Origin of the sequence: Vibrio sp. 1727, assembly GCF_033344415.1 — a bacterium.
Lineage (GTDB): Bacteria > Pseudomonadota > Gammaproteobacteria > Enterobacterales > Vibrionaceae > Vibrio > Vibrio alginolyticus.
In genome coordinates this window covers 1-54,709 of the sequence record NZ_JAWPOT010000024.1, presented here as the reverse complement: position 1 = coordinate 54,709, position 54,709 = coordinate 1, and the positions used below count along the sequence as shown (strand labels likewise).

The 54,709-nt window shown below is 45.5% G+C and carries 47 protein-coding genes and 2 pseudogenes; 20 read left to right on the top strand and 29 right to left on the bottom strand.

The genetic code is table 11. The features are described 5' to 3' along the window. Nucleotides 1-76: 76 nt before the first annotated feature. From R8O10_RS19995 to R8O10_RS19965, 7 genes are all read right to left on the bottom strand, one after another. On the bottom strand, nt 77-670 hold the full coding sequence (locus R8O10_RS19995; protein ID WP_017820061.1) for a mechanosensitive ion channel family protein: 594 nt from the start codon (nt 668-670) through the stop codon (nt 77-79). 493 nt (nt 671-1,163) lie between these two features. Then, entirely contained in the window at nt 1,164-3,278 is a 2,115-nt protein-coding gene (locus R8O10_RS19990) for a type I secretion system permease/ATPase (protein WP_005374556.1), read from the bottom strand. A 15-nt stretch (nt 3,279-3,293) separates the two neighbouring features. Continuing rightward, nucleotides 3,294-5,207 (bottom strand): EAL domain-containing protein, encoded by a 1,914-nt coding sequence (locus tag R8O10_RS19985; protein ID WP_262670981.1) that lies wholly within the window; start codon nt 5,205-5,207, stop codon nt 3,294-3,296. Nucleotides 5,208-5,212: 5 nt separating this feature from the next. Beyond that, the gene (locus R8O10_RS19980) at nt 5,213-5,896 is read right to left on the bottom strand and encodes a transglutaminase-like cysteine peptidase (RefSeq protein ID WP_005374561.1); all 684 of its coding nucleotides are present in this window, start codon (nt 5,894-5,896) and stop codon (nt 5,213-5,215) included. A gap of 114 nt (nt 5,897-6,010) precedes the next feature. Continuing rightward, nucleotides 6,011-7,402: an HlyD family type I secretion periplasmic adaptor subunit gene (locus R8O10_RS19975; RefSeq protein WP_005374562.1), complete on the bottom strand. Its 1,392-nt coding sequence runs from the start codon at nt 7,400-7,402 to the stop codon at nt 6,011-6,013. Nucleotides 7,403-7,575: 173 nt separating this feature from the next. Continuing rightward, nucleotides 7,576-8,799, bottom strand: a complete 1,224-nt coding sequence (locus tag R8O10_RS19970) for a sigma-54-dependent transcriptional regulator (protein WP_005374563.1) — start codon at nt 8,797-8,799, stop codon at nt 7,576-7,578. Then, a complete protein-coding gene (locus tag R8O10_RS19965) occupies nt 8,792-10,666 on the bottom strand; it encodes a sensor histidine kinase (RefSeq protein WP_318191679.1) in 1,875 nt (624 codons plus the stop codon). Before R8O10_RS19965 ends, R8O10_RS19970 begins: the two co-directional genes overlap by 8 nt. A gap of 115 nt (nt 10,667-10,781) precedes the next feature. Between R8O10_RS19965 and pdxH the strand changes: the two genes are divergently transcribed. After that, a complete protein-coding gene (gene pdxH / locus R8O10_RS19960; RefSeq protein ID WP_005374570.1) occupies nt 10,782-11,417 on the top strand; it encodes a pyridoxamine 5'-phosphate oxidase in 636 nt (211 codons plus the stop codon). A 73-nt stretch (nt 11,418-11,490) separates the two neighbouring features. Here pdxH and R8O10_RS19955 read toward each other — a convergent pair whose 3' ends face one another. Next, a complete protein-coding gene (locus R8O10_RS19955; RefSeq protein WP_082240199.1) occupies nt 11,491-12,210 on the bottom strand; it encodes a PAS domain-containing protein in 720 nt (239 codons plus the stop codon). Nucleotides 12,211-13,182: 972 nt separating this feature from the next. Between R8O10_RS19955 and R8O10_RS19950 the strand changes: the two genes are divergently transcribed. From R8O10_RS19950 to putP, 4 genes are all read left to right on the top strand, one after another. Continuing rightward, nucleotides 13,183-13,995 (top strand): AraC family transcriptional regulator, encoded by an 813-nt coding sequence (locus R8O10_RS19950; RefSeq protein WP_017820064.1) that lies wholly within the window; start codon nt 13,183-13,185, stop codon nt 13,993-13,995. A gap of 404 nt (nt 13,996-14,399) precedes the next feature. Next, nucleotides 14,400-17,531: a bifunctional proline dehydrogenase/L-glutamate gamma-semialdehyde dehydrogenase PutA gene (putA, locus tag R8O10_RS19945; RefSeq protein ID WP_005383560.1), complete on the top strand. Its 3,132-nt coding sequence runs from the start codon at nt 14,400-14,402 to the stop codon at nt 17,529-17,531. Nucleotides 17,532-17,542: 11 nt separating this feature from the next. Continuing rightward, nucleotides 17,543-18,250: a 1-pyrroline-5-carboxylate dehydrogenase gene (locus R8O10_RS19940; protein ID WP_104976368.1), complete on the top strand. Its 708-nt coding sequence runs from the start codon at nt 17,543-17,545 to the stop codon at nt 18,248-18,250. Between the two features lie 136 nt (nt 18,251-18,386). Then, complete coding sequence (gene putP, locus R8O10_RS19935; RefSeq protein ID WP_005374582.1) at nt 18,387-19,880, top strand: sodium/proline symporter PutP; 1,494 nt, start codon at nt 18,387-18,389, stop codon at nt 19,878-19,880. Nucleotides 19,881-20,004: 124 nt separating this feature from the next. Here the strand turns inward: putP and R8O10_RS19930 are convergent, their stop codons facing one another. Then, on the bottom strand, nt 20,005-20,538 hold the full coding sequence (locus R8O10_RS19930) for a GNAT family N-acetyltransferase (protein ID WP_170889920.1): 534 nt from the start codon (nt 20,536-20,538) through the stop codon (nt 20,005-20,007). A gap of 148 nt (nt 20,539-20,686) precedes the next feature. Between R8O10_RS19930 and R8O10_RS19925 the strand changes: the two genes are divergently transcribed. Then, entirely contained in the window at nt 20,687-20,926 is a 240-nt protein-coding gene (locus R8O10_RS19925) for an RNA recognition motif domain-containing protein (protein ID WP_005374587.1), read from the top strand. A gap of 91 nt (nt 20,927-21,017) precedes the next feature. Here R8O10_RS19925 and R8O10_RS19920 read toward each other — a convergent pair whose 3' ends face one another. Both R8O10_RS19920 and R8O10_RS19915 read right to left on the bottom strand, forming a co-directional pair. Continuing rightward, nucleotides 21,018-21,452, bottom strand: coding sequence for a hypothetical protein (locus tag R8O10_RS19920; RefSeq protein WP_054575372.1), 435 nt, complete (start codon nt 21,450-21,452; stop codon nt 21,018-21,020). Nucleotides 21,453-21,470: 18 nt separating this feature from the next. Further along, on the bottom strand, nt 21,471-22,004 hold the full coding sequence (locus R8O10_RS19915; RefSeq protein ID WP_054575373.1) for a GNAT family N-acetyltransferase: 534 nt from the start codon (nt 22,002-22,004) through the stop codon (nt 21,471-21,473). A 359-nt stretch (nt 22,005-22,363) separates the two neighbouring features. On the opposite strand from R8O10_RS19915, the gene R8O10_RS19910 reads away from it, so the two are divergent. Both R8O10_RS19910 and R8O10_RS19905 read left to right on the top strand, forming a co-directional pair. Further along, entirely contained in the window at nt 22,364-22,612 is a 249-nt protein-coding gene (locus tag R8O10_RS19910) for a hypothetical protein (RefSeq protein ID WP_005374593.1), read from the top strand. A 292-nt stretch (nt 22,613-22,904) separates the two neighbouring features. Beyond that, complete coding sequence (locus tag R8O10_RS19905; protein ID WP_005374595.1) at nt 22,905-23,381, top strand: Lrp/AsnC family transcriptional regulator; 477 nt, start codon at nt 22,905-22,907, stop codon at nt 23,379-23,381. A 103-nt stretch (nt 23,382-23,484) separates the two neighbouring features. Here R8O10_RS19905 and R8O10_RS19900 read toward each other — a convergent pair whose 3' ends face one another. Together R8O10_RS19900 and R8O10_RS19895 are read right to left on the bottom strand one after the other, a co-directional pair. Next, nucleotides 23,485-24,192: a DUF445 domain-containing protein gene (locus tag R8O10_RS19900; RefSeq protein ID WP_318191678.1), complete on the bottom strand. Its 708-nt coding sequence runs from the start codon at nt 24,190-24,192 to the stop codon at nt 23,485-23,487. A 592-nt stretch (nt 24,193-24,784) separates the two neighbouring features. Continuing rightward, nucleotides 24,785-26,635 (bottom strand): ABC transporter ATP-binding protein, encoded by a 1,851-nt coding sequence (locus R8O10_RS19895; RefSeq protein WP_149191684.1) that lies wholly within the window; start codon nt 26,633-26,635, stop codon nt 24,785-24,787. Nucleotides 26,636-27,039: 404 nt separating this feature from the next. Here R8O10_RS19895 and R8O10_RS19890 point away from each other — a divergent pair, with 404 nt between their 5' ends. Continuing rightward, nucleotides 27,040-28,041 (top strand): arginine deiminase-related protein, encoded by a 1,002-nt coding sequence (locus R8O10_RS19890; RefSeq protein WP_005374598.1) that lies wholly within the window; start codon nt 27,040-27,042, stop codon nt 28,039-28,041. A gap of 265 nt (nt 28,042-28,306) precedes the next feature. Further along, nucleotides 28,307-29,545 (top strand): DEAD/DEAH box helicase, encoded by a 1,239-nt coding sequence (locus tag R8O10_RS19885; protein WP_213899048.1) that lies wholly within the window; start codon nt 28,307-28,309, stop codon nt 29,543-29,545. 65 nt (nt 29,546-29,610) lie between these two features. Here R8O10_RS19885 and R8O10_RS19880 read toward each other — a convergent pair whose 3' ends face one another. Then, nucleotides 29,611-30,303 (bottom strand): MOSC domain-containing protein, encoded by a 693-nt coding sequence (locus tag R8O10_RS19880; protein WP_158173296.1) that lies wholly within the window; start codon nt 30,301-30,303, stop codon nt 29,611-29,613. Nucleotides 30,304-30,414: 111 nt separating this feature from the next. Here R8O10_RS19880 and R8O10_RS19875 point away from each other — a divergent pair, with 111 nt between their 5' ends. Both R8O10_RS19875 and R8O10_RS19870 read left to right on the top strand, forming a co-directional pair. Next, nucleotides 30,415-31,230 carry an AraC family transcriptional regulator gene (locus tag R8O10_RS19875; protein WP_033906852.1) on the top strand — a complete coding sequence of 272 codons (816 nt, stop codon included), beginning with the start codon at nt 30,415-30,417 and terminating at the stop codon, nt 31,228-31,230. Nucleotides 31,231-31,318: 88 nt separating this feature from the next. Continuing rightward, on the top strand, nt 31,319-32,311 hold the full coding sequence (locus R8O10_RS19870; RefSeq protein WP_250654530.1) for a zinc-dependent alcohol dehydrogenase family protein: 993 nt from the start codon (nt 31,319-31,321) through the stop codon (nt 32,309-32,311). A 73-nt stretch (nt 32,312-32,384) separates the two neighbouring features. On the opposite strand, the gene R8O10_RS19865 is transcribed toward R8O10_RS19870, so the two are convergent. From R8O10_RS19865 to R8O10_RS19855, 3 genes are all read right to left on the bottom strand, one after another. Next, a complete protein-coding gene (locus tag R8O10_RS19865) occupies nt 32,385-33,080 on the bottom strand; it encodes a VC0807 family protein (RefSeq protein ID WP_005383527.1) in 696 nt (231 codons plus the stop codon). A gap of 166 nt (nt 33,081-33,246) precedes the next feature. Continuing rightward, nucleotides 33,247-33,777, bottom strand: coding sequence for a sigma-70 family RNA polymerase sigma factor (locus R8O10_RS19860; protein ID WP_254901941.1), 531 nt, complete (start codon nt 33,775-33,777; stop codon nt 33,247-33,249). A gap of 120 nt (nt 33,778-33,897) precedes the next feature. Then, a complete protein-coding gene (locus R8O10_RS19855) occupies nt 33,898-34,584 on the bottom strand; it encodes a DJ-1/PfpI family protein (RefSeq protein WP_005374612.1) in 687 nt (228 codons plus the stop codon). 126 nt (nt 34,585-34,710) lie between these two features. On the opposite strand from R8O10_RS19855, the gene R8O10_RS19850 reads away from it, so the two are divergent. Both R8O10_RS19850 and R8O10_RS19845 read left to right on the top strand, forming a co-directional pair. Then, nucleotides 34,711-35,667: a LysR family transcriptional regulator gene (locus R8O10_RS19850; RefSeq protein WP_005374613.1), complete on the top strand. Its 957-nt coding sequence runs from the start codon at nt 34,711-34,713 to the stop codon at nt 35,665-35,667. A 127-nt stretch (nt 35,668-35,794) separates the two neighbouring features. Beyond that, nucleotides 35,795-36,334 carry a CAP domain-containing protein gene (locus R8O10_RS19845; protein WP_318191677.1) on the top strand — a complete coding sequence of 180 codons (540 nt, stop codon included), beginning with the start codon at nt 35,795-35,797 and terminating at the stop codon, nt 36,332-36,334. 79 nt (nt 36,335-36,413) lie between these two features. Here R8O10_RS19845 and R8O10_RS19840 read toward each other — a convergent pair whose 3' ends face one another. The 4 genes from R8O10_RS19840 to R8O10_RS19825 form a co-directional block, all read right to left on the bottom strand. Then, nucleotides 36,414-36,833, bottom strand: a complete 420-nt coding sequence (locus R8O10_RS19840; protein ID WP_005374615.1) for a VOC family protein — start codon at nt 36,831-36,833, stop codon at nt 36,414-36,416. A gap of 917 nt (nt 36,834-37,750) precedes the next feature. Then, the gene (gene ahpF / locus R8O10_RS19835; protein ID WP_005374617.1) at nt 37,751-39,319 is read right to left on the bottom strand and encodes an alkyl hydroperoxide reductase subunit F; all 1,569 of its coding nucleotides are present in this window, start codon (nt 39,317-39,319) and stop codon (nt 37,751-37,753) included. A 334-nt stretch (nt 39,320-39,653) separates the two neighbouring features. Then, on the bottom strand, nt 39,654-40,211 hold the full coding sequence (ahpC, locus tag R8O10_RS19830) for an alkyl hydroperoxide reductase subunit C (RefSeq protein WP_005374632.1): 558 nt from the start codon (nt 40,209-40,211) through the stop codon (nt 39,654-39,656). A 305-nt stretch (nt 40,212-40,516) separates the two neighbouring features. Then, nucleotides 40,517-40,975 carry a MarR family winged helix-turn-helix transcriptional regulator gene (locus R8O10_RS19825; RefSeq protein ID WP_054578594.1) on the bottom strand — a complete coding sequence of 153 codons (459 nt, stop codon included), beginning with the start codon at nt 40,973-40,975 and terminating at the stop codon, nt 40,517-40,519. A 137-nt stretch (nt 40,976-41,112) separates the two neighbouring features. On the opposite strand from R8O10_RS19825, the gene R8O10_RS19820 reads away from it, so the two are divergent. The 3 genes from R8O10_RS19820 to R8O10_RS19810 all read left to right on the top strand — a co-directional run bounded on the left by R8O10_RS19820 (nt 41,113) and on the right by R8O10_RS19810 (nt 42,391). Further along, complete coding sequence (locus R8O10_RS19820) at nt 41,113-41,535, top strand: organic hydroperoxide resistance protein (RefSeq protein WP_005374640.1); 423 nt, start codon at nt 41,113-41,115, stop codon at nt 41,533-41,535. 264 nt (nt 41,536-41,799) lie between these two features. Beyond that, complete coding sequence (locus R8O10_RS19815) at nt 41,800-42,042, top strand: type II toxin-antitoxin system Phd/YefM family antitoxin (RefSeq protein WP_005383516.1); 243 nt, start codon at nt 41,800-41,802, stop codon at nt 42,040-42,042. 13 nt (nt 42,043-42,055) lie between these two features. Further along, the gene (locus R8O10_RS19810; protein WP_020195558.1) at nt 42,056-42,391 is read left to right on the top strand and encodes a type II toxin-antitoxin system RelE/ParE family toxin; all 336 of its coding nucleotides are present in this window, start codon (nt 42,056-42,058) and stop codon (nt 42,389-42,391) included. Nucleotides 42,392-42,444: 53 nt separating this feature from the next. Here the strand turns inward: R8O10_RS19810 and R8O10_RS19805 are convergent. Beyond that, nucleotides 42,445-43,542 (bottom strand): annotated as a pseudogene (locus R8O10_RS19805) (ElyC/SanA/YdcF family protein). 298 nt (nt 43,543-43,840) lie between these two features. Next, nucleotides 43,841-44,740, bottom strand: a pseudogene (locus tag R8O10_RS19800) (AraC family transcriptional regulator). A 184-nt stretch (nt 44,741-44,924) separates the two neighbouring features. Here R8O10_RS19800 and R8O10_RS19795 point away from each other — a divergent pair. Together R8O10_RS19795 and R8O10_RS19790 are read left to right on the top strand one after the other, a co-directional pair. Further along, nucleotides 44,925-45,785 carry a helix-turn-helix transcriptional regulator gene (locus R8O10_RS19795; protein WP_318145970.1) on the top strand — a complete coding sequence of 287 codons (861 nt, stop codon included), beginning with the start codon at nt 44,925-44,927 and terminating at the stop codon, nt 45,783-45,785. A 91-nt stretch (nt 45,786-45,876) separates the two neighbouring features. Continuing rightward, entirely contained in the window at nt 45,877-46,464 is a 588-nt protein-coding gene (locus R8O10_RS19790) for a GNAT family protein (protein ID WP_318191676.1), read from the top strand. 111 nt (nt 46,465-46,575) lie between these two features. On the opposite strand, the gene R8O10_RS19785 is transcribed toward R8O10_RS19790, so the two are convergent. The 6 genes from R8O10_RS19785 to R8O10_RS19760 all read right to left on the bottom strand — a co-directional run bounded on the left by R8O10_RS19785 (nt 46,576) and on the right by R8O10_RS19760 (nt 54,122). Next, nucleotides 46,576-46,842 carry a DUF2999 family protein gene (locus R8O10_RS19785; protein ID WP_004746427.1) on the bottom strand — a complete coding sequence of 89 codons (267 nt, stop codon included), beginning with the start codon at nt 46,840-46,842 and terminating at the stop codon, nt 46,576-46,578. A gap of 79 nt (nt 46,843-46,921) precedes the next feature. Next, entirely contained in the window at nt 46,922-48,046 is a 1,125-nt protein-coding gene (locus R8O10_RS19780; protein ID WP_318191675.1) for a lipocalin-like domain-containing protein, read from the bottom strand. Then, nucleotides 48,046-50,580, bottom strand: a complete 2,535-nt coding sequence (locus R8O10_RS19775; RefSeq protein WP_318191674.1) for an ABC transporter permease — start codon at nt 50,578-50,580, stop codon at nt 48,046-48,048. The genes R8O10_RS19780 and R8O10_RS19775 overlap by 1 nt, the downstream gene beginning before the upstream one ends. Next, a complete protein-coding gene (locus R8O10_RS19770; protein ID WP_318191673.1) occupies nt 50,567-51,292 on the bottom strand; it encodes an ABC transporter ATP-binding protein in 726 nt (241 codons plus the stop codon). Before R8O10_RS19770 ends, R8O10_RS19775 begins: the two co-directional genes overlap by 14 nt. Before the next feature lie 487 nt (nt 51,293-51,779). Then, nucleotides 51,780-52,025, bottom strand: a complete 246-nt coding sequence (locus R8O10_RS19765; RefSeq protein WP_005460424.1) for a DUF3297 family protein — start codon at nt 52,023-52,025, stop codon at nt 51,780-51,782. A 105-nt stretch (nt 52,026-52,130) separates the two neighbouring features. Then, nucleotides 52,131-54,122: a U32 family peptidase gene (locus tag R8O10_RS19760; protein WP_318191672.1), complete on the bottom strand. Its 1,992-nt coding sequence runs from the start codon at nt 54,120-54,122 to the stop codon at nt 52,131-52,133. A 227-nt stretch (nt 54,123-54,349) separates the two neighbouring features. On the opposite strand from R8O10_RS19760, the gene R8O10_RS19755 reads away from it, so the two are divergent. After that, the coding region (locus R8O10_RS19755) for a DUF302 domain-containing protein (RefSeq protein ID WP_318191671.1) at nt 54,350-54,709 on the top strand (360 nt) is incomplete at its 3' end.

Sequence of the window (54,709 nt, the reverse complement as noted above, 5' to 3'; positions counted from 1 at the left end):
TTTAAAATACAAAACGCCCGATGAAGTACATCGAGCGTTTTAGTTAAAAAGTGTCAACCCATATCAGGACGGGTCATTATTTCTTTCTGCGAGTATAAATCCGAGATTTTGCTTTACTTGGCTCTGGCTTGTTTTTCGCCAGCTTTAGCACTGCTTTTTGCAAAATCTGGTTGTTTGGGTAAGTGATTAAGTTACCGTTGTCGTGCTTAATTAACACGTGAAACATGCTGATTTCTTGAATCTCACCGCAGATGTCTTCATCTTTGTCTACGACTTTAATTCGGTCACCCACTCGGTACGGGAAGACAAAAAAGATCAAAAAGCTGGCAGTGATGTTGCTCAGAATTGACCACTGCGCAATAAACGCCACACCTAATACGGCAAAAATGGACGATAGGAACAAAGACACATCGCCATAGCCAATACCTGTGATAATGGCAAAAATAGAGGCGGTCAAAAATAGCAGCGCGACATTGAAACAGCGCTGAATAAAACTCAAACGAGCCTTTTTTACACCTTTCGTTGTTGCCAAATTTAGGATGGCTCGATTTACAATCCTCTTCAGGATGCGATACGCGATCAGGACAAAAATGCCCATCAATAGTTTGTAACCGAGGGAGCCCGTAGTGAAATACTGGCTCACTTGCTCTAATTGGATCCAATCATTCATTTCTTCATCTCGACGATATCTAGAAAGCGGCTTTTATAGCTGATTTTTTGCTGTAAGTAATCACAATTTTTCTTTACACCATTTGTCTCTGTGTTGAGATACCACAGAGTACTATATTGGTTAATCAAAGACTTAGTGAGCATTGCGAACTCTTTGGCTTTATTACTTATATTCAACCAAAGCTGACGTGACTTTGAAAAGAGCAATCTTTGAGCTGTATCCCATATCCGACATTCTATGACGCTAGTTCCTTATAAACGAGCTGAATATGACTTTTGTCCTGATAACCTAAGGTGTATTAATTGAAATAGGTTTTAGGGCGTTGAAAAATGGAAGAAGATGAAAAGGCGATTATGATTTTATTCGTGATTGTTGGCCTTGTACTCGTTTGGGTCGCGCTTGAAGAACTTAATTATCTCGGGCTCCCAATAAAATAAGCCCCGTTAAACACAAGTTAAACGGGGCCTTTGTCTTTTATCAATGTGAATTCAGGTTAGCTAACCGCACGCACTTTGCCTTGTTTCAAATCGTTCAGCACTTGCGCTTTAGGGCCATCTGCGATGATGCTGCCTTTCTCCATCACAATTACGCGATCAACGATGTCGAGCATAGACGTTTTGTGCGTAATCAGAATCAGCGTTTCACTAGGTTTCAACTGTGCTAATTGATGTTTAATGTGCATCTCTGAGCGATTATCCATCGCACTGGTTGGTTCATCCATGAGTAGAACAGGAGGACGACCCAAAAATGCACGAGCGATCGTGACTGCTTGACGTTGACCCCCCGAAAGCATTGCACCACCTTCACCAACTTGGCGTTCTAAGCCCGCTGGGTCAGATTGCGTAAACGCAGTAACACCGGCACGATTCGCTGCGTCTAGTACGTCACGGTCATCGGTTAATGGGCGACCTAGCGTAATGTTGTCGCGGATAGAACCAAAGAACAGATTCGAATCTTGCGGCACACAACCAATATTACGGCGAATGTCGACATGATGCAGCTGTGCGATGTCGGTATCATCAATGCGAACATGACCTTCCGTCGGCTGATACAAGCCCATGATGAGACGCTCTAACGTGGTTTTACCCGAACCGATACGGCCTATGATCGCTACTTTTTCGCCTGGGTTAATGGTCAAGCTCAAATCTCGAATCGACGCCACCGGTGAATCTGGGTAGTGGAAGGTCACGCGTTCAAGTTCAATTTTGCCTTGTACTATTGGGCGGTGAATGTAACGTTTACCTTCTTCTTGTTCATCCGGCATTTCCATGACTTGATTGATAATTGTCATAGAAGACTTCGCTTGGTTGTAGCGCGTAGAGAGTAAGGATAACTGAACCAAAGGACCAATCGCGCGGCCGCTAAGCATGGTTGCGGCAATCAAACCGCCCATGGTTAAGTCGCCTTCTGCAATTAAGTAAACGCCTAGGATGATCATCCCTACGTTACTACTTTGCTGCACAAAACCTGCCGCGTTTTGAATGCTATCCGTAATTCGGCGGCTTTTTATATTCCAGTTCGCCATGTGCGCAACTGCCTCTTCCCAGCGGTATTGGAATTGGCTTTGCGCACTGAGCATTTTTACGGTTTCTAACCCAGCCAGGCTCTCTATCAAATTGGCATATTTTTGCGATGCTAGGCGTGAACCCTCCTCTATGGAGCGACGCAGCGGCCCTTGTATCAGTAGCGAGTGAATAATCAAAATGACCACGCCCACCATCGGTACATACACAAGATCGCCAGCCATTAGCCATATAATCACTAAGAACAGAATGGCAAAAGGCAAATCAATGAGAGCACTGACGGTCGCTGAAGTAAAAAACTCTCGAATAGATTCGAATTCTTGTAAATGGCGAGCGAAGGCACCGACCGAAGGCGGCTTCGATTCCATTCTAATCCCCATCACTTTGCTGAACAGTTTGGATGAAATCAGAATGTCAGACTTCTTGCCCGCCACATCAATGAAGTAATTTCTCAGCGACTTGAGAATGAAGTCAAACAGGAACACGACAAAGATGCCACTTGCTAGTACCCATAGGGTTTCAAACGCAAGATTCGGAACCACTTTGTCGTACACCAAGCGAGTGAATAGCGGAGCGGCAACCGCAAAGAGGTTGATGAGAAGTGATGCGATTAAAACATCACGGTAGATGCGTTTTGACTGCCACAAGGTTGACCAGAACCAGTGGCCTTCGTTGGTTTTGAGCACTTCGGGAGAGCGCTCATCGAAACGGAATTGCTTTTTAACTAAAAAGTACCGACCAGTGTATTGCTCAAGTAGGTCTTCTAATGGAATAGAGATCGGCACCATTCCACTTTCTAGGGTGGTGACTTCGGCCTCGCGTTTCTCCATATTGATGCTGTTGAGAACGCAAGAGTCACCGCCTTTAAGAACTAAGATTGCCGGCAGAATTAGGCTGGAGATGCTCTCCAGCTCTGCGCGGTTTTCCTTGGCAACCAATCCGGCCCTTTCCGCTGCTCTTGGTAGCAAAAATGGGGTCAGTTTACCGTCAGATAGCGGTAGTCCGTTGACTAGCGCTTCTGGCGAGTTAGCTAACCCATAGTAACGGCTAACGTAGATGAGCGAATTCAGTAAAGGGTCTTTCATCGTTGATAAACCTTTTTATTCCTTGTCGACGATGAATCCTTGGAATACCTCAACAAAATGTTCAGTGAGGAAATCCAACTGGATTTGAGTTTCGATACGCGATGCGATAGTCGTAATACCAAGGTTGTGGGCAGTACGAGAGATCGACGTTAGCGTGAATTTCTGTTTTTCGTCGTGCAAGTTGTGTGTGAATAGGTAATCGAGCTTCACATAGTTCGGGCGGAACTCTTGGATGTATTCCAAAGATTGGAAGTTACGTCCGTAGTTATCTACGCCGAACTCAGCACCTGATTGGCGAATGGCATTACATAACAGTGCTGTGTGGTGAGGCTGATCGATAAAGCATTCCTCTGGAATTTCAAAATGTAGCTTAGAGGCCACTTTGGCGTGTTTCTCTAGCATGCTAGTTGTCCAGCGAATAAACGATGGTTGAGACAAGCTGCTTTGCGCGATGTTAATCGCGACTGGGTCATTAAGTTCACCATTTTCTAGCATCTTAATCATTGATTCAATGACATACTGGTCAAAGATGTTGGTGGCGTCTAACTGTTCTAGTGCGAATAGGTATTGATTCGCACGATACGTTTCACCATCTTTTTCGATGCTTGAAAATACTTCGTTGTGGAATACTTTACCCCATGTGTTTTTCGCAGCTTGGAAACGGAATTTAACCCAATCACTATGAATTGCTTCTTCAACCAACGCTTTCCATTGCTGTTTACCCATCAAACTAGAAGGTGTATCACTGCCAATGAAGCCGTATGGCTTGTCTGGTTGCGCTTTGGCTTTCGATAGTGCGTTGTCCACCATCGAGAGGATTTCAGAACGCGTTTTCTGATCTTTGCTGTGTGCAACCCCTAGTGACGCTTTAGGTTTTGCTAAGCCTGTTGGGTCAGTATTTAGGCCGTTCACACAATTGACGATGCTGTCCGATAAAATGCGTAACTCGCTCTCATCCATATGAGGGAAAAGCAAGCCGAACTCATCACTAGACAAGCGAGCAATCGTGGCACCCGGTACATCAATGGTGTTTTTCAAACGTTGAGACAGTTCTTTAACGTGGGCATCTGCGCGTTGGTAATCTTTGGTCTCGTAAATGTCCCCAATGTATTCAGCATGGAGTAGCGCGATACCCCCTTGCGTTTGCTCTGCAAGCCATTGGTCGATTTGGTTGATGTAGAATGAGCGGTTACCCAATTTAGATATAGGATCGAGGTAAGCCTGAGCACGCAGACGTTGCGCCTCTTTGGCTTGCTCTTTGAATGATAGCTCGATTTGAGCAGACATCATGTTAATGCCATCTACCACCGCGATAAGATCTTTGGTTTTTGGACGAGCAAGCGGTTCACCAAATTGGTTATTCGCGATTTCATGCATTTTATTCACGATGGCCGTTAACGGCTTTAGCGAGCGACGTAGGATGTATGAAATTGCCACTAAACCAGCCAGAAAAATGACACTGAATACAGACAGCAACCCAATAAAACCTTGCCAGAGCTGCTCGTAAGCTGCGCCTGGGTGGCTAATGATTTCTACTTCGGCGAGCTGCATCCAACCACTGGTCACAACACGCTTATCGTGAATCGCTTTAAATAGATTCATGTCGATAAACCATTGTGGCACCGTACTTGGTTTAACTGGGTAAGTACGCACGATCTGGTAGTCAGAATCTAATGCTGTAAGACGAACAACGGAGTAGGTGCTGCCGTCAAATAGAGCATTAATCACGGACTCAACCGCGACTTTATCTTTGTCCTTTAGGTAAGGAGCCAGTGCCAAACCTACGGTGTTAATAGTGTTGTTGACCTCTGAACGTTGCTGTTGCTCCAAGCTGTCTCGAGTCGTGTTGAATTGGATTACGAATACTGATGCCAACAAGAGTATAAAGACCGTAACCATCCCCACCACAAGCTTCTTATATAGGGTCATGTTTCTCACTCGTCATAGTTAATTTTAGGTTTATTTAACTGCAACTTACGTTCGCGCGAGCGTAAGTCATTCCAAAGGCTCAACCGTGATGCTTTCCCTGCCAGCTCTCCAGTGCTAGCAGATGACTTCATCAACCACAGGTTTGTACCATTAAAACTGTATATCGGTAGCAAGTCGCTACGCTTAGAGGCTCGGACAATGTCAGGATTGATATTATCGAGAATGAGCGGCTCAGAACTTGGGGTAGGGTAGTAAGCTAATACCATGTGAAACTGATTCAGTTCGATGGCTTTTACGTATATTAACCGCATCTTTGAATCTGGTATTCCTAGCTCGAGTAAAGAGAAGTACTTAGCAATAGTGAAATCTTCACAGTCTCCTGCGTTACTCCCTAAAAATTCGAGTGGCGTAGCCCAATAATCTGTCTTTCCCCACAGTTTTATGTCGTCAACGAAATACAGCTGATTAAAAAAGTCGTTAACGCCAGCGAGCTGTTCATGAGTCTCTAATTGTTTAAATAAGTCGAGGTTCTTTCGCCATGTATTTACGCGCAATCCCGCACGTTCGCCGTACACCGCTGTGACCGTATTGACCCATCGTTGTTCTTTACTGTTCAGCGCACCAAGTTGGAACGACAAACAACTTAAGCTGATTAATAATGTAACTTTACGCTGCAAATTGGATCGCATATTCGACTCGTATCACAAGTATACTCTTCTAGAGAGTTCGTCAGTGAGAAATAAGTGCTTTTTATTTAATCACTTATCGCTCAATACTCCCTATCGCGAGTATCTTAATGTGGTTTACTCCTTCAAGGCGTTCGTTTTGGCACTTAAAATCGGTTTAAGTAGATATTCCAAAACGGTTCGCTTCCCTGTGATGATATCGACCGATGCTGTCATTCCTGGAATGATTGGTAAATCTGCATCTTGACCAAAGTTTGTTTTTTCGGTGCGTACACGAACAATGTAGAAGCTGTTGCCTTCTTCATCTTGAGTGGTATCCGCGCTGATATGTTCCAACTCTCCCTCTAAACCGCCGTACTTTGTGAAGTCGTAAGCTGTAAATTTCACGATAGCATGAAGATCTGGGCGTAAAAATGCGATGTCTTTTGGCGCAATTTTCGCCTCTACCAATAGTGTGTCTTCTGTTGGTACGATCTCGACGATATCCATACCAGGTTGGATAACACCACCGACAGTATTGATGTTCAGTGTTTTGATTTTGCCTGTTACTGGCGAATTCACAACCGTTCGGTTTACTCTATCTTCCAAGCCCACCGCTGATTCAACCAAAGCAGATAACTGGTCTTGGGCGCTGTTGAGTTTCTCTTGCTGTTCAGAGCGGAATTTGAGTGCAACATCAATACGGTTGAGCATGGATTCTCGAATCGCTGATTGCAATACGGGAATCTTGAGCTCACTGGACGTCATTTCACGACGGGTATCGTTGACTTGGCGCTGTAATTTGAGCAGTTCAATACGAGGAACAACGCCCTCGTCTGCCAAAGGTTTGGTGATATCGAGTTCTTTTTTCGCGTATTGGTAGCTTTGACGCAAGTTCCTTACTCGTGCTTGGATCTCTACCAAGTCCTGCTGCTTTTGCTGCACTTGTTGGTCAATAACAGAAAGTTGGTTGCGTAAATTATCTAGATCTTCGCGATATTCTGCTTTTTGACGCTGTGTGAGTTGAGGTCGAGTCTCTTCCAAGGTTGGTGGGAAGGTCAGTTTACCGTAATCAAGTAGTACACTTTGACGCCAGTTTTCCGTTTCAAAATCACGATTAACGGCAACACTGTTAATAGAAGCGGATAGTTGCAGCACAGATGCGGTAAGGTTGGCAACTTGTTGCTCACGTTCACGAAAATCTGAGCGAAAGCGGGTGTCGTCGATAAGCAGTAACTGTTGGCCTTTTTCAACCAACTGGCCTTCTTTGACCAAGATTTCTTTGACTAAGCCACCTTCTAAGTTTTGGACTACTTGTATCTGTGAGGAGGGAATCACTTTGCCTTGACCAACCGTGACTTTGTCGATTTCAGCCCAAGATGCCCAACCTATTGCTGCAATGAAAAATAGCACCATAACCCAGAGCATAAAACGCGCGCTGTTGGGGGTATTGAGGAGCAATGCTGCAGTTTTGTCATCAACAAAATCCAACTCTTCATCGTTGAGTTTGTTGTAGTTATCTCGGCTCATCACAGTCCCTGCTTATATAATTACGGATTATCTTTTTGATCTTATTATTATTAACCGATCATGTCAGCATGCTCGGCTAATAAAATATGAGAAGAGGGTTATTCTCTCTTCAAATGAGCTTTCTTACACTTTCTAAATCAAACAAAAGCATAATTAGCGCCGGAGTATAGCTATTACGCCTTGAACTTGGCTTTATCCAACTGATGTTTTTTTAGTTTGTCGTACAAGGTTTTGCGTGATACCTGTAATTCTAGTTGAACCTCTTTGAGTCTGCCGCGATGTCTTTGCAATGCATCGAATAACAAGCAATATTCAAAGTATTCTGTGCGCTGAGTCATACTCTGAATTTCAAGACTTTTCTCACTGTTCCAATCTTCCATTCTAAAAGTATCTGGCTTGAGGGCACGAAGTTCAGCAAATTGGCGTAGCTGCTTAACGTTTTCTGGCCATTCGAGACTGGTGAGGTGTTTGACCTCTTCTAGGCTGATATGTGGCGGCTGTAACTGATATCGACTCGCTGTGTGGCGCACAAAGTGCTTGTATAAAGGCCCTATATCTTCCTTTCTTTCATCGAGCGTCGGTAAGTGAATTAGAGTTGCCAGGGATTTTAGAGGTGGCTCGGCTTGGGTGGTCGCGCCAAAAACACGCTCAAGTTTTGGGTGCTTGAATAAGTATTCCCATTGCTCAAATGATACATGCTCTGCGCTATGTAAGTACAAACTGCAGTGGCGTTTTCCTTCACTTAAGCGGTGTATGGCTTTGTCGAGCGCTTCTAATGAAAGCTCATAGAGGTCTTCACCAGAAGCGGCGATTAGCTCACTATCCGGTGTTGCATGTATGTCGTGGGCAAATTGTGCAGCGAGTCGCCGACCCGTACCATCTTGACCTACAAAAATGAGCGGCTGGCTTGTGGGCGCACTGATCAAGGCGCGACGAATGCTCACCATGGCCTTACTGTGACCAATCATTTTCGGACCAACATGAGTTTGCATGTCGAGCTCTTTCTTAAGCCAGATGTTTTCTTGCAACAAGTTCAGTTTATCGCTGGCATTGTTGAGCGATTTCATGAGCTGTTCCGTTGAAAACGGTTTTTCTAGAAAGTCGTACGCGCCGCTTTTCATCGCATCTACCGCGGTTTTCACATCTCCATGTCCAGTAAGTACGATGAATTGAAAGTGATCGTTTTTGCTTCGCAAAGTTCGCATAAACTCCAAGCCATCCATCACGGGCATATGGATATCGGTAATGATAATCGCAGGCGTATTTGAGTCGATTACGCGTAAGGCTTCTACTGCGTTTGGTAAGCAGGTGACGTCTATCCCTTCAATCAGCAGGGCTTGAGACACGGCATCACGAATGTGTGGTTCGTCATCAACAAAGAAAACTGAGTTATTCATGGTCGTTTTCCACTTCTGGAGTACGTTTATTCTGATTGACTATTGGTAGCGTCACGATAAAGGTCATGCCTCCTGCTTGTTGTTCTGTGTTCTGATGTTTATAGGCACAGAGGGAGCCGTGATAGCTCTCTAAAATGCGTTTGGAGATGGTCAAACCTAATCCTAAGCCCTCTGGCTTAGTCGTAAAAAATGGATCAAAGACTTTTGCTAGGGCTTCGTCCGACATGCCAGGCCCGTTATCGGAAACAAGAATGTCGCAACTGTCATCATGACACTGAACAGCAATGGATATTTGCGGATCGATACAGTGGTTTTCCATCGCTTGTGCGGCGTTGTGGAAGAGGTTTATCAGCACTTGTTCTAATTCAACGCTGTGAATGGCCAGCTTCACATCATAGTCGATGGCCGGAACTTTTAGTGTTACTCCTTGCTTAATAAGCTTGTTGCTCAAAATGCTGGTGGCAGTATGTACCGCGTCGTGCAGTACTGAGATTTCATTGTGTGAATCGTGCGTGGCTTTCCGAGTAAAGACTTTTAAGCGGGCAATGACTTCCGAAATGGTGTCATTGAGTGTCAGCATTTTGCCCAAATTGTCAGCGACCATTGGGTATTTTTCCATTGCCAACAAACGCTGCGAGTTTTCGGTATAGGTTCTTAGTGCGGAAAGTGGCTGATTTATCTCATGATTAATACTGGCTGATAGCTCGCCCAACAGTGCCAATTTCGCGGCTTGCGTCAGTTCTTGTTGTGTTTGTTTAAGCTCTTGTTGGCTTTGCTCATATTGGCGGATGGTCTGTTGTAGTTTTTGGTTGGCTTCACTTAGCACTAGTGTCCGTTGCACTACTTTTTCTTCTAGGCTCACATTGAGATGGGCAAGGCGTGCTTTGTTAACTAGGGTTTGGAACCACGCTAACGCAATTAGAGCAATGAGCGCATATAAGATCAGGAAGACGATATCGGCCTGTAAAACGGCGGCAAGAACGCTGTTGTGGTTAATTAAGGCAACGACGCGAAACCCTTTATCCAATAAGTGTGTTGCGTATGCGAGGTAATTCGGTGATAGAAGCAATTGATTGTCATCAAACTCCGTGACACCAGTGTGTGCCGTTAACTCACCAAAATATTCGGGTAAGGTATCGCCATATTGACGCGTTTCGGTAAGTTCATTTATTGCACTCGATGACAGTGGGAAAAGTGCACGATAGCGCCAGTCTGGTAAATTGCTCATAAACACGACATTGTGTTTATCTGTAATGAGTACGTCAGTCGTGGTTTGCGAAAGGCGCTGTTCTAATTGCTCCAAGTTCACTTTTACTGTAATCACGCCAACGACTTCCTCATTTACCCACAGCGGAGATGAGAAGAAGTACCCACGTTTATTCGAGCGCACGCCTAATCCAACATATTGAGCGGGCTCACCGCGTCGCGCATTTTTAAAATAGGGGCGATAGCTAAAGCTAGAGCCAACAAACGTATCTTCTTGCTGAAAGTTACTTGAGGCTATGACTAACCCGGTGCGGTCATGAACGTAAATCGTATCGGCCAAACTTTGCTTCAACCAATCTGATAACAGTAGGTTGAGCTCTTGAGAGGGCGTTCCGCGCTCTACTGCTTTGAGTAGTCTTGGGTCGTGACTTAATAGGTTTGGTATCTGTTCAAACTTTGCCAGTTCGTAGTCCACTTCTTGTGACACTTGCGCGGCTTGTCTCTCTAGCTTTTGTTGCCATTGATCATGTTTGTATTGAGTTGCGTAATGATGAGTAAGCGCAAGCCCTGAAATGCCGCCGGCACACAGTAGCAGTAAAAAATGACGTAGGGCTTTGGGGTTGAGTAAGTTCACGATCGGCTCACTGGTTTTTTGTGTCATGGTATCAAATGACGCACTGTGATGCTGTGAGCGGCAACGATAACAAGCACAATGATGTCCTTGTATTTCCTCAGTATCGGGAGCACAATCGACAAAAACGAGTGAAGGAGTAAAGATGGAACTTGCTGATATTCGTCGTGAGTACACCAAAGGTGGGCTGCGTCGTAAAGATTTGAAAGCTGATCCTATTGATCAATTTAATCTGTGGCTAGAGCAAGCAGTTGAAGCGGGTTTAACGGACCCGACTGCGATGACAGTTGCAACGGTTGATGAAAATGGCATGCCGTTTCAACGCATTGTTCTATTGAAAAACGTCGACAAAGATGGTTTTGTGTTTTACACCAACCTAGGCAGTCGCAAGGCCCAGCAGCTAGAGCATAACAGCAATATTAGTTTGCACTTCCCTTGGCATCCGTTAGAGCGCCAAGTTCATATTACTGGTGTGGCTGAAAAGCTTACCGCCGTAGAGAATATGAAATACTTTACTTCTCGTCCTAAAGAGAGCCAGTTGGCCGCAATCGCGAGCAAACAAAGTAGCCGTATTTCTGCCAGAGGTGTGTTGGAAGGTAAGTTTTTAGAGCTAAAACAGAAGTTTGCTAAGGGTGAAATACCAGTACCAACCTTTTGGGGTGGCTTTCGCGTAAAACCAAAGAGCATCGAATTTTGGCAAGGTGGCGAACATCGCCTTCACGATCGTTTTCTTTTCTCCCAGCATGATGGAAGTTGGGACATTGATCGTTTAGCGCCATAGGCTTATGGTCCCTCATGAATAAACAAACACCGCCGAATTGGGGCGGTGTTTTTGTAGGTGGAAGCGATGTGAATTATCGCTCTCCATTCAACACAACCGATAATTGATGCTTAAGCAGCGTTTTGGGTACAACAGAGCCGTAGCCTGCTTCCATTGCTTTATCTATTAGCTCGTTCTTGCTGTTCGCTGCAAACTTATTACGTAAGCGTGCGACGTGACCTTCAACGGTTTTTGTTGATATGCCCATGACCTGAGAGATAAATTGAGGCTTTTTGCCATAGAGCAAGAGGAAAAGCGTTTCTTGCTCGCGGCATGTGAGCTTCTCTGGTTTTGGTTGTAAGTCAGAAAAACGAAAGATGGATTGTTGATTTGGGTTGGTACTGATAGCACGACAAACCCAATACCCGACTTCAATCACGGCAGTGTCGGTGAGTTCTCTTCCGTAGAAAATGGTGCCTACAATGTCGCCATTGTCATCTCGCCACGGTGTTTTAGTAAATATATGTGCTCGCCAGCGGCCATCTGGATAAGGGTGGATATCCAGAATTTTTAGTGACTCGCCAGTTTCGAGAACGTGTTTATCTTGGCGTTGAAATTCTTGCGCGCATTCAGTGGTTGGGCTGGCCATATCAAAATCAGTTTTACCCAAGCACTCCTCGGGCGACGTGTGCCCTAACAGTTCTGCGTATTCCTGGTTTACGTATAGGAATACCGAATCTTTATCTTTGCATCCCCAACAACCTGGTAGCTGTTTAAGGAGGGATTGTTCTATGGTATCGACTGAAATATTCACAAAAGGACTCACTACATACTGCTTTTACCAATACAGAGACGTCCGTGTTACATGGCTCGTATTGATGTTGCCAAGTAGGCAGTTACGTTGCTAGAACACGTTCGTTGATTGGCGCTCAATCCAATTAAATTCATGGTGTTCGATGTTTTCGTCAGGTAGTCATAGACAACGACGAAATGGAACGAAGAGTTTAATTGGGAAAATGGTCTGTTTCATTACAGATATGTGCGCTCACGGATGTCCGCCTAATGTTCGGCTTACAACTCGTATCGTCCTTGATCATGCTTCCTACAACTCAGTTGTAATGTGGTTGACGTTCATATCACTTGTGAGCGAAAGAGCAGCACCTAAGCATATGAGAGGGACAGTGAGACAAAAGCTATGATATCAGCTTATGCCATTGTTTTCATTGTTGAGAAGCGAAAAAAAAGCCAGCCTGAAGACGGGCTGGCAACACAAGATATAATCTTGTCGACGTGTAGAAGAGGTTCTAAATTACCTAGCGAGGGTCTGCTAAGTAAGTTAGAGGTATCAATGAGATACCGAGAGCCTTAGATCGTATGCATCTTAAAGCTCGATAACTAATGTATTGAATCAGAGGCATATTAGTAAGGGGGGAAATCCCTCTATGTTGAGTTTAAGCGTGGGTTTCGATCCGTTTCGGAGACGACTTATCTAATATGGAGCACGGTGTTTTACAAAATAACAGATTGTTCGGTAACAAGGATCTTTACATTGATTGATTATGTATACGTAAGGTGTTGCCTATCTATCCGTTTTTGTTAATAAAATTGGTTGCTCACTGACCGTAAATTAACCTCGCATGATCATCGTTCCGGAACTATGATCATGTAAATGAACTTGATCATGCTGATTTGATCTTGTCGATTGAGTTGGGTAAAAGTTGCAACCCAACAAAGAAGGTATATGATGCGAAGACGTAAGCTGACCGTGTAAAGACGAGTGTTTAAAATGAGTGACTCAGATAACCAAAAAATCCTTTCATATCAAGAGATTATTCTGCCAAAGCCGGCGGAGCTGATCACACTTCCGTCTTATATGGATTGCCACGATCATTCTTATACGCAGATCGTGATTGGTTTAAAAGGGCAAGCCGAATTTGAAGTGCGCGGGCGAGGTAATCTTGTCGGCCCTGGTCAAGGTTGTGTGGTCACCGCATGCTCTGATCATGCTTTCGGTGGCGTCATCAATCAATCGGATATTTTGGTGCTGAATATGCCCAAACCGACAAATGATGATCCTGAAATGCTTCAAAAAATCAATAACCTGGAGAGAGACCATGTCTACTTCCAGTTAGATAGTCAAATTCAGAAGCTGATACAGATGTTGGTTCAGGAAATGCGAAACCATCCGGATGACCTGTTGTTAAGTCGTGCGTGTAACGACACTGTGATTGCATTAATGCAGCGCCATATCTCGGCATTTGAGACCAGTCGAAAAGAGTCGCGCTTTGATTTGGAGGCGATTGATCGTTACATTGAGCAGCACCTGAGTCATAAGATTAGTGTGGCTCAATTGGCCGGGCGAGTGTTTCTTGGGGAAAGTCAGTTCCATTGCTTGTTTAAAGAGCAGATGGGGATTACACCTCATCAATATGTTCTCGGAAAGCGTATCGACATGGCTCGTGAATTAATCGAGCAAGGGCACCTTTCTTTAGGGCAAATTGCCGAGTTTACTGGCTTCTCAAGCCAGAGTACTTTTACTCATACTTTTACTCGCTTACAGGGAATATCACCTTCCCGTTATAAAAAACAAGTTGGATAACAACGCGTTTTTTAGGTCAAATAATCATCAATCAGAATAAAGCCATGCACTATGCATGGTTTTTTTATGTTTTATTCACGTGACCTATCTCTCGTTTTTTAAATTCTCTGTTCTTTGCAGTGGTTGATATGCCACTTGATCCTACATTTTCTCTTAGAACGAGCTCTTCACAAAAATCTTATTGATATTCTTGATATTTTGTTGTGAATGCAATGAAAAAATTAAAATTTACAACACAAAATATTACCTATTTGAATGTGACTATGTGGATGTTTTGTTATAAAAGCGAGTTTTTGGCAAAAATGTCGTAGTTTTTGACAAGTATTCTTATCGGCCTCAAAATACACTGCCAGCCATTGATAATCCTCGAAGCGGTTTTCGAGGAGTGAGATTGAGGAACACACATGTTTACAGCTACGAACGTGTTGACACCGGAATTTATCGGGCAGCCGCTTGATAAGTTGTGGTCACTGATCTCGCCATTATATATGGTGGACGAGTCTCAATGGCTAGAGCAACTATTGCCACTAGCGACGCCGACAGAGGATGAAAAATCGGCGATCACTACCCAAACGACCCACCTTATCGAAGCCATTCGTGCCGATAAGAAGTCAATCCAGATGATTGATGCTTTATTGCTGGAATACAGCTTAGATACTCAAGAAGGTATCTTGCTGATGTGTCTTGCAGAAGCATTAATGCGCATCCCAGATGCCGCGACAGCAGATTCTTTGATTAAAGATAAGTTGAGTGTCGCAGACTGGAAATCTCACCTGAAGAACTCTGACTCTGTGTTTGTTAACGCATCAACATGGGGCCTCATGCTAACAGGTAAAGTGGTTGGTCTTGGTGAGCAAGGCACCCAGAGCCCAGGTCAGGCTGTAAACCGTCTGGTAAATAAATTCTCTGAGCCCGTGATTCGTAAAGCCATGTATCAGGCAATGAAGATCATGGGTCACCAGTTTGTTCGTGGTCGTACGATCGAAGAAGCGCAAAAGAACGGTCGCCCAATGCGCGACAAAGGTTTCACCTACTCGTTTGATATGTTGGGTGAGGCGGCGTTAACTACAGCGGACGCGAACAAGTACTTCAAAGATTACCTAATGGCGATCGAAGCGGTGGGTCGCGAGACTTACGGTAACGACACCAGCCCTGCGCCTTCGATTTCCATCAAGCTTTCTGCATTACATCCGCGCTACGAAGTCGCAAATGAAGAACGTGTAATGACAGAGTTGTATGACTCACTAATGCAGCTATTGAAACGTGCAATTGAAGTCGACGTTGCAATCACAATCGATGCAGAAGAAGCGGATCGCCTTGAGCTTTCTCTGAAGCTATTTGAGAAAGTGTACCGTAGCGATCTTGTGAAAGGTTGGGGCAAGTTTGGTTTGGTTATTCAAGCTTACTCAAAACGTGCGCTACCAGTCTTGGTGTGGCTAAATGCACTCGCAAAAGAGCAAGGTGACGTTATTCCTCTGCGTTTGGTTAAAGGCGCGTACTGGGACAGCGAAATCAAGTGGTCTCAACAAGCGGGTTATGCAAATTACCCAGTATACACTCGCAAAGAAGCGACGGACGTTGCATACCTAGCTTGTGCTCGTTTTCTACTTAGCGAAGGTGTTCGCGGTAATATCTACCCACAATTTGCAAGCCACAATGCTCACACGGTTACGGCAATTGCTGTCATGGCGGAGCACAAAGAATACGAGTTCCAGCGCCTGCATGGTATGGGTGATTCACTGTATAACCATGTTATGAAAATGTACGGTCAGCCAGTACGTATTTATGCTCCTGTCGGTAGCCATGCTGATCTTCTTCCGTACTTGGTTCGTCGTCTGCTTGAAAATGGTGCGAACAGCTCGTTTGTACACCGTCTAGTTGATGCGCGTTGTCCGATTTATGAGTTGACCCATCACCCTGTGGATGTGTTGACGGGTTTTGACACGCTACACAACGACAAAATTCCATTGCCTGCCGATATTTTCCCTGAGCGTAAGAACTCATATGGCGTCAACATTGACATCGACAGTGAAGCGAAGCCATTTGAAGCTCAGGTCGAAAGCTTCATGGACAACCAGTGGGTTGCAGGCCCGATGATCAATGGTGAACGCTTTGCCGAAAGCATGATCAAGGAAAATGCGGCTGAGATCATCACCGCACCATACGATCGCCGAATTGAAGTCGGCAAAGTGGCATTTGCAACTCTTGATCACGTTTCCGCTGCAATTGATGCGGCGCAAAGTGCTTTCTCTGATTGGAAAGGTGTTCCTGTTGAGCAAAAAGCGGCTTGTTTAGAAAAGCTTGCTGACTTAATGGAAGAAAATCTGGCTGAGCTGGTGGCGATTTGTCACAAAGAAGCGGGTAAAACGATTCACGATAGCATTGATGAAGTTCGTGAAGCAGTGGATTTCTGTCGTTATTACGCGAAACAAGCGCAAAACCTACAGCCATTTGAGCTAGAAGGTTTTGACGGTGTGAAACGCATTTCTAGCCGTGAAGGTCTTGGTGTGTTTGTGTGTATCAGCCCTTGGAACTTCCCGTTGGCTATCTTCCTTGGTCAGGTAACGGCAGCACTGATTGCAGGTAACACTGTGGTTGCAAAACCTGCTGAGCAAACAAGCTTAATTGCCGCTCGCGCTATTGAATTAATGCTTGATGCGGGTTTCCCTGCTGGTGTGATTCAGTTACTTACTGGTCGCGGCGCTGAGATCGGTCATGCACTGACTTCTCATGATGCTATTGCTGGTGTGGCATTCACTGGTTCAACGGCAACGGCGCAACGCATTAACGTCACGCTTGCGGAGCGCAGCGCGAAACCGGTTCCGTTTATTGCGGAAACAGGTGGTCAAAACGCAATGATTGTGGACAGTACTGCATTGCCAGAGCAGGTGGTGCGTGATGTGATTCGTTCGGCGTTTGCATCTGCTGGTCAGCGTTGTTCTGCCCTTCGTGTTCTATTTGTACAAGAAGATGTAGCAGACCGTATGATCAACCTGATTCAGGGTGCGATGAATGAACTGCATGTTGGTTTACCTTACCTACACAAAACAGATGTTGGTCCGGTTATCGACAGCAATGCAAAACAAAAACTCCTCGCTCACCTTGAGCAAATGAGCAAAACACAGACTAAAGTCGCTCAGCTACAGCTGGATGAATCGTGCCAGCATGGTGACTTTGTTTCACCAAGTGCGTTTGAAATCTCGGGCATCGATGTGCTGAAAGAAGAACAATTTGGTCCAATCTTGCACATTGTTCGCTTTAAAGCGTCTGAATTACCGAACGTGGTTGCGCAGATCAACAGAACAGGTTTTGGCTTGACGATGGGTATCCATAGCCGTAACGAAACCACGTACCGTTGGATTGAGAAACATGCTCGAGTAGGTAACTGCTACATCAACCGAGACCAAGTTGGCGCTGTGGTTGGTGTACAGCCGTTTGGTGGTCAAGGCTTGTCGGGTACTGGCCCGAAAGCTGGTGGTCCACACTACCTATTCCGCTTTACTCAACATCTTCTTGCTCAAGCAGAAAACGCATAAGGAGTCGCATTATGGTTCATCAGATCACCTATTTTAAAGATGCATTCTCTGCGTGGGAGCAGTGGAATCTGACTGATTTTGATTACAAATGCGAGCATGTTCTGGCATTTAAATCTGCACTAGAAGGGCAGCAGTCTAGCGTTGCCAAAGTGGTTTCTTACCACTTGCAACAAGCATCAGCTCTTCTTGCAGAAACTCACCAGTTAGTTGGCCCTACAGGGGAAACTAACGAACTGTATGCCGCAGGACGCGGTGTGGCTTTGGTGATTTGTGAAAACAACATCGAGCCTGCTGATAATGCGTTATACGGTGCTTTTGCGATGATCACCTGTGCCTTAATTGCAGGCAACAGTGTGGTCGTTTGCAGTGACAATGCAGAGCTAAACCAATTGGTTAAGCAAGCTGTAGCGTTGGCAAACTTCCCATCTAACTTAGTCCAGGTTGTTGCGTACGATGCGTCTGCCCCGTTGCTTGAGAGCGATGTACGTAGTGTGGGTTATGTTGGGCGTTCACAGGTTGAGCATGCGCTCAATCTTCAACTAGCTAAGCGTGACGGTGCAATCGTCGGCTTAGTTTCTGAAACGGATTTAGAGTCACCGAAATTGGCTCATGATCCTCATCTCTCGTTGCGCTTCATTACTGAGCGCACTCGAACGATAAATATTACCGCGGTGGGTGGTAACGCAACTCTACTCGAGTTGGGGAACGAAACTCACTAACCTGACTTGTAATGCCAATCTGGAGTAACTGGACTGAGAGCCGGTCCAGATTGGTTTTTTATACTCTGATGTATTGCTGAGACGGTAAAATATCAGGGCAGGCAAGGAAGGAAATAATTATAACGAGGACTATCTAATGATAGAAAATAGCTTTGCTATCACGTCCACTTTTGTGGCGTATTTACTGATTATGGTTGCTATTGGCGTTTACGCGTATAAGAGGACTTCCAATTCATCTGACTACTTCCTAGGTGGCCGTAGCCTAGGTCCGTGGCCTGCTGCATTATCTGCAGGTGCTTCAGACATGAGTGGTTGGTTGCTGCTAGGCTTGCCTGGCTATGCGTACGCTGCGGGTATCGAGGCCTTCTGGTTAGCCGGCGGTCTACTTCTTGGTACATGGGCAAACTGGCTCATCAGTGCAAAACGCCTCCGTACCTACAGTATCCAAACTGACGCGCTAACGTTGCCAGAGTTCCTGTCACGTCGCTTCAACGATAAGTCGAAACTGATTCAGACAATCTCTGCGTTTTTCATTCTTCTATTTTTCCTTTTCTACACCAGCTCAGGTTTGGTCGCAGGGGGCAAACTGTTTGAGACGGTATTCGGTCTAGATTATACCTACGCTGTTATCATCGGTACGGTGTGTGTCGTTTCTTACACACTATTCGGTGGTTTCCTAGCGGTATCTTGGACTGACTTAGTGCAAGGTCTGCTAATGGCGGCTGCGCTAATGATTGTTCCTATAGCGGTAATGGACGGTGGTTTAGGTCAGCTAAGTTCTGATCTACATGACATCAACCCAGAACTTGCAACGCTATGGAATGACGCGAAAGGCGAACCATTGTCTGCGATTGCCATTATCTCTCTAGCGGCGTGGGGCCTTGGTTACTTTGGTCAGCCACACATCCTAGCGCGTTTTAAAGCGTCTCGTTCAAACAAAGATCTAACGACTGCACGTCGTATCGCAGTGATTTGGACGGCACTATCTATGGTTGGTGCAATGCTTGTTGGTCTTGTTGGTCTGGTTTGGGTTACGGGTCATCCGGGTACTCAACTAGAGGACGGTGAGAAGATCTTCATGCTATTGGTTAACGCAGTATTCCACCCTGTCGTTGCGGGTATGTTGTTAGCAGCAATCCTAGCGGCGGTAATGAGTACCGCTGACTCACAGCTCCTTGTTTCATCTTCAGCGCTTGCAGAAGATTTCTACAAGCAAGTATTCAAGCCAGAAGCGTCTTCTGAAGAAATCGTAATGATTGGTCGTATCGGTGTTATCGTTATTTCGCTTGTTGCGCTATTCCTAGCGATGACGCCTGATAGCTCAGTACTTGGTCTTGTATCTTACGCTTGGGCTGGTTTTGGTGCGGCATTTGGTCCTGCGGTTGTACTTAGCCTTTACTGGAGCGGTATGAACCGTAACGGCGCGTTAGCAGGTATTCTTGTTGGTGGTATCACTATCGTGGTTTGGAAGCAGCTAACTGGCGGTTGGTTTGATGTGTACGAAATCGTACCGGGCATCATCTTCTCTACGCTTGCCATCATTGTGGTAAGTAAAGCAACGGGTGGTGCTGCGCAAGACGTGTTAGACCAACACCAGTCGTTCGAGAAAAAACTGGTTGAACTAGACTAGTAACTTCCCGTATATGAACACAAAGCCCGCTATTTTAGCGGGCTTTGTTTTATCTGAAACTTAATTAACGTTAATGGTGGTAGCTTGAGATCAGAGCTTAGCATTGCTCGGTTAGATTGGAGTGTTAGTCGCGACGAATTTTGGCGTAAATAACGGTGTTACTCAGCTCTCCCGATGTGGTAAGACGTTCGTTTCTGAGCTCTCCTTCGAACTCATAACCACAGCGTTCGGCTACAGCCCAGCTCTTTTGGTTGGTGCTATCAGCATGAATTGCGATTCTCTTGGCGCCCAAGTCATCAAACGCATAGCGCTCAACTTCGAGCACAGCCTCGGCAACATAACCATTGCCAACGGCAGCATTATCTAACCAATAACCTATCTCAAAGGATGGTACGTCGGGATCTCGAATCATCAAGCCGACCGCACCCAGTAAGCGATCGCTTTCCTTTTCAATGATGTAGTAACGCAGCTCTTCTTCGAAGTTTTCAAAGTTTGCGATGGCTTTCTCTGTCCCTTCTATCATCGCTTCTAATGTCAGCACATGAGGCACCCACGGCAGATAGACTTCGAGAGTCTTTTGGCTGCGAACGACAGCTTGATGCGCCTCTTCGGCTCGTTCTAAACAAGCAGGGATGAGTTTGAGACGTTTCGTTTCCATGCCGACTCTCCTATGGGTGAAAAATGAACGGAAAATCATTTAAACAGATGTACTTAGAATGATCTAGTCAACGCCGTCATATTATTCACTTGGTTTGCCAGAGAGAAACTGAGAGAATCGAACCGTTATCAAACCAACTAGGTTCATTATGAAACTTTTAGTAAGAAACTTGGCTCGTCACATGACCGAGCAAGATATCCGCAAATTATTCTCAGCGTACGGCAAAGTAGAACTGTGTTCGCTAGTGCTTGATCAAGACACGGGTTTGTCGAAAGGCTTCGGTTTTGTCATCATGCCGGACGAAGCAGAAGCCATTTCTGCTCTTGAAGCACTGAATTTGACGAACGTAGAAAAAAGCAAAATTCGCGTGAAAGTCGCACAAGACTAACACAGAGAAAAGCCAGCGTTATTGCTGGCTTTTTTGTCTTTCTATTTAGAGACCAAATTGGCAACATTCTAGAATGTCTTCTCTTTTCGTTTTAGCGAGATTGATCATCAATTCTCTCTTCAAGTTGTTTCATTAAATCCTTTAACTGTAGAGAATCGAAATTGTCTGAATTCGGCACTTGGTAAGCGTCGTTGACTGTGTAGAGCATCAAACTTTTGCTAGAGAAGAACTCTTTCTGTATTTGGACTTTGACAATGTCATCAAGAGGTAGACGGAAGTAAACCGTTGAGCCCTGGCGGTACTTCAAGGTGTTGGTGCTTGCATCGATATCTAGCGTTTTAGGATTGAACGCGCGGCGCGTGAAGTACGTTGAGAGCAGTTTCAATCCTATTATTGTGAGTGCTACGAGTCCAAACTCGACGACCTTGTCTGCTAGGTAGGAAAAATAGAACAGCGACAACAATACAGTTCCTAGCAAGAAAGGGTTGTTCTTGGGCAGATTTTGTGAAGTTTCATGGATAATCATCCGACATATTCCTCGACTTTATTCAGAAGCGACGAACGTGAGTTGGTAGACACAAACCTTTCGTTCTTTGCCTTGCATGCGCAATGTTTTGTCACCGATGTAAGGGATATTTAGTTTTTGGATCACCGATTTAGAACGCTGATTGTCCACCAAATGCATCACGGTTATTCCGTTTAACTCAAAGTGCATTCGAGCAAATTCGAGTAAGGCTTTGGAGGCCTCGAATGCATAGCCTTTCCCCCAATGTGGCACGCCAACCCAGTAGCCTAATGTACCGTAGCCCTCTTCGATACACGGTAAACTCACTGCACCAAGTAACTCACCAGTGTTTCGCAAGGTAATAGCGTACGCCACGCCTTGATGCTGCTGATACATCGGATCGTGCCTATCTATCCATGCTTGCGCCATCGGTCGCTCATAAGGATGAGGGATGTTTGCTGTCATGTCGGCAATTCGCTTATCTCCAGCGAGTAAAGCCACTTGTTGGCAGTCATCGATATTGAATGGCCGGAGGACGAGTCTTTCGGTAGTAAGAGTCGGTTGTATCGTCATGCATTTCTTCCTTGATGAGACGGCTATAGCTGCTAGCAACTGGTTTGCGAGATAAATCAAGATAACAAGGCGTCTCGAAAGCTCGATCTAGCCAGCTGTAAAGTTGTCATGCGCCTTACTAAATAATAAGCCCGAACAATTGCTTATGTGTAATGTGTCGTATTATTACACACATAAGCACGTTTGCTCATATTGATGGTACAAAAGTTGAGGTCTGACCAATGTCTCAGTTTTTTGATACTTTCGTTCAATTTTTTGAAGATAGGGCACAAAAAATTAAAGGAGCTTTTTAATTGTGGAATTATTTTGAACAAAATATGTCAATTGTCAGTAGGACGAAAAAAGTAGGGAGAAGAGAAATGCCGGATATATATTGCGCAGCTTGTAGAAAATCAACGCAACATAAAGTGATTATGAAGCGTTGCGAGCCTCAGTCTGTTGACTCGTTAACAGGCAAAATGGTGAGTTTTACACAGCTGATGGCGAAATTTGTATCAGGTGAACATTATTACGAGATGGAGCCTCAATACTACTGCCGTTGTTGTAATCATCGTGCAATTGGAGAGGTTGTGCCACATCCTACACGGCATACATCGGCCGCACTCTAACTCTGAGTGATAGCCATGATTAATGGTTAAATAGGGCAGTGTTGCCCGAACGACATATCTATACAGGCGTGTCATGCGCTTTCAAATTTGCGACTCCGCGGGAGCCGCTAGGTTGCTTTTTCTCTTCATATCACGGTTACTAAGTGAGCGGCAATAATCATAGCTCTTTCCCTCCTTCGTTGTTTTCTGGTTATTCTCTGCTGAATTTCACATGCTGTGCATTTGATGGTTTGCAATTGTTTGAGCAACGATTAATGTGATGCTTTCTAAGTGGTTGCAAGGAAGTGGGTTAATGAGTTATCAATTGGACCGGATTGATTTACATATTTTGAGAGTGCTTCATTCGAGAGGCAGAATTCCAGTTGTAGAACTAGCAAAGCTGATTAACTTAACGACTTCTCCATGTTCTGACCGTGTAAAGCGGCTAGAAAAAGAAGGGTATATCAATGGTTACCATGCAGAGTTGAATGCGGAAAAGTTGGGGCTGGATGTGCAAGTATTCATCCATATTCGTTTAGACCAAACCAGTTTTTCTATTTTTGAAAAGTTTGCGAAAGCGGTGGAATTGATGCCTGAAATTGAAGAGTGCTACTCGCTCTCTGGAGATTTCGATACCATGATAAAAGTTCGTGTTAAGAGCATGAAAGCGTATCAGGAGTTTATGTCGAGTAAGTTAGGCACGCTTCCGGGCGTGATTCAAACTCGTAGTGAAGTGGTCATAGAAGAACATAAAACGGGATTTGGTGTTAATCCCGAGCTCCTTGGTTAGGCGAGGCATGTGTTGAGCCTCCTTATTTAGCGTGGCTTGGTATATTACTTTTTCTCGATTAAAAAAGGAGCCGAAGCTCCTTTTTTAATAAATCGGTGAGCGATTATGCCCCGATAAAGGTACTGATGACGCCAATTAAACCACCAAAAACACCGCCCCAAACGACTAGCCAGCCAAGGTGTTCTTTGATCATCTTTTGCACCATTTCTTTAACTAATGCCGGTGTTAATTCGCTTAAACGTTGATCGATGATACCTTCAATGTTCTGCTTTATCTCATCCATCATTGCAGGAGATTCGAATTGCTCTTTCAGTGCTTCTTTGATGTTATCGCTCTTGCTCAACTCAATGATGGATTCTTGCATCTTTTCGACGAAAGGTTGGCGCATGGGTTGTAGCGCTTCCGAGCCGCCAAACATCGCTAGCATGCCACCAAACTGAGAGCCTTCAATTACTTCCACTAGGGAATCAAATGCTGGATTTAAATCTACTTTCTCAATTACTGGTTGAAGATCGATGTTCACACCGCCCGCCATTTCTTTATTCAAGAATCGGTCAATGTTCGCTTCAGTAAAAAACTGTTCCATCATTAAGTTTTTGATAGCCAGTTTAAACTCTTCAAATCGCGCGGGGATCACGCCAGAACCGTATAATCCAGGCACTTTCTCAAACAGCATATGGATGGCAAGCCAGTTGGTGATGGCGCCTGAGAACGCAAACAGCCCTGCATACCAAAGATAGTCGTTTTGTAATTGATGACCTCCAGCCATCAAAGCGATAGCGAGGATATTCGTTAGCAAACTTTTGTTCATAGTGACCAGTTATATATGAATATCGGAAAGAATAAGTGGGCCTGATTCTATACCTAAGTCACATTAAGATGCTAGGTTTTGCCGTGATGAGTAATCTTGTAGAGAAGGGACAAAAAATGAATGCTCAGAAAAACAAAACCCGACAATCATTGTCGGGCCACTGCTTTTTCTTAGAAAAACTAAGATTCTATTTTTAATTTTAGATGCGGTAGATCTTACAACAAAGTTGGCATTTCCATCTTTCTGAGTAGCCAAATAGCTTGTCAGCCCAACTTGGTTTGAGTTGTACGATCTGCATTGAACCACATTTACACATAAGCTAATTACCTTATTGTTAATATAATAACTAAGCCATCTATTGAGTATAGCTGTTTCTCAAAAAGTGAAATGACAAATGAAGACGGCTCAATACTCTGTATTGTGTTCATTGCAATGGATACGCAACGAGGCGGTATATTAGCAGAAAAAGTGTGAGCTTTATCATGGAGAGTGTTTCATATATGAGAAACCACAATGGCTATATGAGCATCTAGCCATGGATTTAAATAAAAAACGGCGCTTAAAGCGCCGTTTTTATTGAGCTTATCACTCGTTAAGAAGCGTGTTGATTGTCTAGTTCTTCAGCGATAAATCCGCCAGTTTGATGCGCCCAAAGCTGGGCGTAAATGCCGTTATTCGCAATGAGTTCTTGATGAGAACCTTGTTCAACGATGCTGCCTTTATCTAGCACGATGAGGCGATCCATTTGTGCGATGGTCGATAATCGGTGAGCGATAGCAATAACCGTTTTCCCTTGCATTAATTCATTCAAGCTTTCCTGAATCGCTGCTTCGACTTCTGAATCTAGAGCCGATGTTGCTTCATCCAATACCAGCAATGGTGCATCTTTGAGTAGCACACGAGATATTGCGATACGCTGACGTTGGCCGCCAGACAGTTTCACACCACGTTCACCAACTTGCGCATCGTATCCGACATTACCAAATGGGTCGGTCAGAGTTTCGATAAACTCATGGGCATGCGCTTGCTTAGTGGCTTTCAGCAAATCTTCTTCTGTCGCATCTGGATTGCCATACAAAATATTGTCTCGAATTGAACGGTGTAGCAGAGAAGTATCTTGGGTCACCATACCGATCTTTGAACGCAAAGAGTCTTGTGTGACTTCTGAGATGTTCTGTCCATCGATCTTAATGCTGCCGTCTTCGACATCGTGGAAACGAAGTAACAAGTTCACCAAAGTCGATTTTCCGGCGCCGGAGCGCCCAACCAAGCCTACTTTCTCTCCTGGTTTGATGTTGAGATCGAGATGGCTAATTACGCCTTTGTTCTCACCGTAATGGAAGCTGACGTTATCAAAGTGAATGCCTCCTTCAGTGACAACCAAGTCTTTTGCACCTGGTTTATCTTTAATATCAATAGGCTTAGAGAGTGTTTTCATTCCATCGACAACGGTTCCCATGTTTTCAAAGAGGGCGCCAACTTCCCACATTATCCACATCGACATACCATTTACGCGTAATGCAAGACTAACAGCAATCGCAATCGCGCCAACGCTAATGGCACTATCCAACCACAGGTAAATAGATAAAGCAGCAACGGAAAAGACCAAAATATAGTTTGAGATCTCTACAGCGACGTCGAAGCCGGTCACTAGGCGCATTTGACGATAGACCGTATTCAAAAATCCTTTCATGCCTTGCTCGGCATATTGGGTTTCGCGCTGGCTATGAGAAAACAGTTTGACGGTTTGAATATTGGTATAACTGTCGACGATGCGCCCTGTCATTGTCGAACGTGCATCGGCCTGTGCTGAAGCGACGTCTTTGAGCTTAGGGACAAAATAGATTTGGATAGCGATGTAAGCGAGTAGCCAGACAATCATTGGGATCATCAAACGCCAGTCTGCCGTCGCTAACATAATGATCATGCTGGTGAAGTAAACCGTAACGTAAACAAACATATCCATAGCTTTCATCACGGTTTCGCGCACAGCTAATGAGGTTTGCATGACTTTCGTTGCGACTCGACCTGCAAAATCATCTTGATAGAAGTTCAAGCTTTGATTGAGCAAATACCGGTGTGCAAGCCAGCGGATAGACATTGGGTAGTTGCCCAATAACGTTTGATGAACGAGCAACGAGTACAAGATCACCAATATAGGCATGACAACCAGCAATAAGGCTCCGTAGAAAATCAAATCCGATTTGTTGTCTTGTAAGAACGTTTCTGGATTGCTGGTAGACAACCAATCAACCAATTGTCCCATGGCGCCAAACAACATTACCTCAACAACAGCCACAATTGTGGCCATCAAAGACATGATGATCAAAGGCTTTTCATAACCACGAGTGTAATAACGCAGAAAAGCGAACATCCCTGAAGGAGGCTGATCCGGTGTAGATTTGGGGAACGGCTCTGTAAAGCCTTCAAATCGTTTAAACATAACTCATCCTAAAGTTAAAACAGTGCCATTTGGGGTGGCTAAATCCATCGATTCACGCTGCTTTGGACGAAACCGCGTGTATGAGAGTTTTTTGCCTGCTCCTCGATAAAGCAGACCGATTGACGAGAGGGGCGAAAAAATAGTCTAACCGATTGTGTCTTAAATGTAACTAGTTGGTTATGAGTGTAATTGTCTATGGTTCTGATTCTTATGATGAATTCTTATCATGTTCATCGTGGTGCCATAAAAGCTTAAACCTGCAAAGTGACAATAAAATTTAAGGAAAAATGAACTTAATGCAGCAAAAATTACTTTTGTGCAATTAAATTAATTGTCAAAACAGCAAAACTGAAGTTAACAATAAATTTACAATCTCCTCATTCTAGTGATAAGGAATGTATTGGATGCTATTACACGAATCAGTGACCCAATTTGCTAATGGGAAAGAAGAAAGCACGCAAAGTGCTCAGCGCCAAACCGCAAACTGCGTAGTGATGGTGCCACCGAAAGAGTTTCGTTTTAATGAAGAAACCGCACAAGATAATGAGTTCCAACATAAAGTGTCACTCAGCCAAGAAGAAGTCTCACGTCGAGTAATGGCCGAGTTCGCGAGTATGGTTGCAACGCTGCGTCAAGAGGGCGTTCAAGTTGTTGAATTTGATTATCCAACTTCAGATGTTGCAACGCCAGACGCGGTATTTCCAAACAATTGGTTTAGCACTACGCCAGATGGCACGTTGTACACCTTTCCAATGGCCTGTGAAAACCGTCAAAAAGAAGTACGTCCCGATGCACTTGTGGCAGCACTAGCGCAAGCAGGGCGAGAAGTTCATCGACGCAGCAGTCTAACTGAATATCTTGACGAGCAAGCGTATTTAGAAAGCACGGGTGTGATGGTGTTTGACCACCTAAATAAAACGGTCTACGCCGCACTCTCACAACGTTGTGATCGTCTGGTTTTAGAAGATTACGCCGATCGTATTGGCTATGAACGAGTGATTTCTTTCCAAACTCGTTTGCCGTCTGGTGCGCCGATTTATCACACCAATGTGATGATGGCGGTTGGCGAACAGTTTTGCGTGATTTGTGACGAAGTGATCCCAGAATTTGAGCGTCGTTTTGTAATGAAGTCACTCGCCAAAGACAAGCAAGTCATCTCAATTTCGCTTGATCAGATGAACCAGTTCTGCGGTAACATTCTGCAACTAGAAACGATCAACGGCGACAAGGTGATTGCGATGTCGCAATCGGCGTACGATGCATTTTCACCAGCACAAAGAAACCAATTGGCAACGCACGGTAAATTGCTGCCATTCGACGTTTCTACCATAGAATCTATTGGTGGTGGTTCGGTTCGTTGCATGTTGGGTGAAGTGTTCTTACCGAATCGTAAAGCTGTGCTTTAATAAACTGCACATTTCTTTTCAGCCGCAGTGAAAGGCTGATGAAGCGTTCTCTTCAAGGGTTTTTAGCCGTTAGCTCTGTGGCAGTACAGACTAACGGCTTTTTTGCGCTTTTTAGTTTTCTGACGATTTGCGTAGGCGACGCTTGGTTTAAGCACCTAAAATAGGATGGTTCACCTAGCAGATTGTGGTAAAGTCCGCGCCTGCGTTTTACCGCATCTTCATTATTTTTATTGCTTCTTCAACCCAAAGTACAAGGTTTTCGTTAATGCCATTTTCTACTCTCTCATTGAGTTCTGAGCTGATTCACGCACTGCCAAAAGACTTCAAGAAACCGACCGATATTCAAGCGTTGGCCATTCCTGAGCTGTTGGCTGGTCAAGATCTATTGGCTTTGGCAAATACAGGCAGCGGCAAAACCCTTGCTTATGGTTTGCCTTTGTTGGAAAAGCTGGGTGTCAATCCTGAGCAAAAAGCGCTGATTCTTGTGCCAACTCGTGAGCTGGCAATGCAAGTGAGTGAAGCAATTAACCAAGTTGGTCAAGTTCTTGAACTCAACGCAGTGTGTTTGTGTGGCGGCGTTGATAAAGAGCAACAACAGCAGGCGCTAGCGACAAATCCTCATATCCTTGTCGCGACGACTGGTCGTTTGGTTGACCTAGCAAACAATGGCTTGGATTTGAGCAATGTTCATTATCTAGTATTGGATGAAGCCGACCGTTTGTTGGATATGGGCTTTTGGCCTGACGTACAAAATATTGCAGGGCAGATTTCAAACCAGCGTCAAACCGCAATGTTCTCGGCAACGTTTTCAGATGAGTTGAAGGATAAAGCGAAGCTGCTTATGCAGGCACCAAAGCAAGTTGCAGCGCATCAAGAAAACAGCACCAACCAAGATATTGCTGAAACGCTGTACCTCGTCAACAAAGGCAGTAAAACCAAGGCATTGATTGAACTGATTCAAAAAAACGCGTGGACTCAGGCATTAGTCTTTATTGGTGCGAAAGAGAACGCCGATGGCTTAGCGAAGAAGCTGAATAAAGCGGGCATCTCAACCAATGCGCTGCACGGTGATAAGAGCCAAGCTGAGCGAGAAGCAGCATTGGCGCAGTTTAAATCTGGGCAAATTCAGGTGTTGATTGCCACCGATCTACTAGCGCGCGGCATTCACATTGAGCAATTACCTGTAGTGATCAACTTTGAACTGCCAATGCATGCAGAAACTTATGTTCACCGAGTTGGGCGTACTGCTCGCGCAGGCGAACAAGGTGTGGCGATGTCATTGGTATGTCATGGTGAAATGGACGCACTAAACGCGATTCGTCACCTGACTCAACGTGCATTGCCAGTGCAAGATCTGGTTGGTTTTCCAGTAACGGATAAGCCATCAACTGGCGAGAGCAAACGCGCGCCACGCGATAAAAAAGCCAACCGCCGAACTAATGCTAAGAAGAGCATTAAGCAGTTTCAAGGTAAGTCGAAACGCCCAGCCCCGAGTGCGAAGTAAACCAAAAAAACACGCTCTGACGGCATAGTCGGTTCAGAGCGTGGCTTAAATTTTACTTTGGGGTGTTAACCCACAGTTGGGCCAACCAAGCGCATTTCCCAATCTTCAACTTCGCCAGTTTCTAGGCGGCGCTCGACCAACTTGCCCCAAGACTCGACTAACGGCAGCTCAGACAGCTGAGTGAGTTCTTTTCTATCTAAACAGCCAGTGAAAACCGCGCCCATGATGCGAGCCAGTGGCCATTCTGGATAAGGTCTTTCGCACAGAATAATCTCGTCACCTGCACCGATATCGCCTTCTTCCAACACTCGGAAATACCAGCCTGTTCGAAGCGTATCTTGCAGTCTTCTCGCCATGTCGTGTTGGTCAAAACGTACGTTAAGTTTCCAACAAGGCATGCGACCTTGCGACACTTCCAGTAGTGTTGAGCCGATGCGAATTTTATCTTTCAAGCAAATCGTGGATTCGGTGACGCCTTCGGAGCTGATGTTTTCGCCAAAGCCGCCGGCGGATTGGAAAATTGGTCTTTTGCCTAATTCTTGTTGCCAGATTGGGTAGTGCTCGCTTGGGTAAATATGAAGCGCTTTTTGAATGCCACCATGAAAGCGCGGATCACCTTGCTCATCACTGGTAAAACCAAGCTCTGTTGCGTGCTGGCGCTCAGGTAGCACTTGTTTGTTGATTGCGCTTTGCGCTCCATGAGCATAAGGGACGGTTTTCCCTGCTAGCACAGCTTTTACGACGCCGATTTTCTTCATATAACCTCCTTATTATTTGAATGAGAGATAAAGTGTTTACCTTCATTCGCGATGCGGAGCATGATAGCCTAGTAAACGTGTGTCGGAGTAGGGATGAAAAGACAACTAACAATGCTAACTCGCCAAATTGATTCGAAGTCAGGCGTCGTCACCTCCAATAAGATGATGGACGCGAATCCCCATTCTCCTGTTTTGGTGAAAACCATCGACATGCCAAAAGGTTACATTGATGCGCTGCATCAACACACTTGGCATCAAATCATCTTTCCTATCAAAGGGTTATTGCAAACACAAACTGAGCATTATCAGCACTTGGTTCCGCACACCTCTGCGTTATTTGTTCCTGCGGGTGTTCAACACGAGTCGATTGCTCTAAGCAACACGATATTTGTTGGCATTTACCTCAACCCTGAGTTTGGCGCAACGTACGAGCAACAAGTGAGAACCATTGCTTTAACGCCGTTTTTAAATGAGCTTTTACAAGAGATCCGCAGACAGTGTGAAGGTGAGACAAGCCACGAAGAAGTGCTGCATTTGCTGGCGGTGTTGCATGATCAAATTTTGAAAAGCAACGTGCAGACATTTCAGTTATTGCTGCCACAAGACAGACGACTAAAACTGATTTTCGAGCAATTGACAGACGAGCCCGCGTTAAGCTGTTCGCTAAAAGAGTGGGGGGAGAAAATTGGGGCGTCTGAGCGTACTTTATCACGGCTGTTCGCCAAGGAATTCAACACTTCATTTCTGCTTTGGCGGCAACAAATTCGGCTAATTTACTCGCTTTCTTTGTTAGATGAATCGTTGCCAATCCAAGCCATTGCAGACCTAGTGGGTTATCAAAATGACTCATCCTACATCAAAGCATTTAAAGCCTATTTTGATATGACGCCACAACAGTTTAGAGTGAACGGCGCATCGCGCAGGTAGAAATACAGAGTTTCGACTTCACTTAATGCTTTTGAGTAGAAGTCGCGAAACTTCCTTTTTGAATTTCAATTACATGGTATGAATAACAATGGCACCAACGATAAATACTCGAGTGAATCAATTCTGTTTTGGTCAGCCCCAAACGTCGCTGTCGTTGGAAAAAGAGCCCCTCAAACCGCTTGCTCAGGGCAAGGTTCGGGTGCGACTGGAAGCCACCAATATTAACCCAAGTGACTTGCTTTCCATTCATGGTGTTGGGCAATACCGCCGCGTTCACGTACCACCTCGCGTGCCGGGATTTGAAGCGGTTGGGCGTGTGGTGGAAGTCAGTGCAGTTGGTCAAACTGACCTTCAAGTTGGGCAAAAGGTGTTGGTGGCGATGAGTGGTACTTGGCAATACTACATAGATGCCTCGCCTGAGAATCTTTTTCCGCTACCTGAGAGTTTGGAGAACGGCTATGCCTGTCAGTTGTACATCAACGCGTTAACCGCGTGGGTGATCACCACTAAAGTAGCTAAGTTGAACAAAGACTATGTGGTGATCATCAATGCAGCAGGGTCAGCGATCGGTAAGATATTTGCCCAGCTCGCCCATTCACTGGGTTTTACACTGATTGCTGTGACCTCAAAGCCAGACGAGTATCCGTACGATACTATTCCAGTGTTGGACGCGAAGAAAGACTTACAAGCGCAGCTGCAAACGCGCCAACTGCCACAACCAACGGTCGCTCTGGACGCGATAGGTGGTGAGGCTGGCACGGATCTCATTCGTACCTTGAAAGAAAATGGCCAATACATCAACTACGGAACATTGTCGTTAACGCCTTATACGCCTGAGTTTTTTGAATCGATGAAGGCCAACAACATCGACTTTAGTACATTCTTTTTGCGGTATTGGGAAGAATCGGTAGGTAAAGGCGGGAGAAAGACGGTGTTCGCTGAAATGTTAGAACACTTTATTAGCAGCGACATAAAGTTAAACGTTGCATATGATCTGCCGTTAGAGGACTTTCAAACAGCGATTGAAATGGTTGAGCGACGCTCGTCAGCAGTGTCAGGAAAAATCATTTTGACGCTGTGAATTACAGTGAGCCTGTTGAGAAAAGGGAGGATAAAATCCTCCCTTTTTTATGGGTTTACTTGTAATGATTGGGCTATTTTAGATGGAAGATTTGCTCTGTTTCGAGCGATGTCATCGCACGTACTTGACGCCAAATGTAATAAAAAATACCGAACATCATCAACATACTTGGGATGGCAATCATTGGGTAACTGTACAGCGTCATTTTCCCTAACTCTTCGTTAAAGGCAGCAGTACCAGAAGGGCTAGTCACAATCCAAGTCGCAAGGAAGTAGTTCATTGCAGATGAGAACGCAAAAGTACTTGCAAACAAGTAGTTAGAAGACATAAGACAACGTTCGAACGCATCGGTTTTACCATTTTCTTTTAAACGTTGGTTAATCAACGCGAGATTCAACACTGTGTCATTCAGTACTAACTTCTGCATCAGTGGGTAGCGGGTAAACGTTGAACCCAAAACCGCTAAACCGATCAGGCCAGGAATCAGGGCTTCTTTTAGTGCTAACCAGCGTGTATCAAGCTCTAACAAGCCGATGCCACCAGTTAGCAGAACACTGATAAAGCCCAGTGCAGAAATAAAGTTAAATTTCTTGTTACGGACAAGGTCCATACCGCCATAAATGATAGGAAATAGCAAAGCGACAACCAGCGCCATTGCTGTCCCTAGATGCTCATCGCCACTAAACTTCATCAAAATGAAGGAAGGGATAAATACGTTGAAAAGGATTTCAAATAAGGGATTCGGCTTTTTCGCCGTCGTGTTACTCATAATGTTTTACTGACTCTACTCTATGTCGGCTGTTATTGTACTTTGACAAGAAGTGTTCATCTAGTCGCGCTTGATGTAAAGCGTTAAAGCGTCGAGTTGCGTAACGACTTATGAAATAGACCGGAGCATAGCCAGTTAGTTTACATGGTTGACTACTTTTTGTGTCTTAATGACTCTCCTTCTGTGCGATGATCTGATTACGCGCTCTGAATAATCGAGTCGCCACTGTGTTGTGGTTGAGCCTCAAGGCTTGGGCAATTTCATCATGATTCAACCCAGCCACTAAGCTCAAGAGCAACGGCTCTCGGTATTTGGGTTCGAGAATCATCATTTGTTTTTGAAGCCAATCTTGGGCCATGTCGTAGTCACTGCCAGGGTAGGTTTTTGTCTGTATTGCACACTCATCAATGTCGACAAAATCGTACTGTTTTCTATCAAAGCGCCGAGCATTCTCACGACGCAAAATAGTAATGAGCCAAGACTTCGCGGCGTTGGGGTCATTTAATTTATCAAAGAATCGCCACGCTTTCAGAAAGGTTTCTTGCGCTAAATCTTGAGCAAGGTGGTGATCTTTGCATAACCAATATGCGAGACGGTAGATCTCTTGGTATCGCTCTTTCGTCAGTGCTTCGTAACGTTTACGTTTTTCCATAGCATTAAGATAAAAAGTTTGGAGAGCACGTTGTGTCTGCCAGATGAACGACAACCCTTTTTATCGCTTTTACAGTGATAAAAAGGGTTGTTCGATTAGGAAGATAAATTCGAAGAGTTAACCTTCGAAATATCGAAGGGTGACTCTGATTTCTTTCTTACACGCTTAAAATGGTTGGTTGGAAAAACGTGAGTACTGGATGGCATCTGCGACTTCCTGAGCTTTAGACTCTGAAGTCATAAGGTGAAGTAGCTTAAGAGCAGCTTGATAGCTAACTAGGCTACCGTTCGAAGTGATAACGCCATCATCAATGACAAAATTCTGGTCGACTTGTACTTTGACTGCTGGGTAATCTCTTTGAAAGCCGTTTTCACCTCCGGCCCAAGTTGTTGCTTTTTTGCCGTTTAAAAGGCCAGCTTCGGCTAACAAATACGCGCCAGAGCAATTACTTGCCATCCAATCTGCCGCTTTTGAGGTAGTTTTAATAAAGTGAATGAGATCTTTATTTTCGATTAGTGCATCCATGTCATAGCTGGATGTTAAAACCAATACGTCGAGTTCCGGCAGATCACCAATCCAAGCATCCACACCAATTTTTAATCCTTCTTCAGTGGTGATGGTTTTCTGATCGGAGACGGAAATGGTGAGCACGTCATAATCACTAAACCAAGTGAGACGACTTGCGACGCCAAAAACCTCTAAAGGAGCAGTAACATCAGAGGTCAGTACGCCATCGTAAACTAGAATACCAATTCGTTTATCTGCGGCATGTGCTGTTTGAAGCACCCCAAAGAATAGGACTAGTGTTGCTATCAATAGTTGTAGTGCATTCTTCAATCCGTTTTTACCCATGGTTTTTTCCTCGCTAACAGAGCATCAAGTTATTGAGGTTCATTATATTTAGGCTAATTAGCGATTGAAGAGCCACTTGGCCTTTACTAAAGTGAATAAAATTCATGAATAGAGTTCATTGGTTATATGGATAAGATACGGTCCCTACGATTTTTTATTGCCACTTTAGATGGCGGTAGTTTTGCTGCGGCTGCCAAAGTGTATGGCACTGACCCTTCGACCGTGAGCAAAGCCATACATCGTCTTGAAAGCGATTTGGGTATACAGCTTTTTCAACGTTCTACGCGACAGAGCCGCCTGACAGAAGCTGGTCGTCGGTACGCAAATACTGCTAGGTTTGTACTGGAAGAGCTGGCGGCATGTGAGGATTCATTAAAAAGTCACAATGATGCACTTTCAGGGCAGCTTAAGATTAATGTGCCTGTCTCGTACGGTCGCCTCTATATTCGTCCTTTGCTAAAAGAGTTTTGCCGCCGCTACCCTAACATCACTATCGATATTCATTACGATGACGCCTACGTTGATATTATTGAGCAAGGTATTGATGTGTCGATTCGCTCTGGTGTCGTTCACGATAGTCAATTGATTGTGCGTCAGCTCAGCCCTATCGATTTTATCATTTGTGCCAGTCAGGATTACTTAGCGCGCCATGGTGTTCCGAGTGGCTCGGATGTATTCAATGACCATTCTTGGGTTCGTTTTCGTTTTAAACAAACGGGGAAACTGTTGCCGATTCGGATGCCAGAACCAGACGGTGCGAGTGAATATGACCCCGAAAGAAACTACATTGTAAATGACGGTGAATCTATGGCAGAGCTTTGCGCAGAAGGCTTAGGATTGACTCAGATCCCTCATTTTATCGCGAGAGACTGGCTTAAAGCGGGGCGTTTAGTGCCGATATTTCCGAGCATGCGCCAAGCAGGAAATGGCGTGTATCTTCTCTATGCCAACCGGGAATATGTGCCTGCCCGAGTGAGGGTGTTCATCGATTTTATCACTCAAGCAATACAGGATATGGATGAAACGCCATTCCATACTTGGGCTGAAACGTTGCCGATTTATCGACCGAACCAAGGCGATTGAAAACTTCATGTGAGTCTTTGGTTAAAACCCCCTAAGCTATATGGCGCTTTTATTGGTTTTTGTTAGTTTATTGGGCGTTATTATCGAAAAGCGCAGTTTGCTCTTCGTCACTCATAAAGGAAAGACAATGCCAACTAAGATCTTAGTGCCTGCTTTGGCCCTACTTCTCAGCGCATGTGGCGGCGATGGGGAGTCGTCAGCCCCAACAGAAAGCGGCTCACAAAACACAGGTTCCACATCGTCACAAGGCACATTTGCCGAGCAGATGCTTGCAGCGGTCAACAGCGCCCGCTCTACTACACAACAGTGTGGCGCAACCACCATGCCACCTGTTGGGGCCCTGACTTGGAGCTACGATTTGGAAAGCGCCGCTTATCGACATTCAAGCGATATGGCGAACAGCGATTTCATGAGCCACACAGGCTCTGATGGCAGCAAAATGTCAGATCGAGTTAACGCAACGGGTTATGCTTGGAGCGCCATTGGTGAGAATGTCGCAGTAGGGCAAAGCAGCATTAACGCCGTCGTTAATGCTTGGTTATCGAGTGAAGGCCACTGCCTTAATATCATGAGTGCGGATTTTGATCAGATGGGCGCGTCGCTTGTCGAAAATCACTCTGCACGCTACGGGTATTACTGGACTCAGGTTTTTGCCAAACAGCGCTAATGCGATAAAGAAGCCCGATAGATAAAAAATAAAACGCCAGCAGTCACTATCTGCTGGCGTTTTATTATTTACATCTCTTTTAGCTTGTCAGGTTACGAAGTTTTGGGTCATCCGCCAGGTATTCAACAAATTCAATCTCAAAACCGGCAGGGTCAACAAAATACACATTCTTGCGGTATGGTTCATCAGCACCAGGTTGGGCAATCGGATAACCTGCATCGGTTAGTCTTTTGATGATTGCATCGACGTTGTTGGTCACATAAGCAAAATGCGCTAGCCCAACTTGGTGCCCGCTCAACTCGCGGTTTTCTCCTTCGCCATGGTCACTCATGGCTATGTATTGATACTCGTCGCCAAAATGTAGCCAGTTTCTTGGCTTGCCACTCCATTCGCCTTTACCTTCATCACGCACGTACCAATGTGGAAATGCAGTTTGGTAAAACTTCAGCATTTCAGGGATATCTTTCACGACTAAGTTAATATGTTCTAGTTGGATCATGATGTGCTCCTTTTTGTCATTTTCTAGCCAACGATGAATATGCTAAAACCTCAAGTAAAGTTGAGGTAAAGGGCTTTTTTAAAATTTTTTAGGGTTGATATCTTTGGATCTGGATACATTGAGAGATTCGGTGGGTTTGGTGCTTTGAATCTGAGAGCTGGGTTAGGGGCTTGCAACCTTGTTTCACCTTTTGTTTGTTCGTGTTCTTGCTAATCATTTTCGATCGAGTTTGTGGTGAGTAGATTCCCAGCCTCACCTAGGTTCGCGGGAATGACGGAAAGAGAGTGCTAAACGAAGAGCGTCATTCTGAAAGAGCCTAAGCGAGTATTCAGAATCTACTTTCAGTGTGTTGTTATGTTGCGTTGTGAATTGAACTATCCGCGAGCACAGAACCAGTTCCTCCCTTTTGAGCTCTGCGTGTTGAGAGCTTCGGAGTTTGATACAAGGGGAGGTTAGGTGGGGTTGCTGGTTGAATGTTGGGTAAGGTGCTTGCAACCTTGTTTCACCTTTTGTTTGTTCGTGCTACTCATTTTCGATCGAGTTTACGGTGAGTAGATTCCGAGTCTCACCTAGGTTCGCGGGAATGACGGAAAGAGAGCTAAACGAGCAGCGTCATTCTGAAGGAGCCTAAGCGAGTATTCAGAATCTACTTTCAGTGTGTTGTTATGTTGCGTTGTGAATTGAATTATCCGTGATTGTAGAGCCATTCCCTCCAGTTTGAACTCGGAGCGCTGAGAGATTTGCTTACACCTCTCCCCAAACCAAAAAAGCCAGCAGTTAATATCTGCTGGCAAAGTCTTTGGGCTTCTAGGTTTTTTGATTTTATTTCTTGTTACTCATCGCTGTCACGGTGCCCCGATTGGTTTTCCGGGGAAGAAAACACAGCACCTTGCGCTTTGTGCTCAAGAAATTGGAGATTAACCTTGCTTACGGATTAGGTAGTCAAATGCGCCTAAGCTTGCTTTTGCACCTTCACCCATCGCAATGATGATCTGTTTGTAAGGAACGGTTGTTGCGTCACCCGCTGCGAACACACCTTCTAGGCTAGTATCGCCACGGCTACCGACTTCAATCTCACCGCGCTCAGATAGGGCTACTTCTGAATCTTTTAGCCATTCTGTGTTTGGTACTAGACCGATTTGAACAAAGATACCTGACAGTTCAATCTCTTTGATTTCGTCTGTGTTGCGGTCTTTGTACTTCAAGCTTGTTACGCGAGTACCGTCACCCACCACTTCTGTTGTTTGCGCCATCGTGATGATGTCTACGTTTGGTAGTGAGTTCGCTTTGTCGATAAGCACTTGGTCTGCGCGAAGTACGTCTGCGAATTCAAGAACCGTTACGTGTTCTACGATACCAGCAAGGTCGATAGCTGCTTCGATGCCTGAGTTACCACCGCCGATAACCGCAGTTTTCTTGCCTTTGAACAGTGGACCGTCACAATGTGGGCAGTACGCGACACCTTTGTTGCGGTACTCTTGCTCTCCCGGAACGTTCATTTCACGCCAGCGTGCACCTGGGCTTAAGATGACACTCTTACTCTTCAGCGTTGCGCCGCTTTCAAGTTGGATGTGAATCAAACCATCTTCTGTGTGTGCTGCACCCATTAGCTTCTCAGCTTGTTGCTCAGTCACGACGTCTACATCGTATTCTTTTAGGTGTTCTGCTAGGTCAGTTGCCAGTTTTGGACCTTCAGTACGTTTTACCGAAATGAAGTTCTCAATTGCCATGGTGTCCATAACCTGACCACCAAAGCGTTTAGCAACAACACCAGTGCGAATACCTTTACGAGCAGCATAAAGAGCAGCTGCGCTACCACCAGGGCCACCGCCGACAACAAGTACGTCGTATGGGTCTTTTTCGCTTAGTGCTTTCGCCGCTTTCTCGCTCGCGCCGTCATCCACTTTGTTTAGGATTTCAGTCAGAGACATACGGCCTTGACCGAATAGCTCACCGTTCACGAATACACTTGGTACTGCCATGATGTCGCGTTGTTTCACTTCATCTTGGAACAAACCACCGTCGATCATGGTTGCTTTTACTTTCGGGTTGATCGCCGCCATCATGTTGAACGCTTGAACCACGTCCGGACAGTTTTGACACGACAGTGAAATGAAGATTTCTACGTCTAGATCTTTGTCTAGTGCTGCGATTTGCTCAATCACTTCTGGTTCTAGTTTGATTGGGTGACCGCCAGAGTGAAGCAGTGCCAATACTAGAGAGGTAAATTCGTGACCCATTGGCAAGCCTGCAAAGCGTAGTGCTGTGCCTTTAGCTGGGTTAGTTACCGCCATCACTGGTTTACGTGCGCTTGCGTTGTCGTCACGTTCAACGGTGATTAGGTCGCTCATCTCTGCGATTTGGTTCGCTAGAGACAAAATGTCATTCGATGCTTTGCTTTCATCTAGACTAACCACTAAACGAACTTCTTCTTTTACATTAGCCAGATATTGTTTGAGTTGTTGTTGGATCGCTTGGTCTAACATAGTTGTTACTACCTTAATTAAATAGTTACCAATCAAAACAAGTATTTGTTCATTCTTGCTAGCTAAAATCGTTGATAACTGCGTTATAGATTTTGTAGTTAGAGTAACTAGCTATCGAAAATCTATGCCTGGTTCTAAACGATTTTTTCTACGCAATTACTGCACACCTACTTATTCAGATAGGTAATAAAAAGTGGTTACTGTAGATAAAACCTGAGGGGGAGAGAGCAAATCAGGCAGAAGGTCGTCAAGGTATCTAACCTGAAGTGCTCTCTAATTCAGTTCTAATCAGAAAAAGGAAATCGGAACTGATTAGAACTTAAATTTCAGTGGCTTAGATTTTACCAACTAGGTCTAGTGATGGAGCTAGTGTTTCTTCACCTTCTTTCCATTTAGCTGGGCAAACTTCGCCTGGGTGTGCTGCTACGTATTGAGCTGCTTTCACTTTGCGTAGTAGGTCTTCTGCGTCACGACCGATACCTTCAGCAGTGATTTCCATTGCTTGGATAGTACCTTCTGGGTCGATTAGGAACGTAGCGCGGTCTGCAAGACCTTGACCTTCACGCATCACACCGAAGTTGTTTGTGATGTTGCCTGTTTGGTCGCCAAGCATGTAGTACTGAATCTTACCGATTGTGTCTGAGCTGTCGTGCCATGCTTTGTGAGTGAAGTGTGTATCAGTTGATACTGAGTAAACTTCTACGCCACGTTTTTGTAGCTCTTCGTAGTGGTCTGCTAGGTCGCCCAGTTCTGTTGGACATACAAACGTAAAGTCTGCTGGGTAGAAGAAGAATACTGCCCATTTACCTAGAACGTCTTGTTCTGTTACTTCAACGAATTCGCCGTTTTTGTACGCTGTAGCTGCAAATGGTTTGATTTGAGTATTAATCATAATTTACTTTCCTTTGAATGTTTTAAGCTGAGCTGTTGTTGCTTTCGGAAAGTATATTCTCATCGGAGTGTGTTTAAGGAAAATCGCTTGTAACTATCCTATTGATAGCCATTTCCTATTTCACTTGATAGGGAAATCCGATGTAAGTGAGTTTGCTTTGATAGGTTTTATTGAAGATGAACGCAGATTAGCAATAGAGAATACCGATGATGACTTTGAGTAGATCTTCTAGCTAAGATCGAAAGAGCCTGCATCTCGGCAGGCTCTTTCTAATAGGAAGTGGGGAAGCGGATGCGTCTATTTTTTCAGCCCAGATTGTCGAGCACTTTGCCACACAGCTTCTTCAGCATGATCATTTCATCCAGCTCTAATGTGATTTTGCACATCATGGCGTTTGGCACTGACTTAGCTTGCTCTTTAAGGGCACGACCTTGCTCGGTTAGATTGAGTACGCGAACGCGCTCATCGGTTTCACTGCGACCACGCTCTACATAGCCTTTTGCTTCTAAGCGTTTAAGCAGCGGTGTGAGTGTGCCTGAGTCCAAATGCAGTTGTGACCCCAATTCTTTTACGCTGGCACCGTCTTTCTCCCACAGCACCATCATCACTAAGTACTGCGAATAAGTCAGATCAAGCTCATCCAACAACGGGCGGTACGCTCGGATCACTGCATTTGCTGCGCTGTAGAGCGGGAAGCAAACTTGGTTTTCGAGTAAGAGTTTATCGTCGTTGGTCATGGTGTTGTCGGTGTAACACTGGCTCATTGGCGTTGCCTACCTGATCACAGAGAAAGAGAGTTATAAAATAAATTGTGCACAATATAGTTGCAAACGATCTTTACTTCGATATAAGATTGCAAGCAATTAAATTGTGCGCAACTTAAACTAAGAAGGACACTCGCATGACTACTCTATACAAAACTCAAGCTACCGCTTTGGCTGGTCGTAATGGTCAAGTAAAAACTGATGACGGTCTTCTCGATCTAGAGCTGTCATACCCGAAGGAAATGGGCGGCACAGGCGCAGCAACTAACCCAGAACAGCTTTTTGCTGCGGGTTATTCAGCGTGTTTTTCTAACGCGATTTTGCACGTAGCACGTGAAGGTAAAGTAAACCTGAAAAGTGCACCCGTAACAGCGGAAGTAGGCATTGGTCCGAACGATAACGGTGGCTTTGCACTAACAGTGAGCCTAGCGGTAGAGCTAGACATGCCACAAGAACAAGCGCTAGAGCTAACGCGCATTGCACACCAAGTTTGCCCATACTCAAACGCAGTTCGTGGCAACATTGATGTGGCAGTAACGGTAAACGGCGAAGCAATTTAAGCGGTTCTTATCACTGCACAAAGACAAGAAAGCCTGCAAGTACGCAGGCTTTTTCTATATTTGAAGTAGGAGTCTAAATTTAAACTTAATTTGGTTTGTTCGAAATGCACAGGTATAGTTGGCAAGATTAGGTCAAAATCTAAACGAAAAATAGAATGTGATTAGCACTTTCTATTGATTCAAATATTTCGGTCAAACCTGCAGTATAGCTCGGCTGGTTTCGCTTGTTGTTACACCAGCGGGGTTGCCGATAGGAGTCATGTGATGAGCACTGAAACGGTAAGTTATCTAAAAAAGAATGCTGCGAAGCTTGAACTGGATGAGCCAATGACGATTACGCAAAATGGTAAGCCTATTTATGTCGTTGAGTCTTATGAAGAACGTCAGAAGCGTGATGAAGCCATTGCTTTAATGAAGTTTGTTAGCTTTGCTCAAAATGATGTTGCGAATGAACGTGTAAAGTCATCAGAAGATATGAAGAGCACGTTAGCAGCACTCAAAGATTGAGTTTGATACGAGCATGGAAGCAAAAGTTCTCTATACACAAACCTTTGAAAATACGGCTATTCAGAGTATTAACTATTTATCGAACTGGAGCGCTCGCAACGATGTGATTGATAGATTAATTGCGGTTCAGCAGAGGTTTGAACACAACGTTTTGAATAACCCGTCTATCTATCCGCCTTGTTATGAACTGACAACCATCGGTGTTTACGACATCCGGCAATTCAGCTTTGATGGATTCAAGCTGCTTTACCGAATTGGTGACAAAAATACTATCTATGCTCTAGTGATTCTGAGCGACAAACAAAACCTACAAAACGCATTGATTGACCACTGCATCATGTTCAAATGATTCTATGAGAGACCGCATTAACGCGGTCTCTTTTGCTTTCTGGCTCTGGTGTATTAACGCGACTCGAGCGGGTAAGAGCGGTAGCTCCACATGCCGTAAGTACGCAGTGCATCGCGGTAGATACCAAGCAATTCGCCATCGCTGGCTTTGGCTAAGTCTTTCAGTGGCTTGTCTGGGTAGCTTACGGTGTCGAAAGTGATGCCTTGCGGGCCAGTTTGCCAGCTTGCGATTTCAAACAATGTTTGACCACGGCGCACGTGGCTCGCTGAGCTTATGATGGTCGCGTGTTTGATGTTATGACGCGCCAATGCGTAGCTGCTGAATAGGGCGTTACCTACCGTGCTGGTGGCGTAGTTTTCTTCAATGATGCGATCTTTGCTGATGCCTTTTTCAATCAGCCAATCTGCCATTAACTTGCCTTCCGTTTTGTGGTTCTTCGGTACGCCACCCGTCAATACGATCAACGCGTCAGGGTTTGCTTTCGCCATGGCTAGCGTGGTTTCCAAACGCTCAACCAAGATTTGATGCATCGAACCATCTGGGTTTAGCGCGTATCCCAACGTGACGATTGCGCCTTTGTCATCCAGTTTGCCTTTGTCGGCTTTCTCTTTTAGTGGCGTTGCAAGTACGCGGTCTACGGTGTCGAAGATGCGTTGGATGTCTGCCGCTTTACCTGCATTGAGCTTCGTGAGCGTCGCCATGTGTTTCGCTGATTCCGCTTGGTTGCCCTCAAAGCGTTGCTATACCGCTAAGTAAGCGTGCAAATCCACATCGTCTGGTGCGACCGAAAGGGCTTGTTCGAACAGTTCAATCGCGCGGTCTGCATTCTTGTTGTAGATCTGCGCATTTGCCGCAGAAATCAGCAGGTCAGTGCGGTACGGCTCAAGTTTGTAGGCCTCTAGTAAGCGGTCGGTAACAATCTCCATGTTGCTCGGCATTTTGGCGGTAAAACCCGCATGCGAGATACGCGCAGGGGATTTGAATGCCTGTACCGCGTCGTTGAGAAGTTGGTCGACAACCTGACGTTTGGTGACGATCTGTGAGTAATCGGCGGAAGATTGGACGGCAGCATCGTTAGCCGCGATAGAGTATGGGGCAGCAGTCAGCGCAATCACGCTACCAAGAGCAATGGCAAGTAAGTTCTTCTTCATGGAATGTCCTAGAGGTGCTGTAGTACCTAGTTTTTATTGTGCCTAGCGTTGTAGGTCGAACGGGGTCGATAGAATTTTTTCAGTCTAGGTTCGCTTCATGAATAATCTGTGAAATGAATCCCAACTCAGCCGAGCGAATGAACGCGCGTGGTCAAAACGCGAAGTAGGATCACGAAAATATTGAGGTATTCGTTCGTGTTCTAAGTAATTGGATTAAAAGATAAACAGCGTTTGGAAGAACGAATTTAAGCAACCAGAGTAAGAAATGAAAAAGCCTGCAACGATGCAGGCTTTTGGTTTATTTGATGGCAGTGCAGAAGCTAACGTCTGCATGGTGCGTTTGTGGGTCAAAGCTGTGGTAAAGCTCAAAGCAAGGACGGTCGTCGTTCTCAATACCGGATTCAATTACCTTGCTCATGACATCATCCCATGCTTTTGAGTATTGGCTCGGGTCAGTAATGTGCTGGCGCATCACCGCATATTGACCACCGGGGAAGTCTTGCAGCTCAATGCCTTTTGGAACTTCCGTATCTTCTGGCACCATCAAGCAGATATCAGTGCGACACTTCTCGTCTGGCGTGATTTCTGGATTGTCATGGTAGATGAAGATGCAGGTATTGTCTGCCAAACCTTTCATTCCTGCCCATTGATACAAGCGACCTGATGGCTCCTCATAGCCTTGGCCGTAAGGGCCGTTTACGCGAATGTAAGCCAGTTTTGCTTTTTCAAAGTTTTGCGTTTCCATTGTCATGCTCCATTTGGTGAGTTCAGAGCCAGTATATGAATCGCTTGGTGTTACTTCGTTTCCATTCTTGCGCAACGTGTGTCCAATCTTGCTGTTTCGTGCTAATTCAGAAAACTGCTGGTAGTTTTCGCAGTCGCGAAAGGCCGTAGGTGTAACGCCATAATGTTGTTTGAAGGCTTTGGCTAAGCTCTGTGAGCTAGAAAATCCGTACTCTAGGGCAATGTTTAATACCGGTTGCTTGGATTAGAATAAGTCATCGGCGGCGGCTTCTAGACGCAAACGTCGAATGAAATCAGCTAATGTCTCGCCTTGCACGGCTTTGAAGGTGCGATGAAAGTGATAAGGAGAAAGGTTCGCCAGCGCGGCCACTTCTGGCAGATTGAGTGGTTCATTAAAGTGTTGTTCTAAATAACGAATCACAGGAACCAGTCGTTTGTGGTAGTCGACGCGCATCGGGGGATTTCCTTGTTCTGTTCAGCTTGTTTTCTCTGCTCAAAGCCTACCGCAATCCAACAAGCTTGCAAGGGAGCCGCGTGAGAAATGCGTGGCGAGATGAGCATCAATCAGTCACACTCAACGAGCAGATGTTGAAGCAAAAACGTTGCGCTCATTATCTTTACTAACCACTAGGACAATCATGATAGCTTGGAAACAGTCTCTGCCAGAGTACGAATGGCTTATTCATCAAATTTGGTACTTGGAAGTGCCAGAGGGTGAAGTCATTGACCCCAAGCCGCACCTTATTCCAAACCCGCGCGCTCATTTACTCTTTACGCCACCAGTGCAAGGCTACCGCTACGACACGGGAGACACAAAGCTTGCTGGCAAAGGCTGCCATTTATTAACGGCTAACGAGCATTTGCTGTTGTTGGAAGATACGGCTCCCATCAAGCGTATTGGTATCACCTTTCGTCCAGAGGGTCTGTATGCCATTGAATCACGGTTTAGTGATGCATCCCAAGTTGCAGCAATTAACCAATGCGAATGGTTTGATTGGCTCAACACGGCGTTTGATGTGTGCTTTCAACAAGGGTTATGGCAGCTAGAGTTGCAAGATTCACCGCAATGTTTGCTGAACTACATCAAACGACATCTAGATGCGTTAGATATCGAACCTTGTTGCACCAAACCGTTTTTGGCATCGCAAAAAGCGGCATCCGTGATGGACGCTCAAGCGCTACGCTCACCTGAGCTAGCGATGGATATTGATGAGATAGCCAAACAATGCGCCTGTTCTCGAAGAACGCTTGAGCGCAGTTTCAAGCAAGTAGTGGGGCTGAGCGTTAAGCAGTATCAACAAATGGCACGTCTGGAGCAGATGATTTTGACCCTCTACAAACAAGAAGCAATTGATTGGGCGAGTTTCTCACAACAATTTGGTTTCAGTGACCAATCGCATTTGATTCGTACCCTCAAACAGCAGCTAAGAAAAACGCCAAGCAAATACTTGAAAAAGCGCGACTTAACCATCGATATCTATGGCGATTTTGAGTCGTAATACATTGCTAATCAGCCCGAAAGTTGTCGCAAAAATCCAATTTTTCTCTTATCCGCTGGGCTACTATTTTCAGCAGATAACGAGGTAGCACATGTCATATCAAAAACTAAAACAAGGCGAAGCCATCCCATTTAACGAATCGTTGACTATCCAACTGATTCAAGGCTCTGATCTACAAGATATTATCGAGATGTTGAACGACGATAAGGTCAATCAGTATCTGTTCTTCGCACCTGCTGACAACAGCCTGTATGAGGGTTTCTTTGGCCCTATTATTGAAAATACGGCACAAGCGATCAAAGAGGGTGTTTGGCCAGATAGCCCAACGTTCGTGATTCGTGACCAAAAAGGTCAGTACATGGGAATGTGTGCGGTGACCGCAGTGATGTTCTTAGCTGGCAACTACGAAGTGGGTTATCAGTTACCTACTTGCGCATGGGGCAAAGGCGTTGCGACTCGCGCTTGTCAAATGATGACCGAGATTGGATTTACTGAGCTAAACGCCCATAAAGTCAGTGCGGATTGCTACGCTTCTAATGCTGGTTCTTACAAAACGTTAGAGAAAAATGGTTTTACTCAAGAAGGCCGTCAGAAAGACTACTACAAACGAGAGCAAGGCTTTGACGACAAGCTGTACTACGGCATGACAGCAGAGCAATTCGCGTCTTTAAATCGCTAATAATTAGCCGACAAAAAAGTAGCTAACAACAAAGTAGCCAACAAAAAAGGCCGTTAACCCACATGCTCGGGTTAACGGCCTTTTCTATATTCAGCGCTAAATGGCTAACACTTAGTTGCCTTGGTTTTGGCTTTGAAGCTTCTCTTTTGCTTCTTCAACCTTTGAGAAATCCAATCCCAACTCGTCTACGGCTTCTTTGATTAGCGCAGGGTTTTGCATCACTTGCGCCATCAGCATTTGTAGCTTGTCTTGTGGCAAACCTAGTTGGCTGATGGTTGCCATTGCTGCGAGCGGGTTTTGCGTCAGAGTCTGGAAGATTTCGTTGATCTGTTCATCGCTGATGTTGTTCTCTTTCAGCAAGGCGATAATTGGGTTCATCATATTTCCTTTCAATCAGTGTATGACTTGGTTGCCAGTATTTGTTCTAGTAGAATAATTGGGGCTCCCGCGCAATATTTCAATACCCTGTTAGCTCCATGTAACCAGTCCCAGAATGAGAGCCCTCAATACGCACTGGGCCTTCCCAATAAGGCACAGAAAGGGGCATCTTTGCGTTCGGATTGAGTGCAGAGACGGTAAGCTCGATTTGTTGGTTAGGAATCGACACTTGCCACTCGGTTGGATACTTTCGCCCTTGGATTTCTGTTTGATTGGTTGCCTCTAACTGAATGTCTTTTTGAGAAATGGCGATGCCGGAGCCGTCTTGCTGCATCAGTCTTGCACTGGAGTAACTGGCTGCTCCGGTTTTGGAATCCCGCAATTGGAACACCACCAAGCTGGTGTCGTCACTCAACCTTAGGGCAAACCAGTCCCAGCCTTGTTGTGAGTCGAGTAAGAACTGCGAGCTCCACTCTCGGTCTATCCAACCTTTGCCGGATACTTGATGGGTTTCGCCGTCGATAGTGACCTCACCAGACACATCAATAAACGGTTGGCTGTAGTAATACGAAGCCACCTGACCATCGGCACTTTTGGTGCTGTAACCTTGTTCGCCTTGCTTTTGATAAGGTGCGCTGCTGGTAAGCGTCAGCGAGTAGCCAAACTGTTCCGAGTTCGCCTTCAATGTGGCAGGGAAGAGGTCGTTGGTTGAAGAAGTCCACTGCCAATCATCGAGGTAAACACGAAACGGTGAAGTGTCGACGCCGGCTAGAGAGGCTTGGTCGCGCGACCATTTTTCATCGGCGTAGTGTTTGTCGGTTGTCGTGACCGCGCTGTGCGCCATGTAGATTTGTTGAGCTTGCCACTCGGTTTTCTTTACGTCATCTTCGTTCGTTGGCGGCGCAGCAGCAAAGCGAAATTGTGTCCATTGAACGCCAAGTGGGTTGCCTTCTTCATCAATTAAGTTAGCGGTTAAATACCACCATTCATGACGAAAATTCGGGTGCGCTTGATGATCGGTAGGAAAGGTGAGTTCAACCCCTTTTTCTACGGGTGTGAATAGGTTGCTCTCGCTTTGCGTGTCTCCACTGCCCAGCAACGTGCCCATATTTTGCGTGCCCATATTTTTTTGTTGGGTATCTTCACAACCGAACAGGAATAAGCTGCTTATGAGTAGAGTAAGTTTGCTTGCTAATCGAACCATCACAACACCTCGCTTTGCAAACTGGAGACGACAGGCCTACTAACCAATCGCCACAGCGGAATCAAGGTTGCGATCACAGCCACCAAGATGGTGATTGCCGCAATGCTGAGGGCGTCACTCCAATTCCACAGATAATTTAAGCTCCAACCAAAAGCTCGTAAGGTGACGATGTCTGTCAGCACATAACCCACCATGGCTCCGAGGGGCAGGGCGATAACCAGAGTAAAACTGACCAAAGCGACGATCTGTCCGACCACCATGGTCATTAATTTGCGACGACTAACACCAAGTGCATACAGCCTTGCAATGGCGGCTTTGCGCGCGTCGAGCAACATGAAGCAAGCACTGAACAAACCAATCACCGCGACCATCAAAGTCACGCCGTTGAGCGCACGCGTAATGGCGAAGGTCTGCGAGAAAATATCCAATGCGATGGATTTGATTTGCGCCTGATCGTAGAGCTGACTTGGATGCAGATTCAGTTGCTCGCGCAGTTGCTCGCGCAGTTGCTCGCGCAGTTGCTCGTATACGATTTGTGGGTCTCCTGATACTTTAATGCCAAGGCTTGTTGGCAGGTCGGTAAAGCCACTCTCTTGCCATAATTTGGGTGCCAATAACACTTCACCGTTGGGTGAGCCGTAATCATGGAATACCGCCCCCACAAGTAGGTTCTTATTTGGAACGGCATCAAGCGTGAGCGCGCTACCCAGTGATAAACCCAGTTTGACCGCGGTTGGCTCACTGATAGCGACTAACTCTCCTTGGTAAAAGCGTGGCCAGAAGTTCTCCAAATGCGATTTGAACACCATGGTTTGCTCTAAGGTGTCTTTGTCTTTGGTGCCAAGCAAAATCGGTAAGCCTTGCAGGTTATCGTCGACGTAGTATTGCTTGTAGACGGTCTCAACCTTGTCGAACTGCCCTAACGCGCGCTCCACATCAGCGATTTCTCCTTGCGCAGGACTAACGTAAATATCGGCGTGCAGCCTTTGTTCTAACCACTGTTTTAGGGTGGATTCAAAGCTGCCCACTAGCGTATTCATCCCCATATTGGCAGTAACGGCGAGCAGCAGTGCCATCATGGCGAGAGAAAGCGGAGAAATCAGCTCACGCAGCTCAGCAAACAGATACTGCATCAAACCGGAGCTGGTGCGTTTTTCACACCAATTGGCTAATACGCTGAGTGTTTTGGGTAGATACAAAGGAATCGACACCACAAGCACGCCGAGCCACGCCATGGTGAAGCGGTGATGTTCACTCAGCCATAACCCTGCAAGTGCGAAAGCCGTCAACGTAGCACCTATCAAGAACAATTGGTTTTCGTTAGAGGCTTCAGGCGCTTGATAAAATCCGCCATGAGAGGAAAGCGGCTGGCGCACTCGCTGTTTAAAGTGCTGCCAGCACGCCAACAGGGTTGCGGCTAACGTGATCAGCAGTGCTTGCGCCCACCACTGCCACTGCCAAGTGCCGGGCAGAAGTGTCGCGCCATAAAGTTGTTCTAGAGTCAGTGCCACGGTCGGATGTAACCAGTGGCTAAGCTGCATGCCCAATACAAAACCGAGGGAAGCGCCGATGGTAACGAGAAGAGTGAGTTCAACTAACAGCGCAGATAACACAATGCTCGGCGCAACACCCGCTTGTTGAATTTGCACTAACAGCCGATTGCGTTTAAGCAAGCTGTACTTTACGCCGTTGTAAGCGATGAACAGCCCGACTAAAAAGGCAAGTAAGCTCATTGCCGTGAGGTTGAGGTGAAAGCTGTCGGTCAGCGAGCCAAGGTCTGTGCTTTGATTATTGGAAATCCATTGTCCTTGCTCACCAATGATGCTTTGCCAATTTGCTTGCGTGTCTTTATTCCTTTTGTCACCTGACTGGAAAACCGCAATGTAACTGAGCTGTCCTTGTTTATTGAGCAGTTGCTGCGCAAAACCAATGTCCATCAACATTCGGCTACCTAACTGCCATTCGTCAGGTAGTACCACCACTTGGGTTGGAATGTCGTCCAGAGTTAGGGTTTCTACCTCCCCTAAGTTTTGATGTTGAGATTGGCTCATCATCACGATCGGCTTGCTGGCTAAAAGCTCAGGCAAAGGTAAAGCACTGTCGAACAAAGAGACGTTCTGTTGGTTTTCTGAAGAATAGCGCGAACGTGAGGAAATTGCGGCAATCAACTCGCTACCTTGCACTGACCAGCGACGCCCTTGTTCGTCTCTCACTCGCCCTTCGATTACAGGTAGTGTTGCACTGAGTCCGTTTTGTCTGAGGGTGAAGTAGAGCGATTCGGGCAGATAGTTTTGCCCTGCTGGTGGAATAATTAAGTTTTGAGCTTGTGCGCTAAGCTGCTCGGTAGATTCCGCATAACTGCGCTTGGCATTGAGGTTGATGGCCTGCACCGCAACAAACAAGGTCACGGCCAGCACGATACCGATCAGAATTGCGGCGGCCTGCAGTGGCGCCTGCCGATAGTGCGCTACAAACAGATTCAGAGCGAGTTGAGTATGCGTGAACCTGGTGTTTGGTTGCTTAGCTTGCTTCATGGCGAAGCTCATGTTTGTTTTGGTGATGACCGCTATGCAACTGACTATTTTCCAAACGCCCATCCTTCAAACGTAATTGGGTTTTCATAAACTCAGCGCAGTCAGGACTGTGGGTGACTAACAGCACTGCCGTATTGCCTTGGGTGGTGATTTCACTGAGTAGCTTCATCACTTCTAACCCCGCTTTTTGGTCAAGGTTACCTGTGGGTTCATCAGCAAGCAGCAGTTTAGGTTTGTGGGCTAATGCGCGCGCAATCGCAACTCGTTGTTGTTGACCACCGGAAAGGGCAGAAACATGTCTATCGAGCAGTTGGCTGATGCCCAGAGTCTCGACCAAGTAATCGCACCAGTCGTTCCATTTCTGTTGATTCAAATGCAGAGGGAAGGCGATGTTTTGCTGCACGTTGAGCGGTGTTAACAGATTGAATTGCTGGAAGATAACACCGAGTTTTTGGTGCCGAAATCGGCTCCATTGTGGGTCTTTCCAAGCCGCCGTGTTATCGCCACCTAACCACAACTCACCTTCGGAAAGTGGCTCAAAGCCAGCGATGACATTGAGTAAGGTACTTTTGCCGCTGCCACTTGCGCCCGTCAGCGCAACACTCGCTCCTGTGTTCAACGTAAAGTCGACGCCTTCCAACACGCGATGTGTCTCTTTACCATCAACAAAGCTTTTGCTGGCGTGTTTGAGTGTGACAAGTGGGCTTTCCATTTCCTCTCCCTGTATTAAAAAGGTATCGTTTCTTTTGGCAATCACTATTGCAGTTAGTTCTCTAGAAACTTTAGACAACAATTAGATAAAAACAGCGATTTACATCGAGTTTAAGGTCTGTTGACCTTTCGAGCTGATTTTTGCAGCGAATTGTTGGGTATTTGTGCAAGGCAGAAACTTTGATGTGTAGTTAGCCTACATGAAAAAGCTGATAACGCAGTAGAAATGACCAACAAAAGCTGCCCAAAGGGTTCGGCTAAAATCGTTCTATGCTTTGTTAAGGAGTATTTACTTAGAATGCTAGGCTACACACTCCTTGCCTCGCCTAAAACGATTTTATCTCGAACAAAACTTAATCTCGAAAGATAAACAGACCCTACTTTGTACTGAAAAGAAGAGGGAAGAGATTAAATGAGGAAGGGATATGACAGGCATTAAAAAAGCCCGAGTCAAACTCGAGCTTTCAAAGATATTCAGCGTGGTCAGCTTACACGTAGTACGCTTCAACTTCGCCTTTAAGTTTGATTAGCATTGGGTTACCGAAACGGTCTTTTGCTTTAGGAGAAGCAATTTTCACCCAACCTTCGCTCACGCAGTATTCTTCTACGTCTGTGCGCTCTTTGCCGTTGAAACGGATACCGATTTGGTGCTCGAAGCATTCTTTGATGAAGAATGGGCTACGTGGGTTACCCGCTAGGCGATCTGGTAGAGCTGGTTTAGCTGTATCTGTCATTTTGTGTGACCTAAATTCCGTAAAAAGTGCGCTATTGTAGTCAGTGCACTGTGTGTGTTCAAGATATGTTGAGAGTGGATGCGTTGTTTAACTTTCAAGTACCGCCTACAACCCCTTCAAATACTGCGAGTTGGCTGTTGGTTGAATCATGGCATTCAGCGTTTGGACGGCTTGTTCACTGTGATCTTCAAGTAGAGCTAAGAACGCGTCAATCAACTCAGGTTTGCTTGCTGAGACTTTCGTTTCTGTCTGGATATCACGCAGATCGATCAACACATCGGTAAACAATTGCGGCAGATCGTGCAGCACTTGCAGGTTTAAGACGTTGTGCTCGCTGTAGATTGAATTGTGGCTGCCTTTTTGTTTTTGTACCACGTAAGGATTGTCTTTTAAGTTGATGATAGACGTGCGTTTATCACAGCGTTTCAAACAACCTTTGTTGACCTTCACCTTACGGCATCCTTCGGTTTGTTGGAACAAACATTGGCGGCTCGTGAGTAGGGTATTTGGATGATAAATGCTGTAGAAGCTGCGCATGTTTTTCGGACGCTTTATGCGACGCATCTGCTTCATATTCAGCTCGTTAGAAACAAACGCGCCACTTGCCGCGAACTCGTCTTGAAGGCATTTAAACGCGTATGAGTTCACCGTGTTCATTTGTGGGCCTGCCACCCAGCCTAAGCCGAGCTCTTTTGCGATCATGCCGACGCCTGAGTTGTTGGTGATCAACAACTCAGGTTGGATGGTTTCCAAAAATACGCGCGCGGCGTGGTAGTCTTCGCCAATCAAAATGGCCGGGAGCCATGGTTTGAGCATTGGATTGGCTTGGAATAACTCAATCATCGCGCTCAGTTCGCCAGACAATCCCATTGGCAATTGATAGTAAACATCAACGTCGTGGTATTCGCACAGCATAGCTTCTTGTGCTGACGAGATCAGAACCGATAATTTTGGCGCACTTTGGCGAGTTTCTGGTTGAGGTAACGCTGGCAGAGTTGGCACATCAATCGCCCCTTTCAAGCTGCTGCCGGATACTTGTTTCGAAGCGACATCGAACGACTTAGTTTGCTCTGCCACTTTCTCAATGATCGCGGTTTTGTCGTCGTAGAGTTTCTTTTTCACCGCTTGCACATCATCAGCAGACTGGCATTGATAAACCTTCGAAAAATGTTTTACAGCGTGGTCGCGCGGGTTGTCGATGTACATCGCCTTGCCGAAATCACCTTGCAAAAATGCGTTGGAGAAATCACGGTTGAACACCGTGTATAACTCTGTGGTGTCTTCAGAGAGTTCCAAACCCTCGCACATGCGATCGATTTGCTGACGCCAATTGTCGACCACGGCATAGACGTAGTGCGATTTCTTGATTCGCCCTTCTACTTTTAAAGAATACACGCCAGCATCGGCAAGCGCTTCCAAGTCCCCAAAGGCGGAGTTGTCTCTCATATTGAGTGGGTAGTTGTTGCCCGTTTTGGTCGTTTCGTACTGTTCGCGACAAGGTTGACTGCAACGTCCACGGTTACCTGATGCACCATTGCGAGCGGAACTGATATAGCAAATTCCGGAGAATCCGATGCAGTATGAGCCGTGGACAAACACTTCCATCATTACGTTGTGCTCGCGACCAAATTGCGCCAGATGTTTTATCTCACTGATGTTAAGTTCGCGAGATAAGTTTACTCGGCTTGCGGTGAGCTGGTTGAGAAAGAGGATTTGGCCTTCGTTATGCGTGTTCAGTTGCGTTGAAGCGTGCACATCCAAATCGGGAAAGTGATGTTTGAGAATGTAGGCCAGACCGAGATCTTGTACGATCACGCCATCGATTTTGGTGGTGTTCAGTTGGCTGAGCAAGCGAACAATCGCTGGAATTTCACTTTCTAAAATCAGCACATTCAACGTTAGGAAAATCTTACAGCTGTGCTGATGGGCCAACGTTAACACGCCATTTAAGTTATCTAAGGTGAGGTTGGTCGCTCGGTTACGAGCATTGAAGCGGTCGAGCCCACAGTAAATTGCATCGGCGCCAGCGGCAATGGCGGCTTTGATGGAATCTAAATCACCACCGGGTGCTAATAACTCAAATTGATCGCGTGTCACTACTTTTCTCTTTCTTACTAAAATAGGCTGCAAATGTTACGTATTTCACGCTTTTGATGCTCGGCTAGTTAATGCTTTATTAATCTGAATCAATTAATCCGTGTTACACGGTCGACTCTTGAGTGGGTAGAGTGCAATTCGCCATAGCGGAATCTGACTTCTATAGTTTTCCTACACTTGGTTTTTCTATATTTAGTTTTCTACTCAGAGAGAGGAAGGGACGACAAATGAAAAAAGTAATGATGGGGTTGGTAGTGGCGTTGGCGTCATTGAGTACGTTGGCTGGGGAGGGTGTGGTAACCGTTGCGAGCACGCATTCAGCAAAAGATACGGCGGATAAATTTGTCGCTATCGCGCAAGAAAAAGGGTTGAACGTCTTTGCGCGCATTAACCATCAAGAGAACGCCGTGAAAGTCGATATGACGTTGCGACCAACTGAAGTTATCGTGTTTGGAAACCCTAAAGTGGGCACGCCACTGATGATCTGTGCGCAGGAAGTGGCGCTCGATTTGTCGAGTAGACGACACTTGTTACCAAGTGCCGTCCCTCTAAGAACCCAGCGTGCAACTTTCACCGCACTAGGCTCA

What these genes read in the sequence shown, in the direction of transcription:
- R8O10_RS19885 (WP_213899048.1), top strand. Translation starts at nt 28,307, where the DNA reads ATGCCATTTTCTACTCTCTCATTGAGTTCTGAGCTGATTCACGCACTG.
- R8O10_RS19950 (WP_017820064.1), top strand. Translation starts at nt 13,183, where the DNA reads ATGAGTGACTCAGATAACCAAAAAATCCTTTCATATCAAGAGATTATT.
- ahpF (WP_005374617.1), bottom strand. Translation starts at nt 39,319, where the DNA reads ATGTTAGACCAAGCGATCCAACAACAACTCAAACAATATCTGGCTAAT.
- R8O10_RS19850 (WP_005374613.1), top strand. Translation starts at nt 34,711, where the DNA reads ATGGATAAGATACGGTCCCTACGATTTTTTATTGCCACTTTAGATGGC.
- R8O10_RS19820 (WP_005374640.1), top strand. Translation starts at nt 41,113, where the DNA reads ATGACTACTCTATACAAAACTCAAGCTACCGCTTTGGCTGGTCGTAAT.
- R8O10_RS19930 (WP_170889920.1), bottom strand. Translation starts at nt 20,538, where the DNA reads ATGGAAACGAAACGTCTCAAACTCATCCCTGCTTGTTTAGAACGAGCC.
- R8O10_RS19970 (WP_005374563.1), bottom strand. Translation starts at nt 8,799, where the DNA reads ATGAATAACTCAGTTTTCTTTGTTGATGACGAACCACACATTCGTGAT.
- R8O10_RS19790 (WP_318191676.1), top strand. Translation starts at nt 45,877, where the DNA reads ATGTCATATCAAAAACTAAAACAAGGCGAAGCCATCCCATTTAACGAA.
- R8O10_RS19920 (WP_054575372.1), bottom strand. Translation starts at nt 21,452, where the DNA reads ATGATTATCCATGAAACTTCACAAAATCTGCCCAAGAACAACCCTTTC.
- R8O10_RS19975 (WP_005374562.1), bottom strand. Translation starts at nt 7,402, where the DNA reads ATGAGCCGAGATAACTACAACAAACTCAACGATGAAGAGTTGGATTTT.
- R8O10_RS19905 (WP_005374595.1), top strand. Translation starts at nt 22,905, where the DNA reads ATGAGTTATCAATTGGACCGGATTGATTTACATATTTTGAGAGTGCTT.
- R8O10_RS19895 (WP_149191684.1), bottom strand. Translation starts at nt 26,635, where the DNA reads ATGTTTAAACGATTTGAAGGCTTTACAGAGCCGTTCCCCAAATCTACA.
- R8O10_RS19815 (WP_005383516.1), top strand. Translation starts at nt 41,800, where the DNA reads ATGAGCACTGAAACGGTAAGTTATCTAAAAAAGAATGCTGCGAAGCTT.
- R8O10_RS19940 (WP_104976368.1), top strand. Translation starts at nt 17,543, where the DNA reads ATGGTTCATCAGATCACCTATTTTAAAGATGCATTCTCTGCGTGGGAG.
- R8O10_RS19845 (WP_318191677.1), top strand. Translation starts at nt 35,795, where the DNA reads ATGCCAACTAAGATCTTAGTGCCTGCTTTGGCCCTACTTCTCAGCGCA.
- R8O10_RS19985 (WP_262670981.1), bottom strand. Translation starts at nt 5,207, where the DNA reads ATGACCCTATATAAGAAGCTTGTGGTGGGGATGGTTACGGTCTTTATA.
- R8O10_RS19870 (WP_250654530.1), top strand. Translation starts at nt 31,319, where the DNA reads ATGGCACCAACGATAAATACTCGAGTGAATCAATTCTGTTTTGGTCAG.
- R8O10_RS19900 (WP_318191678.1), bottom strand. Translation starts at nt 24,192, where the DNA reads ATGAACAAAAGTTTGCTAACGAATATCCTCGCTATCGCTTTGATGGCT.
- R8O10_RS19795 (WP_318145970.1), top strand. Translation starts at nt 44,925, where the DNA reads ATGATAGCTTGGAAACAGTCTCTGCCAGAGTACGAATGGCTTATTCAT.
- R8O10_RS19980 (WP_005374561.1), bottom strand. Translation starts at nt 5,896, where the DNA reads ATGCGATCCAATTTGCAGCGTAAAGTTACATTATTAATCAGCTTAAGT.
- R8O10_RS19890 (WP_005374598.1), top strand. Translation starts at nt 27,040, where the DNA reads ATGCTATTACACGAATCAGTGACCCAATTTGCTAATGGGAAAGAAGAA.
- R8O10_RS19875 (WP_033906852.1), top strand. Translation starts at nt 30,415, where the DNA reads ATGCTAACTCGCCAAATTGATTCGAAGTCAGGCGTCGTCACCTCCAAT.
- R8O10_RS19780 (WP_318191675.1), bottom strand. Translation starts at nt 48,046, where the DNA reads ATGGTTCGATTAGCAAGCAAACTTACTCTACTCATAAGCAGCTTATTC.
- R8O10_RS19880 (WP_158173296.1), bottom strand. Translation starts at nt 30,303, where the DNA reads ATGAAGAAAATCGGCGTCGTAAAAGCTGTGCTAGCAGGGAAAACCGTC.
- R8O10_RS19965 (WP_318191679.1), bottom strand. Translation starts at nt 10,666, where the DNA reads ATGACACAAAAAACCAGTGAGCCGATCGTGAACTTACTCAACCCCAAA.
- R8O10_RS19770 (WP_318191673.1), bottom strand. Translation starts at nt 51,292, where the DNA reads ATGGAAAGCCCACTTGTCACACTCAAACACGCCAGCAAAAGCTTTGTT.
- pdxH (WP_005374570.1), top strand. Translation starts at nt 10,782, where the DNA reads ATGGAACTTGCTGATATTCGTCGTGAGTACACCAAAGGTGGGCTGCGT.
- putA (WP_005383560.1), top strand. Translation starts at nt 14,400, where the DNA reads ATGTTTACAGCTACGAACGTGTTGACACCGGAATTTATCGGGCAGCCG.
- R8O10_RS19785 (WP_004746427.1), bottom strand. Translation starts at nt 46,842, where the DNA reads ATGAACCCAATTATCGCCTTGCTGAAAGAGAACAACATCAGCGATGAA.
- R8O10_RS19990 (WP_005374556.1), bottom strand. Translation starts at nt 3,278, where the DNA reads ATGAAAGACCCTTTACTGAATTCGCTCATCTACGTTAGCCGTTACTAT.
- R8O10_RS19810 (WP_020195558.1), top strand. Translation starts at nt 42,056, where the DNA reads ATGGAAGCAAAAGTTCTCTATACACAAACCTTTGAAAATACGGCTATT.
- R8O10_RS19915 (WP_054575373.1), bottom strand. Translation starts at nt 22,004, where the DNA reads ATGACGATACAACCGACTCTTACTACCGAAAGACTCGTCCTCCGGCCA.
- putP (WP_005374582.1), top strand. Translation starts at nt 18,387, where the DNA reads ATGATAGAAAATAGCTTTGCTATCACGTCCACTTTTGTGGCGTATTTA.
- R8O10_RS19825 (WP_054578594.1), bottom strand. Translation starts at nt 40,975, where the DNA reads ATGAGCCAGTGTTACACCGACAACACCATGACCAACGACGATAAACTC.
- R8O10_RS19865 (WP_005383527.1), bottom strand. Translation starts at nt 33,080, where the DNA reads ATGAGTAACACGACGGCGAAAAAGCCGAATCCCTTATTTGAAATCCTT.
- R8O10_RS19995 (WP_017820061.1), bottom strand. Translation starts at nt 670, where the DNA reads ATGAATGATTGGATCCAATTAGAGCAAGTGAGCCAGTATTTCACTACG.
- R8O10_RS19925 (WP_005374587.1), top strand. Translation starts at nt 20,687, where the DNA reads ATGAAACTTTTAGTAAGAAACTTGGCTCGTCACATGACCGAGCAAGAT.
- R8O10_RS19840 (WP_005374615.1), bottom strand. Translation starts at nt 36,833, where the DNA reads ATGATCCAACTAGAACATATTAACTTAGTCGTGAAAGATATCCCTGAA.
- R8O10_RS19910 (WP_005374593.1), top strand. Translation starts at nt 22,364, where the DNA reads ATGCCGGATATATATTGCGCAGCTTGTAGAAAATCAACGCAACATAAA.
- R8O10_RS19765 (WP_005460424.1), bottom strand. Translation starts at nt 52,025, where the DNA reads ATGACAGATACAGCTAAACCAGCTCTACCAGATCGCCTAGCGGGTAAC.
- R8O10_RS19855 (WP_005374612.1), bottom strand. Translation starts at nt 34,584, where the DNA reads ATGGGTAAAAACGGATTGAAGAATGCACTACAACTATTGATAGCAACA.
- ahpC (WP_005374632.1), bottom strand. Translation starts at nt 40,211, where the DNA reads ATGATTAATACTCAAATCAAACCATTTGCAGCTACAGCGTACAAAAAC.
- R8O10_RS19775 (WP_318191674.1), bottom strand. Translation starts at nt 50,580, where the DNA reads ATGAAGCAAGCTAAGCAACCAAACACCAGGTTCACGCATACTCAACTC.